The organism is Streptomyces sp. NPDC092045, from assembly GCF_044756005.1.
In the GTDB taxonomy this organism is placed as follows: Bacteria; Actinomycetota; Actinomycetes; order Streptomycetales; family Streptomycetaceae; genus Streptomyces.
The window spans coordinates 167,653-222,940 of the sequence record NZ_JBIVSC010000004.1 but is presented as its reverse complement, the minus strand read 5'-3'; the positions used below and the strand labels follow the sequence as shown (position 1 = coordinate 222,940).

The 55,288-nt window shown below is 73.3% G+C and carries 51 protein-coding genes (1 of these 51 cut by a window edge); 29 read left to right on the top strand and 22 right to left on the bottom strand.

The genetic code is table 11. From position 1 onward, the window contains the following. Positions 1 to 61 precede the first annotated feature (61 nt). Positions 62 to 601, bottom strand: a complete 540-nt coding sequence (locus ACIQKA_RS14495) for an Lrp/AsnC family transcriptional regulator (protein WP_383446580.1) — start codon at positions 599 to 601, stop codon at positions 62 to 64. Positions 602 to 668: 67 nt separating this feature from the next. On the opposite strand from ACIQKA_RS14495, the gene ACIQKA_RS14490 reads away from it, so the two are divergent. Beyond that, positions 669 to 1,577, top strand: coding sequence for an NAD-dependent epimerase/dehydratase family protein (locus ACIQKA_RS14490; RefSeq protein ID WP_383436490.1), 909 nt, complete (start codon positions 669 to 671; stop codon positions 1,575 to 1,577). After that, the gene (locus ACIQKA_RS14485; protein WP_402541083.1) at positions 1,574 to 2,497 is read left to right on the top strand and encodes an aldo/keto reductase; all 924 of its coding nucleotides are present in this window, start codon (positions 1,574 to 1,576) and stop codon (positions 2,495 to 2,497) included. The genes ACIQKA_RS14490 and ACIQKA_RS14485 overlap by 4 nt, the downstream gene beginning before the upstream one ends. 167 nt (positions 2,498 to 2,664) lie before the next feature. Here ACIQKA_RS14485 and ACIQKA_RS14480 read toward each other — a convergent pair whose 3' ends face one another. Continuing rightward, positions 2,665 to 4,020 (bottom strand): cation:dicarboxylate symporter family transporter, encoded by a 1,356-nt coding sequence (locus tag ACIQKA_RS14480; RefSeq protein ID WP_383157886.1) that lies wholly within the window; start codon positions 4,018 to 4,020, stop codon positions 2,665 to 2,667. A gap of 188 nt (positions 4,021 to 4,208) precedes the next feature. Here ACIQKA_RS14480 and ACIQKA_RS14475 point away from each other — a divergent pair, with 188 nt between their 5' ends. The 6 genes from ACIQKA_RS14475 (at position 4,209) to ACIQKA_RS14450 (ending at position 10,799) form a co-directional block, all read left to right on the top strand. Beyond that, the gene (locus ACIQKA_RS14475) at positions 4,209 to 6,131 is read left to right on the top strand and encodes an ATP-binding protein (RefSeq protein ID WP_402541080.1); all 1,923 of its coding nucleotides are present in this window, start codon (positions 4,209 to 4,211) and stop codon (positions 6,129 to 6,131) included. Then, entirely contained in the window at positions 6,128 to 6,823 is a 696-nt protein-coding gene (locus ACIQKA_RS14470) for a response regulator (protein ID WP_402541078.1), read from the top strand. The genes ACIQKA_RS14475 and ACIQKA_RS14470 overlap by 4 nt, the downstream gene beginning before the upstream one ends. 167 nt (positions 6,824 to 6,990) lie before the next feature. Further along, positions 6,991 to 7,599: a helix-turn-helix domain-containing protein gene (locus ACIQKA_RS14465; RefSeq protein ID WP_383157942.1), complete on the top strand. Its 609-nt coding sequence runs from the start codon at positions 6,991 to 6,993 to the stop codon at positions 7,597 to 7,599. 35 nt (positions 7,600 to 7,634) lie between these two features. Next, positions 7,635 to 8,408, top strand: a complete 774-nt coding sequence (locus ACIQKA_RS14460) for a tyrosine-protein phosphatase (protein ID WP_383157892.1) — start codon at positions 7,635 to 7,637, stop codon at positions 8,406 to 8,408. Positions 8,409 to 8,564: 156 nt separating this feature from the next. Continuing rightward, the gene (locus tag ACIQKA_RS14455; RefSeq protein WP_402541076.1) at positions 8,565 to 9,872 is read left to right on the top strand and encodes a DUF2254 family protein; all 1,308 of its coding nucleotides are present in this window, start codon (positions 8,565 to 8,567) and stop codon (positions 9,870 to 9,872) included. 78 nt (positions 9,873 to 9,950) lie between these two features. Then, entirely contained in the window at positions 9,951 to 10,799 is an 849-nt protein-coding gene (locus ACIQKA_RS14450) for a class II glutamine amidotransferase (protein WP_383446597.1), read from the top strand. A gap of 15 nt (positions 10,800 to 10,814) precedes the next feature. On the opposite strand, the gene ACIQKA_RS14445 is transcribed toward ACIQKA_RS14450, so the two are convergent. Together ACIQKA_RS14445 and ACIQKA_RS14440 are read right to left on the bottom strand one after the other, a co-directional pair. Beyond that, positions 10,815 to 11,954 carry a helix-turn-helix domain-containing protein gene (locus ACIQKA_RS14445; RefSeq protein WP_402541073.1) on the bottom strand — a complete coding sequence of 380 codons (1,140 nt, stop codon included), beginning with the start codon at positions 11,952 to 11,954 and terminating at the stop codon, positions 10,815 to 10,817. 200 nt (positions 11,955 to 12,154) lie between these two features. After that, the gene (locus tag ACIQKA_RS14440; protein ID WP_030218726.1) at positions 12,155 to 13,180 is read right to left on the bottom strand and encodes an ATP-dependent 6-phosphofructokinase; all 1,026 of its coding nucleotides are present in this window, start codon (positions 13,178 to 13,180) and stop codon (positions 12,155 to 12,157) included. Positions 13,181 to 13,550: 370 nt separating this feature from the next. On the opposite strand from ACIQKA_RS14440, the gene pta reads away from it, so the two are divergent. The 3 genes from pta to pyk all read left to right on the top strand — a co-directional run bounded on the left by pta (position 13,551) and on the right by pyk (position 18,440). Beyond that, on the top strand, positions 13,551 to 15,632 hold the full coding sequence (gene pta / locus ACIQKA_RS14435; protein ID WP_402541071.1) for a phosphate acetyltransferase: 2,082 nt from the start codon (positions 13,551 to 13,553) through the stop codon (positions 15,630 to 15,632). Then, on the top strand, positions 15,629 to 16,927 hold the full coding sequence (locus ACIQKA_RS14430) for an acetate kinase (protein ID WP_383157903.1): 1,299 nt from the start codon (positions 15,629 to 15,631) through the stop codon (positions 16,925 to 16,927). The genes pta and ACIQKA_RS14430 overlap by 4 nt, the downstream gene beginning before the upstream one ends. 82 nt (positions 16,928 to 17,009) lie before the next feature. Beyond that, positions 17,010 to 18,440: a pyruvate kinase gene (gene pyk, locus ACIQKA_RS14425; RefSeq protein ID WP_383157906.1), complete on the top strand. Its 1,431-nt coding sequence runs from the start codon at positions 17,010 to 17,012 to the stop codon at positions 18,438 to 18,440. Between the two features lie 81 nt (positions 18,441 to 18,521). On the opposite strand, the gene ACIQKA_RS14420 is transcribed toward pyk, so the two are convergent. From ACIQKA_RS14420 to ACIQKA_RS14405, 4 genes are all read right to left on the bottom strand, one after another. Next, positions 18,522 to 19,814: a hypothetical protein gene (locus tag ACIQKA_RS14420; RefSeq protein ID WP_402541068.1), complete on the bottom strand. Its 1,293-nt coding sequence runs from the start codon at positions 19,812 to 19,814 to the stop codon at positions 18,522 to 18,524. After that, a complete protein-coding gene (locus ACIQKA_RS14415) occupies positions 19,804 to 20,352 on the bottom strand; it encodes a DUF6114 domain-containing protein (protein WP_383157910.1) in 549 nt (182 codons plus the stop codon). The genes ACIQKA_RS14420 and ACIQKA_RS14415 overlap by 11 nt, the downstream gene beginning before the upstream one ends. Positions 20,353 to 20,474: 122 nt before the next feature. Then, positions 20,475 to 21,143: a DUF6230 family protein gene (locus tag ACIQKA_RS14410; protein WP_383157913.1), complete on the bottom strand. Its 669-nt coding sequence runs from the start codon at positions 21,141 to 21,143 to the stop codon at positions 20,475 to 20,477. Between the two features lie 601 nt (positions 21,144 to 21,744). Then, positions 21,745 to 22,710: a tetratricopeptide repeat protein gene (locus tag ACIQKA_RS14405; RefSeq protein ID WP_383157914.1), complete on the bottom strand. Its 966-nt coding sequence runs from the start codon at positions 22,708 to 22,710 to the stop codon at positions 21,745 to 21,747. A 307-nt stretch (positions 22,711 to 23,017) separates the two neighbouring features. Between ACIQKA_RS14405 and ACIQKA_RS14400 the strand changes: the two genes are divergently transcribed. Continuing rightward, positions 23,018 to 23,656: a TetR/AcrR family transcriptional regulator gene (locus ACIQKA_RS14400; protein ID WP_383157917.1), complete on the top strand. Its 639-nt coding sequence runs from the start codon at positions 23,018 to 23,020 to the stop codon at positions 23,654 to 23,656. Between the two features lie 48 nt (positions 23,657 to 23,704). Here ACIQKA_RS14400 and ACIQKA_RS14395 read toward each other — a convergent pair whose 3' ends face one another. From ACIQKA_RS14395 to ACIQKA_RS14375, 5 genes are all read right to left on the bottom strand, one after another. Further along, positions 23,705 to 25,405: a methylmalonyl-CoA mutase gene (locus ACIQKA_RS14395; protein ID WP_383157920.1), complete on the bottom strand. Its 1,701-nt coding sequence runs from the start codon at positions 25,403 to 25,405 to the stop codon at positions 23,705 to 23,707. 71 nt (positions 25,406 to 25,476) lie between these two features. Further along, complete coding sequence (locus ACIQKA_RS14390; RefSeq protein ID WP_383157922.1) at positions 25,477 to 25,833, bottom strand: DUF3817 domain-containing protein; 357 nt, start codon at positions 25,831 to 25,833, stop codon at positions 25,477 to 25,479. Between the two features lie 43 nt (positions 25,834 to 25,876). Then, positions 25,877 to 26,386 (bottom strand): MarR family winged helix-turn-helix transcriptional regulator, encoded by a 510-nt coding sequence (locus ACIQKA_RS14385; protein WP_383157925.1) that lies wholly within the window; start codon positions 26,384 to 26,386, stop codon positions 25,877 to 25,879. A gap of 153 nt (positions 26,387 to 26,539) precedes the next feature. Beyond that, positions 26,540 to 26,833: an MTH1187 family thiamine-binding protein gene (locus tag ACIQKA_RS14380; RefSeq protein ID WP_366371991.1), complete on the bottom strand. Its 294-nt coding sequence runs from the start codon at positions 26,831 to 26,833 to the stop codon at positions 26,540 to 26,542. Beyond that, the gene (locus ACIQKA_RS14375) at positions 26,830 to 27,174 is read right to left on the bottom strand and encodes a DUF3817 domain-containing protein (protein WP_383157928.1); all 345 of its coding nucleotides are present in this window, start codon (positions 27,172 to 27,174) and stop codon (positions 26,830 to 26,832) included. Before ACIQKA_RS14375 ends, ACIQKA_RS14380 begins: the two co-directional genes overlap by 4 nt. Positions 27,175 to 27,294: 120 nt before the next feature. On the opposite strand from ACIQKA_RS14375, the gene ACIQKA_RS14370 reads away from it, so the two are divergent. The 4 genes from ACIQKA_RS14370 (at position 27,295) to ACIQKA_RS14355 (ending at position 29,982) form a co-directional block, all read left to right on the top strand. Beyond that, positions 27,295 to 27,933, top strand: a complete 639-nt coding sequence (locus ACIQKA_RS14370; protein WP_383368518.1) for an AIM24 family protein — start codon at positions 27,295 to 27,297, stop codon at positions 27,931 to 27,933. Beyond that, positions 27,933 to 28,583 (top strand): AIM24 family protein, encoded by a 651-nt coding sequence (locus tag ACIQKA_RS14365; RefSeq protein ID WP_383437675.1) that lies wholly within the window; start codon positions 27,933 to 27,935, stop codon positions 28,581 to 28,583. Before ACIQKA_RS14370 ends, ACIQKA_RS14365 begins: the two co-directional genes overlap by 1 nt. Continuing rightward, complete coding sequence (locus tag ACIQKA_RS14360; RefSeq protein WP_383157936.1) at positions 28,580 to 29,365, top strand: AIM24 family protein; 786 nt, start codon at positions 28,580 to 28,582, stop codon at positions 29,363 to 29,365. Before ACIQKA_RS14365 ends, ACIQKA_RS14360 begins: the two co-directional genes overlap by 4 nt. 140 nt (positions 29,366 to 29,505) lie before the next feature. Beyond that, positions 29,506 to 29,982: a MarR family winged helix-turn-helix transcriptional regulator gene (locus tag ACIQKA_RS14355; RefSeq protein ID WP_383437679.1), complete on the top strand. Its 477-nt coding sequence runs from the start codon at positions 29,506 to 29,508 to the stop codon at positions 29,980 to 29,982. 63 nt (positions 29,983 to 30,045) lie between these two features. On the opposite strand, the gene meaB is transcribed toward ACIQKA_RS14355, so the two are convergent. Together meaB and ACIQKA_RS14345 are read right to left on the bottom strand one after the other, a co-directional pair. Beyond that, positions 30,046 to 31,002: a methylmalonyl Co-A mutase-associated GTPase MeaB gene (meaB, locus tag ACIQKA_RS14350; protein ID WP_383152182.1), complete on the bottom strand. Its 957-nt coding sequence runs from the start codon at positions 31,000 to 31,002 to the stop codon at positions 30,046 to 30,048. A gap of 24 nt (positions 31,003 to 31,026) precedes the next feature. Continuing rightward, positions 31,027 to 32,229 carry an acetyl-CoA C-acetyltransferase gene (locus tag ACIQKA_RS14345; protein WP_402541062.1) on the bottom strand — a complete coding sequence of 401 codons (1,203 nt, stop codon included), beginning with the start codon at positions 32,227 to 32,229 and terminating at the stop codon, positions 31,027 to 31,029. 137 nt (positions 32,230 to 32,366) lie between these two features. Between ACIQKA_RS14345 and mce the strand changes: the two genes are divergently transcribed. From mce to ACIQKA_RS14310, 7 genes are all read left to right on the top strand, one after another. Continuing rightward, positions 32,367 to 32,819 carry a methylmalonyl-CoA epimerase gene (gene mce, locus ACIQKA_RS14340; RefSeq protein WP_383152184.1) on the top strand — a complete coding sequence of 151 codons (453 nt, stop codon included), beginning with the start codon at positions 32,367 to 32,369 and terminating at the stop codon, positions 32,817 to 32,819. Between the two features lie 223 nt (positions 32,820 to 33,042). Then, positions 33,043 to 37,377, top strand: coding sequence for a polarized growth protein Scy (scy, locus tag ACIQKA_RS14335; RefSeq protein ID WP_402541060.1), 4,335 nt, complete (start codon positions 33,043 to 33,045; stop codon positions 37,375 to 37,377). Between the two features lie 114 nt (positions 37,378 to 37,491). Further along, positions 37,492 to 38,427, top strand: coding sequence for a cellulose-binding protein (locus ACIQKA_RS14330; RefSeq protein WP_383152186.1), 936 nt, complete (start codon positions 37,492 to 37,494; stop codon positions 38,425 to 38,427). Positions 38,428 to 38,515: 88 nt separating this feature from the next. Continuing rightward, on the top strand, positions 38,516 to 39,484 hold the full coding sequence (locus ACIQKA_RS14325) for an ABC transporter ATP-binding protein (RefSeq protein WP_383152187.1): 969 nt from the start codon (positions 38,516 to 38,518) through the stop codon (positions 39,482 to 39,484). Between the two features lie 3 nt (positions 39,485 to 39,487). Then, positions 39,488 to 40,267: an ABC transporter permease gene (locus tag ACIQKA_RS14320; RefSeq protein WP_383152188.1), complete on the top strand. Its 780-nt coding sequence runs from the start codon at positions 39,488 to 39,490 to the stop codon at positions 40,265 to 40,267. A gap of 121 nt (positions 40,268 to 40,388) precedes the next feature. Next, positions 40,389 to 41,534 carry an ATP-binding cassette domain-containing protein gene (locus ACIQKA_RS14315; RefSeq protein ID WP_386367626.1) on the top strand — a complete coding sequence of 382 codons (1,146 nt, stop codon included), beginning with the start codon at positions 40,389 to 40,391 and terminating at the stop codon, positions 41,532 to 41,534. Continuing rightward, the gene (locus ACIQKA_RS14310; RefSeq protein ID WP_383152190.1) at positions 41,531 to 42,367 is read left to right on the top strand and encodes an ABC transporter permease subunit; all 837 of its coding nucleotides are present in this window, start codon (positions 41,531 to 41,533) and stop codon (positions 42,365 to 42,367) included. Before ACIQKA_RS14315 ends, ACIQKA_RS14310 begins: the two co-directional genes overlap by 4 nt. 105 nt (positions 42,368 to 42,472) lie before the next feature. On the opposite strand, the gene ACIQKA_RS14305 is transcribed toward ACIQKA_RS14310, so the two are convergent. Then, the gene (locus ACIQKA_RS14305) at positions 42,473 to 42,799 is read right to left on the bottom strand and encodes an ATP/GTP-binding protein (RefSeq protein WP_125668317.1); all 327 of its coding nucleotides are present in this window, start codon (positions 42,797 to 42,799) and stop codon (positions 42,473 to 42,475) included. A gap of 197 nt (positions 42,800 to 42,996) precedes the next feature. Between ACIQKA_RS14305 and ACIQKA_RS14300 the strand changes: the two genes are divergently transcribed. Beyond that, positions 42,997 to 44,031, top strand: coding sequence for an LLM class flavin-dependent oxidoreductase (locus ACIQKA_RS14300; RefSeq protein WP_383152191.1), 1,035 nt, complete (start codon positions 42,997 to 42,999; stop codon positions 44,029 to 44,031). 160 nt (positions 44,032 to 44,191) lie between these two features. On the opposite strand, the gene ACIQKA_RS14295 is transcribed toward ACIQKA_RS14300, so the two are convergent. Further along, on the bottom strand, positions 44,192 to 44,584 hold the full coding sequence (locus tag ACIQKA_RS14295; protein WP_030218823.1) for an SCO5389 family protein: 393 nt from the start codon (positions 44,582 to 44,584) through the stop codon (positions 44,192 to 44,194). 249 nt (positions 44,585 to 44,833) lie between these two features. On the opposite strand from ACIQKA_RS14295, the gene nucS reads away from it, so the two are divergent. Then, positions 44,834 to 45,505 (top strand): endonuclease NucS, encoded by a 672-nt coding sequence (nucS, locus tag ACIQKA_RS14290; protein WP_383152192.1) that lies wholly within the window; start codon positions 44,834 to 44,836, stop codon positions 45,503 to 45,505. A gap of 82 nt (positions 45,506 to 45,587) precedes the next feature. Here the strand turns inward: nucS and ACIQKA_RS14285 are convergent, their stop codons facing one another. The 3 genes from ACIQKA_RS14285 to ACIQKA_RS14275 form a co-directional block, all read right to left on the bottom strand. Beyond that, positions 45,588 to 48,215 carry an ATP-binding protein gene (locus tag ACIQKA_RS14285; protein ID WP_402541055.1) on the bottom strand — a complete coding sequence of 876 codons (2,628 nt, stop codon included), beginning with the start codon at positions 48,213 to 48,215 and terminating at the stop codon, positions 45,588 to 45,590. A gap of 217 nt (positions 48,216 to 48,432) precedes the next feature. Next, positions 48,433 to 48,756 carry an STAS domain-containing protein gene (locus ACIQKA_RS14280; RefSeq protein ID WP_030210572.1) on the bottom strand — a complete coding sequence of 108 codons (324 nt, stop codon included), beginning with the start codon at positions 48,754 to 48,756 and terminating at the stop codon, positions 48,433 to 48,435. A gap of 179 nt (positions 48,757 to 48,935) precedes the next feature. After that, positions 48,936 to 49,784 carry a 3-hydroxyacyl-CoA dehydrogenase family protein gene (locus ACIQKA_RS14275; RefSeq protein WP_383152250.1) on the bottom strand — a complete coding sequence of 283 codons (849 nt, stop codon included), beginning with the start codon at positions 49,782 to 49,784 and terminating at the stop codon, positions 48,936 to 48,938. Positions 49,785 to 50,004: 220 nt separating this feature from the next. On the opposite strand from ACIQKA_RS14275, the gene ACIQKA_RS14270 reads away from it, so the two are divergent. Then, positions 50,005 to 50,577 (top strand): cob(I)yrinic acid a,c-diamide adenosyltransferase, encoded by a 573-nt coding sequence (locus ACIQKA_RS14270; RefSeq protein WP_383152194.1) that lies wholly within the window; start codon positions 50,005 to 50,007, stop codon positions 50,575 to 50,577. Here ACIQKA_RS14270 and ACIQKA_RS14265 read toward each other — a convergent pair. Continuing rightward, entirely contained in the window at positions 50,494 to 51,153 is a 660-nt protein-coding gene (locus ACIQKA_RS14265) for a hypothetical protein (RefSeq protein WP_390107382.1), read from the bottom strand. The two genes, ACIQKA_RS14270 and ACIQKA_RS14265, sit on opposite strands and share 84 nt — an antisense overlap. A gap of 224 nt (positions 51,154 to 51,377) precedes the next feature. On the opposite strand from ACIQKA_RS14265, the gene ACIQKA_RS14260 reads away from it, so the two are divergent. The 3 genes from ACIQKA_RS14260 to ACIQKA_RS14250 all read left to right on the top strand — a co-directional run bounded on the left by ACIQKA_RS14260 (position 51,378) and on the right by ACIQKA_RS14250 (position 55,153). Continuing rightward, complete coding sequence (locus ACIQKA_RS14260) at positions 51,378 to 52,538, top strand: sensor histidine kinase (RefSeq protein WP_402541270.1); 1,161 nt, start codon at positions 51,378 to 51,380, stop codon at positions 52,536 to 52,538. Next, on the top strand, positions 52,535 to 53,188 hold the full coding sequence (locus ACIQKA_RS14255; RefSeq protein ID WP_383152196.1) for a response regulator: 654 nt from the start codon (positions 52,535 to 52,537) through the stop codon (positions 53,186 to 53,188). Before ACIQKA_RS14260 ends, ACIQKA_RS14255 begins: the two co-directional genes overlap by 4 nt. Before the next feature lie 117 nt (positions 53,189 to 53,305). Then, entirely contained in the window at positions 53,306 to 55,153 is a 1,848-nt protein-coding gene (locus ACIQKA_RS14250) for a glycosyl hydrolase family 18 protein (protein ID WP_383152197.1), read from the top strand. Between the two features lie 68 nt (positions 55,154 to 55,221). Here ACIQKA_RS14250 and ACIQKA_RS14245 read toward each other — a convergent pair whose 3' ends face one another. Next, positions 55,222 to 55,288 carry the end of a DUF2550 domain-containing protein gene (locus tag ACIQKA_RS14245; RefSeq protein WP_053648655.1) on the bottom strand. 380 nt of this gene lie beyond the right edge of the window, so only the last 67 of its 447 coding nucleotides appear in the window; its start codon lies off the right edge, out of view; its stop codon occupies positions 55,222 to 55,224.

Sequence of the window (55,288 nt, the reverse complement as noted above, 5' to 3'; positions counted from 1 at the left end):
AGGGCCGGTCTCGCGGCCCGTCCGTGAAGCGGGTCGCCGGGGCGGCCGGGGCCGGCGTGCGTCAGGCGTGGTCGCGGTCCGGCGGCAGCAGCGGTTTTCCCTCCACCGGGGAGGAGAGCACGATCGAGGTCGTGGTGCGGCCGAGGAGCGAGGTCTGTTCCAGGACCTCTTCGAGGTGGACGGTGTCGGTGACGGCGACCTTGAGGATCCAGCAGTCCTCGCCCACCACGTGGTGGACCTCCAGGACCTCGGGGCGGGCGGTCAGTTCGAGGGTGCGGGGGTGCCTGAGGGTGTAGCCGCCGTGCGGGTTCACGCGGATGAAGGCCCGGAGGCCGTAGCCGAGGCGGGCCGGGGAGACCCTGGCCCCGTAGCCGGTGACCGCGCCGCTCTCCTCCAGGCGGCGGACCCGCTCGGTGACCGCCGCCGGGCTGAGCCGGACGCGGCGGCCGAGCTCGCTCAGCTTGATCCGGCCGTCGGTCTGGAGGAGGTCCAGGATCTGCCGGTCGATGGCGTCGAACGCCCCACGGGGGGCCGCCGAGGTTTCGTCGGCGGCGGTCCGCGAACGCCGTGGTTCCTTCGGCGCGACGGCCTGGAGACCCATGTTTCCCCCTTCAGGCGGCGAGCGTTCAACGTAACACTTTTCCCCGGAGGAAAGGGAGTGGGAATTCATGGACGTTCTGGTCATCGGCGGGAGCCGTTATTTCGGCAAGCGGGTCATCGCCCTCCTGCGCGAATCCGGGCACCGCGTCACGGTGCTCAACCGGGGTTCCTCCGGAGTTCCCGGCGGGCCTTCCGGCGGAATGCGGCACCTCGTGGCCGACCGCGACGACGAAACCGCCCTGGAATCCGTGCTGGCGGGCCGCTCCTTCGACGTCGTCCTCGACCAGGTCTGCTACACCCCCCGCCAGGCGGAGATCGCCCGGCGGGTCTTCGCGGGACGCGTCCGGCGCTACGTGATGACGTCGACGGTGGAGGTGTACGGGAACGAGGACTCGCCCGCACCGCTCCCGGAGACCGCCCTCGACCTGGCGTCGGTCGCCGTCGACACGGGCGCCGCCTGGGACGACCCGGAGTTCCGCGACGCGCACTACGGGGAGGGCAAGCGGCAGGCCGAGGCGGTGTTCGCGGCCGGGGCGCCGTTCGCCTGGGCCTCGGTCCGGGTGGCGCACGTCCTCGGCGGCCACGACGACTTCACCGGCCGGCTCGACCACTACGTGCGGCGCGTCCGGGACGGCGAGCCGATCGCGGTCCCGGCGGTGAACCGTCCGGCGACCTACGTGTACGTGGAGGAGATCGCCGCGTTCCTCGCCTGGGCCGTGGAGGCGGACTTCACCGGGCCGGTGAACGCGCACTCCCACGGCCCGCTCCGCACCGCCGACCTCTGCGCGGAGATCGAACGGCAGGTGGGCGGCCGGACGGTGTTCCGGGAGGTGGAGGCCGGGGAGGTCTCGCCGTTCTCCTTCGCCCGCTCGTACGGGATGGACAACGCGCGGGCCACGGAGCTGGGTTACTCCTTCTCCCATTCCTCGGAATGGCTCGCGCGGGCCGTCTCCGACGCGGTCGGTGCGGCGCGGTGACGCGCTTCCGGACGCTGGGGGACGTACGGGTCGGGGCCGTCGGGCTGGGCACGATGCCGCTCTCCATCGAGGGGCGGCCCGACCGGGCGCGGGCCGTCGCCACGGTCCACGCGGCCCTGGACGCGGGCGTGACCCTGCTCGACACCGCCGACTCCTACCACCCGCCGGGCGGCGAACCCGGCGAGGGCGAACGGCTCGTGGCCCGGGCCCTGGCCTCGTACGGAGGCCGTACGGACGGGGTGCTGGTGGCGACGAAGGGCGGGCGGGGGCGGACGGCCGACGGCGGCTGGACCGTGGACGGCCGGCCCGGCCGCCTGCGGCGGGCGGCGGAGGCCTCGGCCCGGCGGCTCGGGGGCGGCGCGATCGGGCTCTACCAGCTCCACAAGCCGGACCCGTCCGTCCCGTACGCCGAATCGCTCGGCGCGGTGAGGGAGTTGCTGGACGCGGGCACGGTCCGGCTCGCCGGGGTCTCGAACGTGGGCGCCGAGCAGATCCTGCTGGCCCGGGAGGTGCTGGGCGACCGGCTCGTCTCCGTGCAGAACCGGTACTCGCCCGCCGTCCGGGACGGCGAGGCGGAGCTGCGGCTCTGCGCGGAGCTCGGGCTCGCCTTCCTGCCGTGGAGCCCGCTGGGCGGGATCTCGCGCAGCTCGCTGGACGGGGCGTCCGCCCTGGAGGAGGACCCGGAGTTCGGGGCGTTCCACCGGGTGGCGCGGGCGCGCGGGGTCGGCCCGCAGCGGGTGGCGCTCGCCTGGCTGCTGTCGCTCTCGGAGACCGTCCTGCCGATCCCGGGGGCGAGCCGCCCGGAGACGGCCCGGGACTCGGCGGCCGCGGCCGGGCTCGTCCTGACGGAGGAGGAGCTGGCGGAGCTGGGGCCGCCGGAGCCGGAGGGGGCGGAGGGGGCTGAGGAGCCGGAGAGGTAGGAGGGGTCGGAGGAGCCGGCGGTGCGGGGGTGAACGGGAGGTCCCCGGCCGCTCGTGGCGGCCGGGGACCTCCCGTACCCGGGGCCCGGATCCGGCTCAAGGCCCGGGACCCGGAGGTTCTTCGCGGAAGTGCGGGAGAGGGGGAGAGGGAAGGGGGCGGAAGGCGGTCAGACCGCCGCGGGCGTCTTCCCGCCCTCCCCGTCCGCCCGCTGGTCCGGGACCGGGGTCGTCGGGGCGTGGTCGTCGACGAGGGTCTTCTCGTCGAAGGGGATCCGGCCGGCGAGGACCTCGGCCACCCGCTCCTTGTCGATCTCCTTGGTCCAGGTGCCGACGAGGACGGTGGCGACGGCGTTGCCGGCGAAGTTGGTGAGGGCGCGCGCCTCGCTCATGAAGCGGTCGATGCCGACGATCAGGCCGACGCCGTCGACCAGCTCGGGCCGGTGCGACTGGAGGCCGCCCGCCAGGGTGGCGAGGCCCGCGCCGGTGACGCCCGCCGCGCCCTTCGAGGCGATGATCATGAAGACGAGGAGGGAGACCTGCTCGCCGAGCGACAGCGGGTCGCCCATCGCCTCGGCGACGAAGAGCGAGGCCATCGTGAGGTAGATCGCGGTGCCGTCGAGGTTGAAGGAGTAGCCGGTCGGCACGGTGATGCCGACGACCGGCTTGGAGACGCCCAGGTGCTCCATCTTCGCGATGAGGCGCGGCAGCGCCGACTCGGAGGAGGAGGTGGAGAGGATCAGCAGGAACTCGCGGCCCAGGTACTTCAGGAGGGCCCAGATGTTGATCCCGGCGACCAGCCGCAGGATCGCGCCGAGCACCACGAAGACGAAGAGCCCGCAGGTCAGGTAGAAGCCGATCATGATGACGGCGAGGGACTTCAGGGCGTCCACGCCGGTCGCGCCGACGACGGCCGCGATGGCGCCGAACGCGCCGACGGGGGCCGCCCACATGATCATGGCCAGGATGCGGAAGACCAGCCGCTGGATGTGCCCGATGCCGCGCAGGACCGGCTCCCCGGCCGCGCCCATCGCCTGGAGCGCGAAGCCCGCGAGGAGGGCGACCAGGAGGGTCTGGAGGACCTCGCCCTCGGTGAAGGCGGAGACGAGGGTGGTGGGGATGATCCCGAGGAGGAAGTCCGGCGTGGACTCGCTCGCGCCCTCCGCCTGCTTGGCGCCGGCCTCGGCCAGCTCCTTGGTGAGGTGGAGGCCGGAGCCGGGCTCCAGGAGGTTGCCGACGAGCAGGCCGATCGCGAGCGCCACCGTCGACATGAGCAGGAAGTAGCCGAGGGCGAGGCCGCCGACGGCGCCGACCTTCGCGGCCTTCCGGACCGAGCCGACGCCGAGCACGATCGTGCAGAAGATGATCGGGGAGATCATCATCTTGATCAGGTTGACGAAGCCGGTGCCGAGCGGCTTCAGCTCGACGGCGAAGCCCGGCGCCAGGAAGCCGACCGCGATGCCGAGCAGTACGGCGCCGATGACGGCCAGATACAGATAGTGGGTACGGTCCCGGCGTGCGGCCACGGGGGTCCTCCTCGTGCTGGTGGGTGTCCCCCGGGCGTCCGCGTCCCGGTGGACCTCCGCGACTATCCACCAGCCTGTGACCCGGGTCACGGTTGCGTACGTTTCGTTCACGGCCGAAACGACGCCGGTCGCGGACGGGGCGGGACCGCGGCGCCGCCGCGCGGTCCCGGACGTGCACACTTACCCGCATGCGTCTCCGCCTCCCCCGTCCCCGCAGCCTGGCCGGCCAGCTCTTCGCGATGCAGGTCGTGCTCGTGGCCGTCGTCGTGGCGGGGTGCGCGGTCTTCGCGTACCTCACGGACCGGACGCAGGCCGAGGAGACCGCGCGGCGCCAGTCCACGGCCACCGCCGCGGCCGTCGCCGACTCGCCGTCCGTGGCCGCCGCCGCGCGCTCGGCCGACCCGTCGGCGGCGCTCCAGCCGTACGCGGAGTCGCTGCGCCGCCACGCGGACGTCGCCTTCGTGGTGATCATGGCCCCGGACGGCACCCGCTGGACGCACCCGGAGCCGGACCAGATCGGCCGCACGTACCTCGGCCACACCGAGGAGGCCCGGCGGGGACGGATCCACTCCGAGACGCACCTCGGGGTCCTCGGCCCCTCCGTGCGGACGATCGCGCCCGTCTTCGGCGCCGACGGACGGGTCGTCGCGCTGGTCAGCGCGGGCATCACGATCGAGCGGATCAGCGCGCAGGTGCGGGAGCAGGTGACCGCCCTGCTCGGCATGGCGGGCGCGGCGCTCGCGCTCGGCGGGGCGGGGACGTACGTGGTGAACGCGCGCCTGCGCCGCCACACCCACGGCATGAACGCCACCGAGCTGAGCCGGATGCACGACTACCACGAGGCCGCGCTGCACGCCGTGCGGGAGGGGCTCGTGATGCTCGACGGGCGGCGGCGGATCGCCCTGATCAACGACGGGGCGCGGGAGCTGCTCGGCCTGGACGAGGGGGTCGTGGGCCGCCCGGCGGCGGAGCTCGGCCTGCCCGCGCCGCTGACGGGCGCGCTGCTCTCCTCGGAGCCGCGCGTGGACGAGACGCACCTGACGGACGACCGGGTCCTCCTCGTCAGCACCCGCCCGGTGGTGGGCGGGGAGCGGCGCGGGACCGTCGTCACGCTGCGGGACCGCACGGAGCTCCAGGCCCTGTCGGGCGAGCTGGACTCCGAGCGGGGCTTCACGGAGGCGCTGCGCTCGCAGGCGCACGAGGCGGCGAACCGGCTGCACACGGTCGTCTCGCTCATCGAGCTGGGCCGGGTGGCGGAGGCGGTGGAGTTCGCGACGGCGGAACTGGAGCTGGCGCAGGCGCTCACCGACCGGGTCGTGGACGCGGTCGGCGAGCCCGTCCTCGCCGCGCTGCTGCTCGGCAAGGCGGCGCAGGCCAACGAGCGGGGCGTGGAGCTGGTCCTCACCGAGGACAGCCGCATCGACGACGGGCGGGTGCCGGAGGCGCTGTCCGCGCGGGACCTGGTGACGATCCTCGGCAACCTGATCGACAACGCGGTGGAGGCGGCGGGCGGCGCCCCGCACGCGCGCGTGACGGTCACGGTCGCGGCCCGCGCGGGGGACGGCGAGCTGCTGCTCCGGGTCGGGGACACCGGCCCCGGCGTCCGCCCGGCCGACCGGGACGCGGTGCTCGGGCGCGGCTGGTCCACCCGCGGCCCGGGCCGCGGCCTCGGCCTGGCCCTGGTCCGCCAGGCGGTCTCCCGCGCCTCGGGCACGCTGACCCTCGCGGACGGGAAGGAGGGCGGGGCGGAGTTCACCGTACGGCTGCCGCTGCGGGAGGGGGCTCCGGAGCCGGGGACCGCGCCGGGGCGGGTGCCCGCACCACGGGAGGGGGACGCTTCCGGCACGGGCGGCGTCGCGCCCGCGGACGGGGCACCCGGTCCGGGCGGGGCACCCGCGCCGGGCTCCGGCGGCCCGTCCGGCCCCGGTGGGGCCCGTGGCCCGGGTGGAGCCCCACCCCCGGACCGGATCGGCGGCCCGGAGGGAACTCCCGGCCCGGACGCGGCACCGCCCACGGACAAGGCCGCCGGTGCGAGCGGAGCCCCGCCCACGGACGGGGCCGTCGGTGCGGGTGCCGACCCCGCCGGCCCCGGGACGGAGGCCACTCCATGAGCGCCGCTCCCCTCCGGGTCCTGGTCGTCGAGGACGACCCCGTGGCCGCCGACGCCCACGCGCTCTACGCCGGGCGCGTCGAGGGGTTCGCCGTCGTCGGGGTCGCGCACTCGCGGGCCGCCGCCGTGCGGGTGCTCGACCGGACGCGGGTCGACCTGATCCTGCTCGACCTGTACCTGCCCGACGGCCACGGCCTCCAGCTGCTGCGCGCGCTGCGCGCCGCCGGGCACGCCGCCGACGTCATCGCGGTGACCTCCGCCCGGGACCTGGCGGTCGTGCGGGAGGGCGTCTCCCTGGGGGTCGTCCAGTACGTGCTCAAGCCCTTCGCCTTCGCGACCCTCAGGGACCGGCTCGTGCGGTACGCCGAGTTCCGGGCCGCCGCCGGGGAGGCCTCCGGACAGGACGAGGTGGACCGGGCGCTCGCCGCCCTGCGGGCCCCGCACCCCGCCGCGCTCCCCAAGGGTCTGAGCGCCCCCACCCTGGAGGCGGTCACCCGCACCCTCCGGGCCGCCCCGGACGGGCTCACCGCCGCCGAGGCGGGGGCGGCCGTCGGGATCTCCCGGATCACCGCGCGCCGCTACCTGGAGCACCTCGTCACCGAGGGCCGGACCGTGCGGGCGCCCCGGTACGGGCAGATCGGACGGCCCGAGCTCCAGTACCGCTGGCTGGAGGGGCCGGCGCGCGGCCACTGAGCGGGGAGGACGGTGTTACCGGGCGGTTCACACGTTCCTACGGCCTTTGGCCTTGGGCGAACGCACCGTATCCGCCTGTCTCCCTCCGCACCTACCGTGGCCGCGTGCACCAGCCCTCCCCGCCCTTCGACGCCCCGGCCGCGCGCCGCCTGCGCGAGGGCCTCGGCATGGCCCACGGCCACGTCGCGTACGGCCTGCGGGCGCAGTACGGCGTCTTCGCCACCCCCGAGACCGTCCTCGCCTGGGAACGCGGCCGGGCGGTCCCCACCGAGCAGGAGCTCACGGCCCTCGCGGGCGTCCTGTGGTGCTCCCCCGCCGAGCTGATCGTCACCGCCTCCACCCTGCGCGAGCACCGGGTGGCGCGCGGCCTCGCGCCCGAGGAGCTGGCGCGGCGGGTGGGGCTCGCGGCCTCCGCGTACCGGCGGATGGAGGACGAGGGGGACTGGCGCGGCACCGAACGGCAGACGGCCGCCCTCGCGGAGGTCCTCGGCCTCGGCCCGCGCGCCCTGATCACCGCGACCGGCGGCGACGGGCGCCTCGCCGAGCTGCTGCGCGACGCGGTCACCACCCGCTGGCAGGCGTACGTGAAGCCGGTGGTGCGGACGGTGCCGCTGCCCCGGCGGACCGTGGAGTCCGCGCTCCAGCGGCTGCACGGGGAGTACCACGCCCGGATGGCGGCGGTCAGCAGCTGGGGCGCCTCGGGGACCACGGGCGACGAGGGGCGCGCCTACCTGGACGGGATCGCCGGCCACTTCTGGGAGTCCGTCGGAACGTGATCCGCCGGCCGCGACCGGCGCCGTAGATTGGCGCCGTGAGACGACACATACCCTTCGAACGACTCCACAACTTCCGTGATCTGGGCGGCTATCGCACCGCCGGCGGCGGGACCGTGCGGTGGGAGACCCTCTACCGCTCCGACTCCCTCGGCAAGCTCGCGGACGCCGGACCGGAGGACCTGGAGCGCTTCCGGGCGCTGCGCGTGACCACGGTGATCGACCTGCGCCACCCGTGGGAGATCACGGCCAAGGGCCGCCTGCCGGAGTCCCCGGACGTCTCCTGGCACAACCTCTCCGTCGAGCACCGCCCGTACGACCAGGCGGAGATCGACCCCGCCGTCGACCCGTGGCGGTACCTCGCCGACCGGTTCGCCGAGGTCGCCGAGGACGGGACGGCGGAGCTCCGCACCGCCCTGGAGGTCGTCGCCGCCGCCGACGGACCGCTCGTCTTCCACTGCGCCTCGGGGAAGGACCGTACGGGACTGCTCGCGGCCGTCCTCCTCGCGCTCCTGGAGGTCCCCGACGAGGAGGTCCTCGCGGACTTCGCCCTCACCGAACTGGCCACCGAACGCCTGGTCGCCGACTGGCACGCGGCCCACCCCGGACGCGCGCTCCGCTGGCCGGGCTACGGCCGCGCCCCCGCCGACGTCGCCCGTCTCTTCCTCGCGGACCTGCGGACCCGGCACGGATCGGTGTACGCGTACGCCACCGGTCCGGTCGGTCTGGACCCGGCGGTGGTGACGGCGCTGCGGGCCCGTCTGGTGGAGCCGCCGGAGCGCCGTCCGGCGCCCGCCCGTCCGGCCGTGTGACCCCGCGCCCGGACGACAGCGCGCACCGCGCGGGGTACGGTCGACGGGCGGAGACCGGTCCGGCGGACACCGTGCTCCCGACCCCGGTCACGGGGCGGCGGCCGGCCGGGCGGTCCCTCTCCGCACACGGTCCACGGCAACCCCGGAGGAGGCCGGATGCCGGGTCACGCCGACCGCGCCCCCCGGCGCGCCGCGCCCTTCCGGAACCCCTCGCGCGCCGTGCGCCGGGACCTCTCCCAACTGCTGTGCGCGGTCGCCGGCCTGGGGCTGGGACTGTCGGCACCGCTGATCACCGGCGGACCGCGGGTGGACGCGGGCCGGGTGGTGAGCGTGCTGTTCCCCCTGGGCTTCGGCGTCATCGGCCTGGTGAGCGTCATCTACTCGCTGCTCTTCCTGGTCGTCCAGTTCTCCGCGAGCACGTTCACCCCGCGCCTCGGCCTGTTCCGCCACGAACCGGTCGTCTGGCGGACGTTCGCCTTCGCCGTCGGCCTGTTCGTCTTCTGCGTCACCTCGGGCCTGGCGATCGGCTCGCGGAAGACCGTCTCCGTCCTCGTCCCCTGCGCGGCCGTGCTGCTCACCCTGGTCGCGCTCGGTCTGATGCGCACCCTCCAGATGAAGGCCTTCGACTCGATCCAGCTCGGCCACGCGCTCACCGCGATCACCGCCCGCGCGCACGCCCTGTACGACGGCCTGTACGTCCGCCCGTACGCGCCGCCCTCCCGGGAGCCCGAATCGGAGCCGGAAGCCGGATCCAAGCCGGAGCCGGAAACGCGTACGGGCACGGGCACGGAAGTGCGCTGGTCGGGGCCGCCGGCCGTCCTCCAGAGGATCGACGTGCCCCTCCTCCTGGACGCCGCCCGGAAGGACGGCTTCTCCGTCGCCTTCCGCGTCGCCCCCGGCACGACCCTGTCGGAGGGCACGGTGATCGCCCGGGTGAGCGGGGACGGCCCGCGGGCGGCGACGCTCCTCGGGGCCCTGTCGACGGGAGTGGAGCGCACCTTCGACCAGGACCCCGCCCTCCCCCTGCGGCTGCTCGCCGACATCGCCCTGCGCGCCCTGTCCCCGGCGGTGAACGACCCGGCCACGGCGGTGGAGGCCCTGGACCGCCTGGAGGCCCTGCTGCTCCTCCTCGCCGGCCGGGACCTGGACGTCGGGCGGTTCCACGACTCCGCCGGACGGGCGCGGGTGAGCGTTCCGGTCCCGGGCTGGGACCACTGCGTCCGGACCGCCGTCGACGACGTGCTCATCGCCGCCACCGGCTCCCCGATGGCGCTGCGCAGGGCGCGCGACCTGCTGCGCGGACTGGCGGAGCGGGCTCCCGGGGACCGGCGCGCCGTCGTGCTCGACCGGCTCCGGTGGGTCGAGCGGACCGGCTGCGAGACGTACCCGCTCCTCTGGACGGACGGCTCCGGGGCGGGCCCGGACGGGCCCTCCGGGGGGCGCACGCGTGGCACGCCCGGGTGAGGGGCCCGAGAATGGGAGGGCCGGACGGGGCCCCTCCCCGTCGCTCCCGGAGCACGGCAGAGACCCAGGTGATGACGCATGTGCCGATGGCTGGCGTACTCGGGCACGCCCGTCCTGCTCGACACCATCCTGTACAAGCCGGAGCACTCCCTGATCGACCAGAGCCTGCACTCCAAGCTCGGCGTGGAGACCACCAACGGCGACGGGTTCGGCGTCGGCTGGTACACGGAGGGCTCCGACTCCCCGGCGCTCTTCCGGGAGATCGGCCCCGCCTGGAGCAACCGCAACCTGCGGGAGCTGGCGGACCACGTCCGCTCGCCGCTCTTCTTCGCCCACATCCGCGCGTCGACCGGGACGGCGGTGCAGCAGTCGAACTGCCACCCGTTCCGGCACGGCCGCTGGATGTTCATGCACAACGGCGCCGTCGCGGAGTTCCACCGCGTGCGCCGCGCCCTCACCCTGCTCGTCGACCCGGAGCTGTACGCGGACCTCGAAGGGACGACGGACTCCGAGGTGATGTTCTACCTGGCCCTCACCTACGGCCTCGACCGGGACCCGCCCGCCGCGGTCGCCCGGATGGCGGGAACGGTGGAGCGCGTCGGCCGCGAGCACGGCGTGGAGTTCCCCCTCCAGATGACGCTGGCCGTCAGCGACGGCGAACGCCTCTGGGCCTTCCGCTACTCCAGCGAGCGCGCCTCCCGGTCCCTGTTCTACAGCAGCCGGGTGGAGACGCTGCGCCGGCTGCACCCCGACGTCACGTTCCTCCAGGGCGCCTCCGAGGGGACCCGCCTCATCGTCTCCGAGCCGCTGGGCGACCTGCCCGGCGCCTGGAACGAGGTGCCGGAGGGCAGTTACGGCGTCGTCCAGCCGGGCGGCGACGAGATGCACCCGTTCGCCCCGGTGGCGGACCGGGGGCCGGGGCCCTGATCCGCCGGACACCCCCTAGTCGCGGCGGTCGAAGTCGAAGAGCTGGCCCGCGGCGTCCGGCGCGCAGGGGGCCAGGGCGAGGCCGGCCGCGCGGTCGCCGACGACGGTGACGCAGCCGCCGGGGGGCGCGGAGCCGGCCGGGACGATCCGGTAGCCCTCGACCGGGGTGCCGTACGGCTCCAGCGAGAACCGCTCGATCCGGGTGGGGTCGCCGCACTCGGAGTCCTCGTACGGCGCGCCGGGCACGCGCCCGCCGGAGGGTATGCCGGAGCAGCCGGCGCCGTGGTCGGGATGGTCGGAGACGATCCGCCACCGGCCGCCGCCCGCCTCCACGAGCGCGTACCGCGGAACGTCCGCGGCGGCGCACGGCACCTGGTGGATCCGGCCGGTCCGGGCGCCGGGCCGCTCGCCGAGGCAGAGGTCGGTGCCGACCACCCGGATGCGCACGTCGCCGGCGGCGGGCGCGGTGGGGGTGCGGGGCGGGTGCCCGGTGTGGCCGTCCCGCAGGAAGGCGACCACGCTGACCCCGGCGAACACGAGGGCGGCGACCGCGAGCGCCGGGACGAGGAGGCCGCGTATTCGGGGCCGGGTCCCGCCGGTCCCCGGCCCGGGGGGCGCGACGGCGGGTGCGGAGGGCCAGACGGGCGGGGGGCCGGGGGGCTCCTCGGGACCGGGGACCTCCCCGGGGGTGGGAGCCTCCCCGGGAGCACGGGCCGCCCCGGAGCCGGGAGCCTCCCCGGGAGCGCGGGCCTCCCCGGGGGCCTCTTCGCGCGCCGCGTCCGTCGGCTCCGGTTCCTCCGGCGCGGGACGCGCGTCCGGTCCCGGCCCCGCGTCCGCCTCCGGTTCCGCGTCCGCCTCCCCGTACCCCCTCCGCTCCGCGAGTTCCCTCCGTGCCGTCCGCCACCGGTCCGGCGCGGCCGGTCCGGCTCCGCACGCGCGGACGAAGGCGGTCAGGAGGTCCTCGCGGGGCAGGGCCGCGCGGGACAGCATGTTCGCCACCGTGGAGCGGGGCAGGACGTTCCCGCGCGCCTCCGCCCGCGCCGAGAGTTCGCCGTACGTCAGGCCGGACCAGTCCTTGAGCGCCCGGAGGCGCGCGAGGAACTCGGCGGGGCTCCGGGCGCCCCGCGGGTCAGGGGCGTGCTCCCCCGGCGTCATCCGCGCCTTCCCCTCCTCCCGGACGGGCGGACAGGTTCGGGACGTGTCCGGGACAGGCCCCAAGCCTTGTTGATCCCGTGCTCCGGCTCAAGGGTGGATTCCGGCATTTCCGGGGGCGGTGCCGCACGAGGAGCGGCCCCGGCCGCCCACGGGGGACGGTCGGGGCCGCTTCCGGCGTACCGGGGGGGGCGGAGCGGGGGCTAGAAGACGGACTCCGCCTCGCGCATGCGGTCCGCCGGCACCCTCTTGAGCTGGGTCACGGCCTCCGCCAGCGGCACCATCTCGATGTCCGTGCCGCGCAGCGCCGTCATCCGGCCGAAGTCGCCGCGGTGCGCCGCCTCCACCGCGTGCCAGCCGAAGCGGGTCGCGAGGACGCGGTCGTACGCGGTCGGGGTGCCGCCGCGCTGGACGTGGCCGAGGATGACGGGACGGGCCTCCTTGCCGAGGCGCCGCTCCAGCTCGACGGCCAGCTGGGTGCCGATGCCCTGGAAGCGCTCGTGGCCGAACTGGTCGATCTCGCCCTTGGCGTACTCCATCGAGCCCTCGGCCGGGTGCGCGCCCTCGGCGACGCAGATGACCGCGAACTTCTTGCCGCGCGCGAAGCGCTCCTCGACCATCTTGACGAGGTCGTCGACCTCGAAGGGGCGCTCGGGGAGGCAGATGCCGTGCGCGCCGCCGGCCATGCCGGACTCCAGGGCGATCCAGCCGGCGTGGCGGCCCATCACCTCGACGACCATCACGCGCTGGTGGGACTCGGCGGTGGTCTTGAGGCGGTCCATGGCCTCGGTGGCGACGCCGACGGCGGTGTCGAAGCCGAAGGTGCGGTCCGTGGAGGAGATGTCGTTGTCGATGGTCTTCGGGACGCCGACGACGGGCATGCCGGCGTCGGAGAGCATCCGGGCGGCGGTCAGGGTGCCCTCGCCGCCGATCGGGATGAGGACGTCGATGCCGTACTGGCGGGCGAGCTCGGAGGCGGACTCGGCGGCCTCGCGCAGCCGGTTCCGCTCCAGGCGGGCCGAGCCGAGGATGGTGCCGCCGCGGGCCAGGATGCCGCTGACGGCGTTGAGGTCGAGGGGCCGGAAGTGGCCGTCGAGGAGGCCCTTGAACCCGTCCTCGAAGCCGATGACCTCGTCTCCGTGGCCGGTCATCGCCCGGTGCACGACCGACCGGATCACTGCGTTCAGGCCGGGGCAGTCGCCGCCCGCCGTGAGGACTCCGATGCGCATCGTGCTGTGTCTCCTGCTCGGTCGCGGTCCGTGTGAGCCAGGGCAATTCTCACACGCCGGTCCCGAGGGGCGCGCTCGCCGCCGTTCCGCGCGTCCCTCCCGGCGGCCCCCGGGCGCTCTTCCGGGAGCCCCCGCGAAGGTCCCCGGACGCGCCTCCCGGCGCCTTCCGGGGTCTCTCCCGGGGGCCTTTCGGCCCGGGGTTCCGGGCCCTTCGTCCGGCGGGCGACCTAACCACCGCCGGGGGTATTGTCAAGGGGGTAATGCCGCCCCATAGGGGCTTTCCAAGCCCTTTTGATTGACGTACGGGCCGGGAAGGCGGAGTGGGGGCACCGCCCGGGCCCTTCCGCAGGACTGGACAGGAGACCACGGCGTGACGCGCAGCGTGTACGTGACCGGGATCGACCGCGGTGACGGCCGCCAGGTCGTCGAGCTGGGAGTCATGGAGCTCCTCACCCGCCAGGTGGACCGGGTGGGGGTGTTCCGGCCGCTGGTGCACGACGGGCCCGACCGGCTCTTCGACCTGCTGCGCGCCCGCTACCGGCTCTCGCAGGACGCCTCGACGGTCTACGGCATGGACTACCACGAGGCCTCGACCCTCCAGGCCGAGCGGGGCACCGACGAGCTGGTCTCCCGGCTGGTCGACCGCTTCCACGCCGTCGCCCGGGAGTACGAGGTCGTCCTCGTCCTCGGCACCGACTTCGCCGCCACCCAGCTCCCCGACGAACTGGCGATCAACGCCCGGCTCGCCAACGAGTTCGGCGCCTCCGTCATCCCGGTGGTCGGCGGCAAGGGCCAGTCGGCGGAGTCCGTGCGGGCCGAGGCGCGCAACGCCTTCCGGGCGTACGACGGGCTCGGCTGCGACGTGCTCGCGATGGTGGTCAACCGGGTGGCGGCCGAGGACCGGGAGGCGATCGCGGAGCGGCTCGCGGCCCGGCTGCCCGTGCCCTGCTACGTCCTGCCGGACGAGCCGGCCCTGTCGGCGCCGACCGTCGCCCAGATCACCCACGCGCTCGGCGGCGCCGTCGTCCTCGGGGACGACGCCGGGCTCGCCCGGGACGCCCTGGACTTCGTCTTCGGCGGCGCGATGCTGCCGAACTTCCTGAACGCCCTGACGCCCGGCTGCCTGGTCGTCACCCCCGGGGACCGGGCCGACCTGGTCGTCGGCGCGCTCGCCGCGCACTCGGCCGGCACCCCGCCGATCGCCGGGGTGCTGCTCACCCTGAACGAGCGGCCCAGCGAGGAGATCCTGACCCTGGCGGCCCGGCTCGCGCCCGGCACCCCGGTGGTCTCGGTCGCCGGGAACAGCTTCCCGACGGCCGCCGAGCTCTTCGCCCTGGAGGGCAAGCTGAACGCGGCCACCCCGCGCAAGGCGGAGACCGCGCTCGGCCTGTTCGAGCGGCACGTGGACACCGCCGACCTGCTCAAGCGGGTCTCGGTGGCCCGCAGCGGCCGGGTCACCCCGATGATGTTCGAGCACGAGCTGCTCGAACAGGCGCGGGCCGACCGGCGCCGGGTGGTGCTGCCGGAGGGCACGGAGGAGCGGGTCCTGCGCGCGGCCGACGTGCTGCTGCGCCGGGACGTGTGCGACCTGACGCTGCTCGGCGACGTGGAGACCATCCGCAAGAAGGCCGCCGACCTGAGCGTGGACCTGCGCGACACGCAGCTCATCGACCCGCACACCTCGGAGCTGCGGGACCCGTTCGCCGAGAAGTACGCGGCGCTGCGCGCCCACAAGGGCGTCACCGTGGAGCTGGCGTACGACGTGGTGTCGGACGTGAACTACTTCGGCACCCTGATGGTCCAGGAGGGCCTGGCCGACGGGATGGTGTCCGGCTCGGTGCACTCCACGGCGGCGACGATCCGCCCGGCCTTCGAGATCATCAAGACGAAGCCGGAGGCGTCGATCGTCTCCTCGGTCTTCTTCATGTGCCTGGCGGACAAGGTCCTCGTGTACGGCGACTGCGCGGTCAACCCGGACCCGGACGCCGAACAGCTCGCGGACATCGCCGTCCAGTCGGCGGCCACCGCGGCCCGGTTCGGCGTGGAGCCGCGGATCGCGATGCTCTCGTACTCCACGGGCACCTCGGGCTCCGGCGCCGACGTCGACAAGGTGCGGGAGGCGACCAAGCTCGTCCGGGAGGCGCACCCGGAGCTGCGGATCGAGGGGCCCATCCAGTACGACGCGGCCGTGGAGCCCTCGGTGGCGGCGACGAAGCTGCCGGGCTCGGAGGTGGCGGGGCAGGCGTCCGTGCTGGTCTTCCCCGATTTGAACACCGGCAACAACACGTACAAGGCCGTGCAGCGTTCGGCCGGCGCCGTGGCCGTCGGACCGGTGCTCCAGGGCCTGCGCAAGCCCGTGAACGACCTCTCGCGCGGCGCGCTCGTCAGCGACATCGTCAACACGGTCGCCATCACGGCGATCCAGTCCCAGGGTCAGGAGCTCCCCGCATGACCGCGCCCACGTCCGCTCCCACGCGCGTCCTCGTCCTCAACTCCGGTTCCTCTTCGCTGAAGTACCAGCTCATCGACATGCGCGACGGCAGCCGCCTCGCCCAGGGGATCGTGGAGCGGATCGGCGAGGAGACCTCGCGGCTCGCGCACGCCCCGCTCCGGGAGGACGGCGGCCGGCGCGAGAGGAACGGTCCGATCTCCGACCACTCGGCCGCCCTGAAGGCGGTCGCCGAGGAGCTGGCGGCGGACGGGCTCGGCCTGGACTCCCCCGAACTGGCGGCGATCGGGCACCGGGTGGTGCACGGCGGGCTGCGGTTCACCGAGCCGACGGTGATCGACGGCGAGGTGCTCGCGGAGATCGAGCGGCTCGTGCCGGTGGCGCCGCTGCACAACCCGGCGAACCTGACCGGCATCCGCACGGCGATGGCGCTGCGGCCCGACCTGCCGCAGGTGGCGGTCTTCGACACCGCCTTCCACACCACGATGCCGGAGTCGGCGGCGCGGTACGCGATCGACGTGGAGACCGCCGACGCGCACCGGATCCGGCGGTACGGCTTCCACGGCACCTCGCACGCGTACGTCTCGCGGGAGACGGCGCGGCTGCTCGGCAAGGAGCCGGAGGAGGTGAACGTGATCGTGCTGCACCTGGGGAACGGGGCGTCCGCCTCGGCGGTGCGGGGCGGCCGGTGCGTGGACACCTCGATGGGCCTGACGCCCCTGGAGGGCCTGGTCATGGGGACCCGGTCGGGCGACATCGACCCGGCGGTCACCTTCCACCTGCGGCGGGTGGCGGGGATGTCGGCGGACGAGATCGACGTCCTGCTGAACAAGCGGTCCGGTCTGGTGGGGCTCTGCGGCGACAACGACATGCGGGAGATCCGCCGCCGGATCGACGAGGGCGACGAGCGGGCGGCGCTCGCCTTCGACGTCTACGTCCACCGTCTGAAGAAGTACATCGGGGCGTACTACGCGGTGCTCGGCCGGGTGGACGCGGTGGCGTTCACGGCGGGGGTGGGCGAGAACTCGGCGCCGGTGCGGCAGGCGGCGATCGCGGGCCTGGAGGAGCTGGGGCTCGCGGTGGACGCGGAGCTCAACGCCGTGCGCTCGGACGAGGCGCGGATCGTCTCGCCGGAGTACGCGCGGGTGGCGGTCGCCGTGGTGCCGACGGACGAGGAGCTGGAGATCGCGCGCCAGAGCTACGCGCTGGTGCGGGGCCCGCTCGGGGAGGACGCGGCCGGGGAGGAGAGGGCCGGGGAGGACGCGCTCGTACGGGGTACGGAGGGCTCGAACGAGTGATCGCTTGAGCGGTCGCCCGCCCATTTGTACTTTCCGCCAGTCGGAATATTCCGCAGTGAAACAAACCGATAGGATCCGCCTCATGCGCCGTTCCAAAATCGTCTGCACGCTGGGCCCCGCCGTCGACTCGTATGAGCAGCTGAAGGCTCTCATCGAGGCCGGTATGAACGTGGCCCGATTCAACTTCAGCCACGGTACCCAGGCAGAGCACCAGGAGCGGTACGACCGCGTCCGGCAGGTCGCCGCGGACACCGGGCGGGCCGTCGGCGTCCTCGCCGACCTCCAGGGCCCCAAGATCCGTCTGGAGACCTTCGCCGAGGGACCGGTCGAGCTGGTGCGCGGTGACGAGTTCACCATCACCACCGAGGACGTCCCGGGCGACAAGTCGATCTGCGGCACCACCTACAAGGGGCTGCCCGGCGACGTCTCCAAGGGCGACCAGGTCCTCATCAACGACGGCAACGTCGAACTGCGGGTGGTCGAGGTCGAGGGCCCCCGGGTCCGGACCATCGTCATCGAGGGCGGCGTCGTCTCGGACCACAAGGGCATCAACCTGCCCGGCGCGGCCGTGAACGTCCCGGCCCTGTCCGAGAAGGACGTCGACGACCTGCGCTTCGCCCTGCGGATGGGCTGCGACATGGTCGCCCTGTCGTTCGTGCGGGACGCCGACGACGTCAAGGACGTCCACAAGGTGATGGACGAGGAGGGCCGCCGGGTCCCCGTCATCGCCAAGGTGGAGAAGCCGCAGGCCGTCGAGAACATGGCCGACGTCGTCGCCGCGTTCGACGCGGTCATGGTGGCCCGCGGCGACCTCGCCGTGGAGTACCCGCTGGAGAAGGTCCCGATGGTGCAGAAGCGCCTGGTGGAGCTCTGCCGCCGGAACGCCAAGCCGGTCATCGTCGCCACCCAGATGATGGAGTCGATGATCACCAACTCGCGTCCGACCCGCGCCGAGGCGAGCGACGTCGCCAACGCGATCCTGGACGGCGCGGACGCGGTCATGCTGTCGGCCGAGTCCTCGGTCGGCGCGTACCCGATCGAGACCGTCAAGACGATGTCGAAGATCGTCACGGCGGCCGAGGAGGAGCTGCTCTCCAAGGGCCTCCAGCCCCTGGTCCAGGGCAAGAAGCCGCGCACCCAGGGCGGTTCGGTCGCCCGCGCGGCCTGCGAGATCGCGGACTTCCTGGGCGGCAAGGCGCTGGTCGCCTTCACCCAGTCCGGCGACACCGCCCGCCGCCTCTCGCGCTACCGCGTCCAGCAGCCGATCCTCGCCTTCACGACGGACGAGAACACCCGCAACCAGCTCACCCTGAGCTGGGGCGTCGAGTCCTTCGTCGTCCCGCACGTGGACAACACCGACGCGATGGTCGACCTCGTGGACGCCGAGCTCCTCAAGCTCCAGCGCTACAACGAGGGCGACACCATGGTCATCACGGCCGGCTCGCCCCCCGGCGTCCCCGGCACCACGAACATGGTCCGGGTCCACCACTTGGGTGGCGGCGAGCGCGCCTGACGCGCCCCGCACGCACGCCGAAGCCCCCGTCCGGTGCGGACGGGGGCTTCGGCTCGTGCGGCTCCCCGAACGGTACGGGGGTCAGTTCGCCTCGATCGTGTTGCGGAGGCCCGGGATCTTGAGGTTGCCGCCGAACTGTCCGGCCTGCTTGATCCTCACGTCGGTGAAGATGGCGAGCGGGACGTCCAGCGGGGGCGGGGACTCCGGACCGAAGGTGACCGGGATGATGCCGAAGAGGTTGCCCTTCAGCTCCTCCGTGTACATGGTCACCGTGCCGCCGGTGATGGTCGACGGGTCCTTGGTCTTGGTCGAGCGGACGTGGGCCGAGCGCCCGTCGGAGTGGGTCGTGATCTGGTGCAGGTGCTCGATCTTCACCGTGGTCGCGGTGAACTTCAGCGCCTTCTTGACCTTGCCGCCGTAGGTCTTCACCTCGACGATGCCGTGGTACTTCAGGCCGAGGAGCGTGAGCTTCGAGCTCTCCAGGATCCACGGGTCGTCCGGCAGCAGCGGGATGCCGGGCTCCACCTGGGCCGCCGCGAGCGCCGCGTCGTCGCGCTCGGGGCACGGGAAGCGGGGCTTGGCGCCCTCGGGTATGTCCTCGTCCTTCTTGGCGTCGAGGCCCTTCGCGCTCTCCGGCAGCTCCTCGACCTCGGCGCCGGCCTTCTCGGCGGCCTCGCGGATCTCGGCCTTCTTCTTCTCGGCGGCCGGGTCGGCGGCGGGATCGGCGGCCGGCTCCGGGGCCCCGGTGGGCTTCGGCGCGGCGGTCGTCTTCGGGGCGGCGGCCGGGGTCCCGGTCGTCGGCGCCGTCGTGGTGGGCGCGGCCGTCGGGGTCGCCGTGGCCGTCGGCTTCGGGTCCGGGCCGTCGAAGAGGTCCTTCAGCGCGTCGCCCAGACCCAGCGGGTCCAGCGGGTTCTTCGACTTCGTCGGCACGGGTGCGGCCGTCGCGGTCGGCGTGGCGGCGGGCTTCGGGGCCGTGGTGGTCAGCTTCCGCTGCGTGGTCGTCTGCCCGGTCGCGGTCGGCGACGGCGTGGCGGTGGCGGAGGGGGTGCCGGAGGGAGTGGCCGAGGGGGAGGCGCTCGCGGTCGCCGAGGGAGTGGCCGTCGGCTTCGCCGCCTCCTTCTCCGTCTCCGAGGCCTCCGGCGCGGGCTCGTCCGAGCGCGTCACGCAGGGGCCGGGGGCGAAGGGGATGTCCTTGTCGTCGGCGAGGGCGATCTTGGGCGTGAGGCCCATGCCCACGAACACCGCGGTCGGCATGGCGGCCAGCGCCATCGCCTTGCCCGCGGGGCCCTGGATCCTGTTCAGCAGCGTCTTGCGTGGGGCCGCGTGGCGCGGTCCGCCCTTCACGAGCGCCGGCTGGGTGTCGTCACCCCGCACTGTTCCTCCCGCCGTTGGCATCGAACGTCTTTTCGGTCGCGTGGTGCTCCGGTCCGCGCTGCTCCGGAAGTCCGGCCGTCAGCACGGCCCCGGCCTCCGCGGGAACCTCCGGCTCGCCGCCGTCCCTCGCGTCCGCGGTCTCCTCGACCGGCGGTGCGGGAGCCCAGGCGATGGACATGCCGCCCCCGATGAGGGAGAGCAGGAATCCGACGCCGAGACCGCCGAAGTTCGACACGGGGATGGAGACCAGTCCGAGGACGATCGTCGCGACGCCCGCGAAGACCCGTACGGCGGGCTGGAACCACATCATCAGGCCGAGCGTGATGAGCAGGGCGCCGATGATCAGCGCGCTGGATCCGGCGGTCGTCTTCATCGCGAGGGTGATGTTGCCGAGCCGCATGTCCCCGTAGGGGAGGTAGGCGATCGGCACGCCACCGAGGAAGGTGAGCAGTCCCGCCCAGAAGGGCCGGGTCTGCCGCCAGACCTTGAACCGGTTCTCCTGGGGGACTTCGCGGGAGGCAGGGGTCTCGGCGCTCATGGAAAACAGCTCCCTGGAAGCGGTGTTGCTGAGAAGAGAAGAGATGGAGCGGAAGGGGCCCGGCGGGGCGGGGCCGCGCGCGGCGGCCCCACCCTTCGGTGCGTGATCGGTCCGGGGACCGGTCAGCCCTTGAAGCACTCCTTGTCCGTGCCCCGGTGCAGGGACAGGTTCAGGTCGGGGAGCTTGAAGGTGGCGGCCGTGGTGGCCCACGCCTTCTGCCGGACGTTGCTCAGCTCGGCGACGTCGGCGCGCTGCCCGAAGCCGTACTTGTTGGCCTCGGTGTTGGGCTGGATGCCCTGGCCGCCCTCGTGCTTCGGGAGGGAGCCGGCCGCGACGCCGATGTCGATGTTGGTGAAGTTGGCGTCGGCCTCGAGGTACGAGACGTCGAGGTAGAGGTCCTTCGCCTGGACCTTGTCCGCGTCCTTGCCGGACTTGACCGCGTCGGTGCCCGCGGTCAGGCGGAGGGTGATGTCACCCAGGCCCGGAACCGGCGTCACGACCGACTGGCACATGTTGGTGATCTTGGCCGTGTCGAAGCCGGAGACCGCGACCGGGGCGCCGAACGGCGTGCCGTCGAGCTTGTTGCCCTTGGCGACGCTGCCGTACTGGACGAACTCGGTGCCCTCGAGCTTGTCGGTGGTGACCTTGAACTCCTGGCCGGAGATCGCGAACGACGCGGCGAGCGCGCCCTGCGCCAGGCCGACGCCGATCGCTGCCGTCGCGGCCACGCTGGGCACCATGACGACGGCGAAACGCTTCCATCTGGTCCCGCCACGAACCTGGGACTTCATGAGAATCCTCCTTCTCGGACGTACATCTCCAGAAGGGGCGTGGGCCCGTTCTGCGATGGGAGAAGAGCTACGTCCTCGGGAAGGAGAGCGCCGAGGCGACGAGCGGCGCAGTACGCCTCCGCATCACCGGCGATCACCCCCGAGCGACAACCATGGGCCACGCGGTGCGCGTGACCTGATCGGACAGGCCCCGTTCGGTGAGAGCGGGAACCCCCCTGTCCGCGACCGGTGCCGGAACACCGGTCCGCCCGGTGGGGACCCTCCCCGCGATCCCGGTTGGTTGCCGGGGTCGTGCGGTTCGGACCGAGCGTGGCCGATCGTGGTCCATTCCGGGCGCCCGCACAAGGGGGTTCGTTACCGGCTGGTAACGGGTGCATCACCACGTCATGGCGAGACGGGACCGACCGGGCACGCAGGGTGCGTTCGCAGGGGGGTGAATGTCAGGAGATCGCCGGACGAACCAGGGCAGAACGCCGGGTTCGATTTACTGCAAGTAACAGCGGCCGCGATTACCAAGTTTTGGTAAAGCGCGGCCGCGTTTTGTCACTCCGCTGCCAAATCGCCGGGCGATCCGGCGCGCGGAGCGGGGGTCTCGAACGCCTCAGAACAACACGCGTGCGAGGGCCTGCCGGGCCGCCGTCACCCTCGGGTCGTCGGCGCCGATCACCTCGAACAGCTCCAGGAGCCGCAGCCGCGCCGCGTCCCGGTCCTCGCCGGCCGTGCGGCGCACGGTCTCCACCAGGCGCCCGAAGGCGTCCTGCACGTGACCGCCCACCAGGTCGAGGTCGGCGGCGGCGATCTGCGCGGCGACGTCGGCCGGGTTCGCGGCGGCGTTCCCGCGGACGGTGCCCGGGTCCAGGTCCTGCACGCGGGCGAGGAGTTCGGCCTGCGCGAGGCCGAGCTTGGCCTCCGGGTGGGCCGGGTCGTCGGCGAGCACGTTCTTGTACGCCTGGACGGCGCCGGCCAGGTCGCCCGCGTCGAGCGCGACCATGGCCGCTTCGAGGAGGGAGTCGTACGGGCCGGCGGGCCGCTCGGCGGGGGCCGAGGGGTCGGCGTCCGCGTCCACGACGATCCCGGTGAGGCCGAAGCGCTCCTCGCCGACCGCGATGAGCTGGTCGAGGGTCTCGCGGATCTGGGCCTCGGGCACCGCGCCCTGGAAGAGCGGCAGCGCCTGACCGGCGACCACCGCGAAAACGGCCGGAATTCCCTGGATGCCGAACTGCTGCATCAGCATCTGGTTGGCGTCGACGTCGATCTTCGCGAGCAGGAAGCGGCCGTTGTACTCGACGGCGAGCCGCTCCAGGAGGGGGCCGAGCTGCTTGCAGGGCTCGCACCACTCGGCCCAGAAGTCGAGGACGACCGGGACCTCGGCGGAACGCTGGAGCACATCGCGCTCGAAGCCCGCCTCGTCGACGTCGATCACCAGGGCGGACGGGGGCACCGCGGCCGTTCCGCCCTGCCGGGCGGCTTCGGCGCGCGCCTGCTCCGCCTTCGCCTTGGCCTCTCCGGCCGCCTTCACCGCGGCGAGGTCGACGACGCCGCTCATGGACATGTTTCGGGGCTGCATGGCTACATCCTCCCCCTTCCGCGCGCGTAACCGTTAAGCCGTGGCCGAACCGCGCCGTCCACCCGCCTCCCGCCGGTGTGCGAGACGCGTGGACGACACGGTTCTTCGTCTTCTCTTGTCCTGTTCGCGCCGGGTCCCCACCCGGCACCATGGTTGTCGCTCGGGCCGCTCAAAGCCTTTCGCTACGAGCCGTAGCGTAACTGGCGCGGCGGAGGCGGCGGGAGGGCGGACGGCCGATCCGCACGGTGAACTGCCTCACATCGCGGGCCTCTGGCGCCGTACCTACCGGCGGGTATGGTCGACGTTCATGTGTAGCCGCACCCCCCGCAGCAGCCGTACCGGGCGCCCCCGCTCCGCCGAGGCCGACGAGGCCATCCTGGAGGCGACCCGCGCGGCCCTGGTCGAGCTGGGCTGGTCCAAGCTCACGATGGGGGACGTCGCCGGCCGCGCCGGGGTCGCGAAGACGACCCTCTACCGCCGCTGGGCCAACAAGAGCGAGCTGGTGGTGGACGCGGTCGCCCTCCTCTTCGACGAGCTCGAACTCCCCGACCTGGGCTCGCTCCGGGCCGACATCGAGCACGTGGTGCTCCAGTTCGCGGCGCTCCTCGAACGCCCCGAGACCAAGACGGCCCTGATGGCGGTGGTCGCCGAGTCGACCCGGGACGAGCCGCTGCGCGAGCGCATCCGCGCCTCCATCGTCGACCGCCAGAAGCGCCTGGTCCTGGAGGGCCGGATGCGGGCGCAGCGGCGCGGCGAGCTCCCGGCCGACCGGGACCTGCCGGCCGTCGGCACCACCGACGACCTGATCTTCGACGTGATCGCGGGCGCGGTGGTGCACCGCGCCCTGGTCAGCGCCGAGCCGGTGGACGGGCCGTGGGTGGCGCGCCTGTCGGCCCTCCTGGTGGGGGGCCTGGGTGCGGCGGCGGCCGGGGACCGGGACGCGTGAGGGGCGGTACGGGAAGTCCCGTACCGCCCCCGCCCCGCGCCGGACGGCTCAGAAGCCCGGGGGCTCCGTGTAGACGCCCCACTCGTCGCGCAGGGCGTCGCAGATCTCGCCGAGGGTGGCCTCGGCGCGGACGGCCTCCAGCATCGGCCCGATCATGTTCGAGCCGTCGCGGGCGGCGGCCAGCATGGCGTCGAGCGAGGCGCGGACCTTCGCGTCGTCCCGGCGCGCCTTGCGCTCGCCGAGGACGCGGACCTGCTCGCGCTCGACCTCGTGGCTGACCCGGAGGATCTCCAGGTCGCCGGTGACGGAGCCGTGGTGGACGTTGACGCCGACGACCCGCTTGTCGCCCTTCTCCAGGGAACGCTGGTACTGGAAGGCGGACTCGGCGATCTCGCCGGTGAACCAGCCGTCCTCGATGCCGCGCAGGATGCCGGAGGTGATCGGGCCGATCGGGTGCCGCCCGTCCGGGTGGGCGCGCCGGCCGCGCTCCCGGATCTGGTCGAAGATCCGCTCGGCGTCGGCCTCGATGCGGTCGGTGAGCTGCTCGACGTACCAGGAACCGCCCAGCGGGTCCGCGACGTTGGCGACGCCGGTCTCCTCCATGAGCACCTGCTGGGTGCGCAGCGCGATCTCGGCGGCCTGCTCGCTGGGGAGCGCGAGGGTCTCGTCGAGGGCGTTGGTGTGCAGGGAGTTGGTGCCGCCGAGGACGGCGGAGAGGGCCTCGACCGCGGTCCGCACGACGTTGTTGTACGGCTGCTGGGCGGTGAGGGAGACCCCGGCGGTCTGGGTGTGGAAGCGGAGCCACTGCGCCTTGTCGGTCTTCGCGCCGTACACCTCCTTCATCCAGCGGGCCCAGATCCGGCGGGCGGCGCGGAACTTGGCGATCTCCTCGAAGAAGTCGAGGTGGGCGTCGAAGAAGAAGGAGAGGCCGGAGGCGAAGACGTCGACGTCGAGGCCGCGTGAGAGGCCGAGCTCCACGTAGCCGAAGCCGTCGGCGAGGGTGTACGCGAGCTCCTGCGCGGCCGTCGCCCCGGCCTCGCGGATGTGGTAGCCGGAGACGGAGAGCGGCTTGTACGCGGGGATCTTCGCCGCGCAGTGCTCCATCAGGTCGCCGATGAGGCGCAGGTGGGGCTCGGGCTCGAAGAGCCACTCCTTCTGCGCGATGTACTCCTTGAAGATGTCGGTCTGGAGCGTGCCGTTGAGCACGGCCGGGTCGACGCCCTGGCGCTCGGCGGCGACGAGGTACATGCAGAAGGCCGGGACGGCGGGTCCGGAGATCGTCATGGACGTCGTGACGTCGCCGAGCGGGATGTCCTTGAAGAGGACCTCCATGTCGGCGGCGGAGTCGATGGCGACGCCGCAGTGGCCGACCTCGCCGAGGGAGCGGGGGTCGTCGGAGTCGCGGCCCATGAGCGTGGGCATGTCGAAGGCGACGGAGAGGCCGCCGCCGCCGGCGGCCAGGATCATCTTGTACCGCTCGTTGGTCTGCTCGGCGTTGCCGAAGCCGGCGAACTGGCGGATGGTCCAGGTCCGGCCGCGGTAGCCGGTCGGGTGGAGGCCCCGGGTGAAGGGGTACTCACCGGGCCAGCCGATGCGCTCGAACCCCTCGTAGACGTCTCCGGGCCGGGGCCCGTAGACGGGCTCGACGGCGTCGCCGGAGAGCGTGGTGAAGTCGGCGTCCCGCTTGCGGGCCTTGTCGTAACGGGCCTGCCAGCGACGGCGGCCTTCCTCGATGGCGTCAGCGTCCATGCTTCGAATTTACTAGGACGTCCTAGTAAATGTCGATGGGAAACCCCCGCACATCAGTGCGGGGGCGGGGGTCAGGCCTCGGTCTTCGCCGGGGCCTTCGCCGGTGCGGGGGCGGTCTGCGCGCCGCTGACCAGCGGAAGCGTCTCGCGGTGGATCCTGCGCTCGACGAAGAAGGCGGCGAAGGGGATGGTCCCGGAGACCAGCACCCAGAGGAGCTTCCCGAACGGCCAGCGCGCCTTGGAGCCCAGGTCGAAGGCGAAGACGAGGTAGATGATGTAGAGGACACCGTGGGTCTGGGAGACCGCGAAGGTGAGGTCCTCGCCCGTGTGGAAGCCGTACTTGGCGACCATGCACGCGCACAGGATGAGGAGCATGACCGCGGTCACGTACGCCATGACGCGGTAGCGGGTCAGCACGCTGGATTTCATGCCGTCGAGCGTAACCGCACGTTCCGGGCGATCTTCGGGCGGGTCAGGCCTCGTCGAAGTCGTTCGCCGACACCCGCAGCGGGCGGAGCATCGCGAAGATCTCGGCGCACTCCTCGGCGTCGTACGCGCCGAGGCCGAAGTCCATCTCCATCAGGTCGCGGGTGGCCGCCTCGACGACCTCGCGGCCCCTGTCGGTGATGGTGGCGAGGGTGCCGCGGCCGTCGTTGGGGTTGGGGCGCTTGGCGACGAGGCCGGACCTCACGAGCCGGTCGACCGTGTTCGTCACCGAGGTGGGGTGGACCATCAGCCGCTCGCCGATCTTGGACATCGGCAGCTCGCCCGCCTTGGAGAAGGTCAGCAGGACCAGGGCCTCGTACCGCGCGAAGGTCAGGCCGTACGGCTTGACGACGGCGTCGACCTCCGCCAGGAGGATCTGGTGGGCGCGCATGATCGAGGTGATCGCGGCCATCGAGGGGACCGGTCCCCAGCGCTTCTGCCAGAGTTCGTCGGCGCGGGCGATGGGGTCGAAGGGGAGACTGAGCGGCTTCGGCACGCGTCGACCTTACCCATGGGGAACATGGCGGTCAGCCCCGTCTCGTCCTTCGGTCGCCCCGGCCGCCGGCCCGCCCGAGAACCCCGCGGGGCGGACGACGGGACCCCGCTCCGGTCCGGAGCGGGGTCCTCGGGAAGGGGTGCCGGGCGGGCGTCAGGCGCCGAGGTGGCGCTCCACGGTCGCGACCTTCGCGGTCAGGCCGTCCGTCACGCCGGGGCGGATGTCGGCCTTGAGGACGACGGAGACGCGGGGCGCGCGGGCCTCGACGGCGGCGACGGCGCGCTTGACGACGTCCATCACCTCGTCCCACTCGCCCTCGATCGAGGTGAACATGGCGTCGGTGCGGTTCGGCAGGCCGGACTCCCGGACGACCCGGACGGCGTCGGCGACGTACTCGCCGACCTCCTCGCCCACGCCGAGCGGGGTCACCGAGAAGGCGACGATCACGCGTTCACCGTGCCCTCGCGGCGGGCGCGGGAGGCGATGACCGCGTTCTCGGCCTCGCGCTTCAGCTTCCGCTCGGCGTAGAAGCCGCCCAGGGGCAGCACCGAGAGGACGAAGTAGAGGGCGGCGGTCCCGAAGCCCCACTTGGTGCGGTTCCAGGCGTCCAGCCAGAAGAGCACGTACAGGACGAACAGAATGCCGTGGACGGCCCCCATGACCGGCACCGCGTTGAACTCCGTCGTCCGCTTGAGCACCGAGCAGACGAGCAGGAGCAGGAACGAGACGGCCTCCGGCGCGGAGACGAGCCGGAGCCGGTGGAGGGAGGAGGCGGTCTTGATGTCCACGGAGGGGGTCACCTTCGTTCGGTCTCGTGACGCGATCTTGTGAACGGATGCACAAGGGCCCGTCCATTGTGCACGGCGACTTTGCTGTTCCTTTAGGCGGGTCCCCAGTACCTTCGGGCCGTGGCAACGTTCCGACTGCAAGGCAGCAAGGTGCTCGCCGTCTCCCTGACCGGTGACGCCGTGAAGGCGAAGAACGGCTCGATGGTCGCCTACGACGGCCAGATGGCGTTCAAGAAGATGAGCGGGGGCGGTGAGGGCCTGCGCGGCATGGTGACCCGCCGGCTCACGGGCGAGCAGATGGAGGTGATGGAGGTGCGCGGGCAGGGGACCTGCTGGTTCGCCGACCGGGCCTCCGAGATCAACCTCGTCTCCCTGCACGGCGACAAGCTGTGGGTGGAGGCGAGCAACCTGCTGTGCACCGACGCGGGGCTGCGCACCGGCACCACCTTCACGGGGCTGCGCGGCGGGGCCACCGGCAACGGCCTCTTCACCACGACGGTGGAGGGGACGGGCCGGGCGGCGATCATGTCCGACGGCCCGGCGGTGGTGCTGCGGGTGACCCCGCAGTACCCGCTCCAGGTCGACCCCGGCGCGTACATAGCCCACCAGGGCAACCTCCAGCAGCACTTCCAGTCGGGTGTGACCTTCCGCACCTTCATGGGCGAGGGCGGCGGCGAGGCCTTCCAGATCCGCTTCGAGGGGGACGGCCTGGTGTACGTCCAGCCCAGCGAGCGGAACACGATCGGGGGCGACGTCTGATGCCGTTCCGCGAGATCAACTCGAAGATGGTCGAGGCGACCGTCGTCCCGGGGCAGCGGCTGTTCAGCCAGCGCGGCGCGATGCTGGCGTACCGGGGGGACGTCACTTTCACGCCGAACACGGCGGGCGGCCAGGGCGGCCTGATGTCGATGATCGGGCGCCGGGTGGCCGGCGAGGCGACGCCGCTGATGACGGTCGAGGGCAGCGGCACGGTGATGTTCGGGCACGGCGGCCACCACATCCAGGTGATCGCGCTGACCGGCGACACCCTGTACGTCGAGGCCGACCGGCTGCTCGCCTTCGACGGGACCCTGGAGCAGGGCACGATGTTCATGGGCTCGCAGGGAGGGGTCATGGGCATGGTCCGGGGCCAGGTGACCGGCCAGGGCCTCTTCACCACCACCCTGAGGGGCCACGGCTCGGTGGCCGTGATGGCGCACGGCGGCGTGATCGAGCTGCCGATCGTCCCGGGCCGCCCGGTGCACGTGGACCCGCAGGCGTACGTGGCCCACCACGGCGACGTGCGGAACAAGCTCTCCACCGCGCTCGGCTGGCGGGACATGGTGGGGCGCGGCTCGGGCGAGGCGTTCCAGCTGGAGCTGAGCGGCAGCGGCGCGGTGTACGTCCAGGCCTCGGAGGAGAAGCTGTGAGCACCCCTGTCATCCACGACCCGCAGACCCTGCCGTCGGACGACAACGTCAATCCGTACACCTTCTGCGTGGAGCTCAAGGGCTCCCAGTGGTTCCTGCAGAAGGGCAAGATGATCGCCTACTACGGGCGGATCGAGTTCAACGGCATCGGGCACGGGCGGCTCGACCGGCTGGTGCGGACGTCCTTCCACTCGCCGCTGCACGCGAGCGACTGGGTGGTGGCCGAGGGCAGCGGGAAGATGCTGCTCGCGGACCGGGCCTTCGACGTGAACTCCTTCGACCTGGACGAGGGCAACCTGACGATCCGGTCCGGGAACCTGCTGGCCTACCAGCCGACCCTGGCGCTGAAGCAGTCGATCGTGCCGGGCTTCGTGACGCTGATCGGCACGGGCAGGTTCGTGGCCGCGTCCAACGGTCCGGTGGTCTTCATGGAGCCGCCGATGCGGGTGGACCCGCAGGCCCTCGTCGGCTGGGCGGACTGCCCCTCGCCCTGCCACCACTACGACCACGGCTACCTGACGGGCGTGATGGGCGGCCTGCGGTCCCTGACGGGACTGGGCGGCACCTCGGGCGAGGAGCACCAGTTCGAGTTCGTGGGGGCGGGCACGGTGCTGCTCCAGTCCACGGAGCTGCTGATGGCGGAGCGTGACGCCGGCGCTCCCCCGGCGCAGGCGGGCGTTCCCGGCGGACACGGCGGGTACGGTTCGAGCCAGGGGCAGCAGGGTGCGACACCGCGCCTTCCCGGCCAGCTGGGGGACCTCCAGCGTCGCTTCGGGCTGTGAGCGGTAGTCTGCGGACCGTGACGCCCTCGAACCCCCGCGCCCGCGGCGGAGTGGGGAACGCGCCCGGGTGGGGCCCCGGGTGCCCGGCGTCACGCTCCCAGATTTCGTCAAGAATTCAACTTCTTAGGTAGAATCCACATATGGAGACCGAGACGGCCACCCCGTGGCTCACCGACGGCGAGCAGTGTGCCTGGCGCACCTTCCTGGACGTCCAGAGGATGCTGACGCACCAGTTGGAGAAGGACCTCCAGCCCTTCGGCCTGACGATGAACGACTACGAGATCCTGGTGAACCTCTCCGAGTCGGCCGAGCGCCGGCTGCGCATGAGCGACCTCGCCGCGGCCACCCTCCAGTCGAAGAGCCGCCTCTCCCACCAGATCACCCGGATGGAGACCGCCGGCCTGGTCCGGCGCGAGAACTGCGAGTCCGACCGGCGCGGCCTGTACGCCGTCCTCACCGACCGGGGCATGGAGACCATGCGCAAGGTCGCCCCGCACCACGTGGAGTCGGTGCGCAGGCACTTCATCGACCAGCTCACCCCCGAGGCCCTCGGCGACCTCCACGAGTCCCTGAAGCCGGTCGCGGAGCAGCTCCGCGGACGCCGCGGCAAGCCGTAGTCCCCGGCACGTGTGCGGGAGGGCCCCCCGGTGATCCGGGGGGCCCTCCCGCACACGTGCCGCTCAGTTGCCCGTCAGCTCCGCCACCAGCTCGTCGGCGGCCGCGTACGGATCGAGGCCGCCCGCCGTGATCCGCTCCGCGAGCGCGTCCAGGCGCCGGTCGCCGCGCAGGTCCCCGATCCGCTCGCGCAGGGCCGTGACCGCGATGGTCTCGACCTCGCGCGAGGCCCGGGCCCTGCGGCGCTCCGCCAGGACCCCGTGCTCCTCCATCCAGGCGCGGTGCTTCTCCAGGGCCTCCACGACCTCGTCGACGCCCTCGCCGCGCGCCGCGACCGTCTTCACGATCGGCGGCCGCCAGTCGCCCGGCCCGCGCGCCTCCCCGAGGCCGAGCATGTGGTTGAGCTCCCGGGCGGTGGCGTCCGCGCCGTCCCGGTCGGCCTTGTTCACCACGTACACGTCGCCGATCTCCAGGATGCCCGCCTTCGCGGCCTGGATCCCGTCGCCCATGCCCGGCGCGAGCAGGACCACCGAGGTGTCGGCCTGGGAGGCGATCTCGACCTCCGACTGCCCGACGCCGACGGTCTCCACGAGGATCACCTCGCAGCCGGCCGCGTCCAGGACGCGGATGGCCTGCGGGGCGGACCAGGCGAGGCCGCCCAGGTGCCCCCGGGTGGCCATGGAGCGGATGTAGACGCCCGGGTCGGAGGCGTGGTCCGACATCCGGACCCGGTCGCCGAGCAGCGCTCCCCCGCTGAACGGGGAGGACGGGTCGACGGCCAGGACGCCGACCCGCTTCCCCGCCCGGCGGTACGCGGAGACGAGCGCGGACGTCGAGGTGGACTTGCCGACCCCGGGAGAACCGGTCAGGCCCACCACGTACGCGCCGCCGGTGAGCGGCGCGAGCGCCGCCATCACCTCACGGAGCTGCGGGGACGCCCCCTCCACCAGCGAGATGAGCCGGGCCACGGCCCGGGGCCTGCCCTCGCGCGCCTGGGCGACGAGTGCGGGGACGTCCACCATGTGCAGAGCTCCTTGCCTGGGTGCTTACTTGCCGGCCACGCGAACGATCAGGGCGTCGCCCTGGCCGCCGCCGCCGCACAGGGCCGCCGCGCCGACGCCGCCGCCGCGCCGCTTGAGCTCCAGGGCGAGGTGGAGCACGACCCGGGCGCCGGACATGCCGATGGGATGGCCGAGGGCGATGGCGCCGCCGTTGACGTTCACCTTGTCGGAGGTGACGCCGAGGTCCTTCATCGACTGGACGAGGACCGCGGCGAAGGCCTCGTTGATCTCGATCAGGTCGAGGTCGTCGACGGTCAGGCCCTCCTTCTTCAGGGCGTGCAGGATGGCGTTGGCCGGCTGCGACTGGAGGGAGTTGTCCGGACCGGCCACGTTGCCGTGGGCGCCGATCTCGGCGATCCACTCCAGGCCCAGCTGCTCGGCCTTGGCCTTGCTCATCACGACGACGGCGGCGGCGCCGTCGGAGATCTGCGAGGAGGTGCCGGCGGTGATCGTGCCGTCCTTGGCGAAGGCGGGACGGAGCTTGCCGAGGGTCTCGGTGGTGGTCTCGGGGCGGACGCCCTCGTCCTTGGCGAAGATCACCGGGTCGCCCTTGCGCTGCGGGATCTCGACCGGGGTGATCTCGGCCTCGAAGAGGCCGTTCTTCTGGGCGGCGGCGGCGCGCTGGTGCGACAGGGCGCCGATCTCGTCCTGGGCGGGGCGCTCGATGCCCAGTCGGGTGTTGTGCCGCTCGGTGGACTCGCCCATGGCCACCGCCTCGAAGGAGTCGGTGAGGCCGTCGTGCGCCATGGAGTCGAGCATCTCGATCGCGCCGTACTTGAAGCCCTCGCGGGACTTCGGGAGCAGGTGCGGGGCGTTGGTCATCGACTCCTGGCCGCCGGCGACGACCACGTCGAACTCGCCGGCGCGGATGAGCTGGTCGGCGAGGGCGATGGCGTCGAGCCCGGAGAGGCACACCTTGTTGATGGTGAGGGCCGGGACGTTCATCGGGATGCCGGCCTTGACGGCGGCCTGGCGGGCGGGGATCTGACCGGCGCCGGCCTGCAGCACCTGGCCCATGATCACGTACTGCACCTGGTCGCCGCCGATGCCGGCCCGGTCGAGGGCGGCCTTGATGGCGAAGCCGCCGAGGTCGGCGCCCGAGAAGGACTTGAGCGAACCGAGCAGGCGACCCATGGGCGTACGGGCGCCCGCGACGATCACTGAGGTGGTACCGGTCGTTCCAGACATGAGGCACGGCCCCTAGGGATGAGAAGTGAACGAGGGTTTACCGCCAATGTACTGAGGGGTCCGGCGCGCGGTCATCGGCGCGACGGTGTGACGGCGCGCACGTTGCGTAACCGCCCCTTCGGGGATGCACTGGACCCATGCTGACGCGAATCGACCACATCGGGATCGCCTGTCTCAACCTCGACGCGACCGTCGAGTTCTACCGCGCGACCTACGGCTTCGAGGTCTTCCACACCGAGGTCAACGAGGAGCAGGGCGTCCGCGAGGCCATGCTCAGGATCAACGGGACCTCGGACGGCGGCGCCTCCTACCTCCAGCTCCTGGAGCCGACCCGGGAGGACTCGGCGGTGGGCAAGTGGCTCGCCAAGAACGGCGAGGGCGTGCACCACATCGCCTTCGGCACCGCCGACGTCGACGGGGACGCCGAGGCCATCCGCGGCAAGGGCGTGCGGGTCCTCTACGACGAGCCGCGGACCGGCTCCATGGGCTCCCGGATCACCTTCCTGCACCCCAAGGACTGCCACGGCGTCCTCACCGAACTGGTCACCTCGGCGAAGCCGTCGGCTGACCACTCCTCAGCGGAGCACTGACCTCCGGATTCCCGGCCCGGTAGAGTGGGCGGCTCCGGGCCGGGGCCGGTCGGGGCCGCTCCGCGTGGCACCCAAGTCGGGATGTCGGGGTCGTCCGATCTGCCACGATTCCCCGGGGGCCCGTCCCCGGCCGAGGGGGCGGCGCTCGTTGAGTGTCGCGACCAGGGTTGGGGTCTTCCCTGCTCGAACGCGTTGAGAGCTCGGGGAAGGATGGGACCGCGCAGTGCGGGGCTACGAACGCCAGGAGAGCCACCGAGCTGAAGACGACCATCTCGCCCGGTTCGAAGCCGAGATGGACCGGCTGAAGACCGAGCGGGAGAAGGCCGTCCAGCACGCCGAGGACCTCGGCTACCAGGTCGAGGTCTTGCGCGCCAAGCTCCACGAGGCGCGCCGCACCATCGCGTCCCGGCCCGCGTACGACAGCGCCGACATCGGCTACCAGGCCGAGCAGATGCTGCGGAACGCGCAGGCGCAGGCCGAGCAGCTCCGCCAGGACGCCGAGCGCGAGCTGCGCGAGGCCCGCGCCCAGACCCAGCGCATCCTCCAGGAGCACGCCGAGCACCAGGCCCGGCTCCAGGCCGAGCTGCACAACGAGGCCGTCCAGCGCCGTCAGCAGCTGGACCAGGAGCTGAACGAGCGCCGCCAGACCGTCGAGGCGCACGTCAACGAGAACGTCGCCTGGGCCGAGCAGCTGCGCGCCCGCACGGAGTCCCAGGCCCGCCGGCTGCTGGAGGAGTCCCGCGCGGAGGCCGAGCAGGCCCTCGCCACCGCCCGCGCCGAGGCCACCCGGCTCGCCGAGGAGACCAGCCGCCGCGTCGGCGCCGACGCCGAGGCCGCCCGCGCCGAGGCCGAGGCGATTCTGCTGCGCGCCCGCAAGGACGCCGAGCGGCTCCTCGCCAACGCCGCGGGCCAGGCCCAGGAGGCCACCAGCCACGCCGAGCAGCTCCGCTCCTCCACCGCGGCCGAGACCGACCAGGCCCGCCGCCAGGCCACCGAGCTGTCCCGCGCCGCCGAGCAGCGGATGCAGGAGGCCGAGGAGAGGCTGCGGACCGCCCGCGCCGAGGCCGAGAAGGCGCTCACCGAGGCCAAGGAGGCCGCCGCCCGGCAGCTCTCCTCCGCCGAGTCGGTCAACGAGCAGCGCACCCGTACGGCCAAGGCGGAGATCGCCCGGCTCGTCGGCGAGGCCACCAAGGAGGCCGAGACCCTCAAGTCCGAGGCCGAGGAGAAGCTGCGCGAGGCGACCGCCGAGGCGGAGAAGCTGGTCGCGGAGGCCTCCGACAAGGCCCGCACGGCCGCCGCCGAGGACTCCGCCGCCGCGCTCGCCAAGGCCGCCCGCAGCGCCGAGGAGATCCTCACCAAGGCGTCCGAGGACGCCCGGGAGACCACCCGCAAGGCCGCCGAGGAGGCCGAGCGGGTCCGCCGGGAGGCCGAGACGGAGGCCGACCGGCTGCGCGCCCAGGCCGAGGAGCAGGCGGACGAGCTGCTCGGTTCGGCGAAGGACGACACCAAGGAGTACCGCGCCAAGACCGTCGAGCTCCAGGAGGAGGCGCGGCGGCTGCGCGGCGAGGCCGAGCAGCTGCGCGGCGAGGCCATCGACGAGGGCGAGCGGATCCGCGGCGAGGCGCGCCGCGAGGCCCTCCAGCAGATCGAGGAGGCGGCCGGGACCGCCGAGGAGCTGCTGTCCAAGGCCCGCACGGACGCCGAGGAACTGCGGACGAAGGCCGGCGCGGAGAGTGAGCGGGTCAAGTCCGAGGCCATGGAGCGCGCCCAGACGCTCCGGGCCCAGGCCGAGGAGACCCTGGAGCGCACCCGCGCCGAGGCCGAGCGGCTGCGCGCCGAGGCCGAGGAGCAGGCCGAGTCGGTCCGGACCGCGGCCGAGACGGCGGCGGCCGGGCTGCGCGCGGACGCCGAGCGGGCCGCCGGGGCCCGGCGCGCGGAGGCCGCCGAGGAGCTGGCCCGGCTGCACGCCGAGGCCGGGGCGAAGGTCGCGGCCGCCGGGGAGGAGCTCACCGACGCGCGCGCCGAGGGCGAGCGGATCCGGCGCGAGGCCGCCGAGGAGACGGAGCGGCTGCGGACCGAGGCCGCCGAGCGCATCCGCGTCCTGCGGGAGCAGGCCGAGCAGGAGGCCGAGCGGCTGCGGGTCGAGGCGGCGGCGGACGCGGGCGCCGCGCGCGCCGAGGCCGAGGCCGCGGCCGTACGGCTGCGCACGGAGGCGTCCGACGAGGCCGAGCGGCTGCGCACGGAGGCCCAGGAGACCGCCGACCGGGTGCGGGCGGAGGCCGCGGCCGCCGCCGAGCGGGTGGCCGCCGAGGCCGCCGAGGCGCTGTCCGCCGCGCAGGAGGAGGCCGTACGGCGCCGCCGGGAGGCCGAGGAGATCCTGGAGTCGGCGCGTTCCGAGGCCGGCCGGGAGCGCGAGCTGGCCCGTGAGCAGTCCGAGGAGCTGCTCGCCGCGGCCCGCAAGCGGGTCGAGGACGCCCAGACCGAGGCGCAGCGGCTGGTCGAGGAGGCGGACGCGCGGGCGACCGAGATGGTCGCGGCGGCCGAGCAGACCGCCCAGGAGGTGCGGGACTCGGTGGCCGGTCTGCGCGAGCAGGCCGAGGAGGAGATCGCCGGGCTGCGGTCGGCGGCCGAGCACGCCGCCGAGCGGACGCGCACCGAGGCGCGGGAGGAGGCGGACCGGGTCCGCGCCGACGCGTACGAGGAGCGGGAGCGGGCGGCCGAGGACGCGGCCAGCGTCCGGGCGCGCGCCCGGGAGGAGTCCGAGGCCGCGAAGGCGCTGGCCGAGCGGACGGTCACGGACGCGCTCGCCGAGTCGGAGAAGCTGCGGGCGGACACCGCCGAGTACGCGCAGCGGGTGCGGACCGAGGTGACGGACTCGCTCGCCTCCGCCGAGCAGGACGCGGCCCGTACGCGGGCGGACGCCCGGGACGACGCGAACCGGATCCGTTCGGAGGCCGCGGAGCGGGCCGAGACGGTGGTCGGCGAGGCGCGGGCCGAGGCGGACCGGCTCACCGCCGAGGCGGTCGAGCTGATGGAGACCACCGAGCAGGACGCCCTGCGCATCCGCGCCGAGGCCGAGCGGGTCAAGGCGGACGGCGAGGCGCACGCCGAGGCGCTGCGGGCCGCCGCGCTCGCGGACGGCGAGCAGGTCCTCGACGAGGCCCGCAAGGCCGCCGACAAGCGGCGCGCCGACGCGGCCGAGCAGGCCGACGCCCTGATCGCCGAGGCCACGGGCGAGGCCGAGCGCCTCACCCGCGAGGCCGCCGAGCTGGCCGAGCGGGTCACCGCGGAGGCGACGGCCGGGGCCGAGCGGCTCACCGCCGAGGCGGTCGAGCTGATGGAGACCACCGAGCAGGACGCCCTGCGCATCCGCGCCGAGGCCGAGCAGGTCAGGGCCGACGGCGAGGCGCACGCCCAGGCGTTGCGGGCCGCCGCGCTCGCGGACGGCGAGCAGGTCCTCGACGAGGCCCGCAAGGCCGCCGACAAGCGGCGCAGCGACGCGGCCGAGCAGGCCGACGCCCTGATCGCCGAGGCGACGAGCGAGGCCGAGCGCCTCACCCGCGAGGCCGCCGAGCTGGCCGAGTCGGTCGTGGCGGAGGCGCGCGCCGAGGCGGAGGCGACGACGGGTTCCGCGCGGCGGGACGCCGAGGAGGTCCGCGCCGGGTCGGAGCGCCTGAAGGCGGACGCCGAGGAGGCGGCCGAGCGGATGCGCGCGGAGGCCCGCGAGGAGGCGGACCGGGTCCTCGACGAGGCGCGGGAGGCCGGGGCCAAGAAGCGTTCGGACGCGGCCGAGCAGGCGGACCAGCTCATCAACAAGGCCCGGGAGGAGGCGCTGCGCGCCACCGCGGAGGCCGAGTCGCAGGCGGACCTGATGGTCGGCGCGGCCCGCAAGGAGGCCGAGCGGATCGTCGCCGAGGCGACCGTCGAGGGCAACTCGCTGGTGGAGAAGGCCCGTACGGACGCGGACGAGCTCCTGGTCGGGGCGCGCAGCGACGCGACGGCCATAAGGGAGCGGGCCGAGGAGCTGCGGGGCCGGATCGAGGGCGAGATCGAGGAGCTGCACGACCGGGCGCGGCGCGAGACGGCCGAGCAGATGAAGACGGCCGGCGAGCGGGTCGACAAGCTGGTGAAGGCGGCGACGGAGCAGCGCGCCGAGGCCGAGGAGAAGGCGAAGGAGCTGGTCTCCGAGGCGAGTTCGGAGGCGAGCAAGGTCCGGATCGCGGCGGTGCGGAAGGCCGACGGGCTCCTCAAGGAGGCCGGGCAGAAGAAGGCGTCGCTCGTCGCGGAGGCGGAGGCCATCAAGGCGGAGGCCCAGCGGATCAGGGCCGAGGCGGAGGCCGAGGCGGCGGCGACGATCGCGGAGGGCAAGCGCGAGCTGGAGGTGCTGGTGCGCCGGCGCAAGGACATCAACGCCGAGATCTCCCGTGTCCAGGACGTGCTGGAGGCGTTGGAGTCCTTCGAGGCGCCCGGCGGCGCGAAGTCCTCCGGGGCGGTCGGCGCCAGAGCGGGGGCCTCGGCGGGTTCCACCCGTACGAGTGGCAAGTCCCAGGACGGCTAGCCACTCAAAAGGCTGGACATTCTCCAGACCAAACAGGCATACGCTCGATGACACGCCGCTTCGGCCCCTAGGATTCCCTCTAACACCTCACCGGTCTCATTCGACAGGAACCCCATGAGCGACACTTCCTCCCCCTTCGGCTTCGAGCTCGTGCGGCGCGGTTACGACCGCGGTCAGGTGGACGACCGCATTACCAAGCTCGTGGCCGACCGCGACAGTGCTCTTTCGCGCATCACCTCTTTGGAGAAGCGCATCGAGGAGCTCCACCTCGAAACGCAGAACGCCCAGGCACAGGTCACCGACGCCGAGCCGTCGTACGCGGGGCTCGGCGCCCGGGTCGAGAAGATCCTCCGGCTCGCCGAGGAGGAGGCGAAGGACCTGCGCGAGGAGGCCCGTCGCGCCGCCGAGCAGCACCGCGAGCTGGCCGAGTCGGCCGCCCAGCAGGTGCGCAACGACGCGGAGACGTTCGCGTCCGACCGCAAGGCCAAGGCCGAGGACGAGGGTGTCCGGATCGTCGAGAAGGCGCAGGGCGAGGCCAACTCGCTGCGCGCCGAGGCGCAGAAGGACGCGCAGTCGAAGCGCGAGGAGGCGGACGCCCTCTTCGAGGAGACCCGCGCCAAGGCCGCCCAGGCCGCCGCGGACTTCGAGACCAACCTGGCGAAGCGCCGCGAGCAGTCGGAGCGGGACCTGGCCTCGCGCCAGGCGAAGGCCGAGAAGCGCCTGGCCGAGATCGAGCACCGGGCCGAGCAGCTCCGCCTGGAGGCCGAGAAGCTGCGCACGGACGCGGAGCGCCGGGCCCGCCAGACGGTGGAGACCGCGCAGCGCCAGGCCGAGGACATCGTGGCCGACGCGAACGCCAAGGCCGACCGCATCCGCAGCGAATCGGAGCGCGAGCTGGCGGCCCTGACCAACCGCCGGGACTCCATCAACGCCCAGCTGACCAACGTCCGCGAGATGCTGGCGACGCTGACCGGTGCCGCGGTGGCGGCGGCCGGCTCCCCGATCGACGACGAGCGCCAGACCGGCGTCCCCGCCCAGCAGACCCGCTGACGGCACGTCGGACAACGACTCGGCAACGGCTCGCGAACCCTCCGTCATTCCGGTGGCGGAGGGTTTTGCGCGCCCGTAGGTTGTACGCATGATCGAGCTTGAGGGCCTGACCAAGCGCTACGGGACGAAGACCGCGGTCGACCACCTCTCCTTCCAGGTACGCCCCGGCATGGTGACCGGCTTCCTCGGGCCGAACGGGGCGGGCAAGTCGACGACGATGCGGATGATGCTGGACCTGGACAACCCGACGAGCGGGACGGTCCGGATCGACGGGAAGCACTACCGGGAGCTGCACGAGCCGCTGAAGCACATCGGGGCGCTGCTCGACGCCAAGGCGATGCACGGCGGCCGTTCCGCGTACAACAACCTGCTGTGCCTGGCGGAGTCGAACCGCATCCCGCGGGCGCGGGTGGACGAGGTGCTCGGCCTGGTGGGTCTGACGCCGGTCGCGAAGAAGAAGTCGAAGGGCTTCTCCCTCGGCATGGGGCAGCGGCTCGGCATCGCCTCGGCGCTCCTCGGTGATCCCGAGATCCTGATGTTCGACGAACCCGTCAATGGTCTGGACCCCGAGGGAATTCACTGGATCCGCAATCTCATGAAGGCGTTGGCGGCCGAAGGCCGGACGATCTTCGTTTCCAGCCATCTGATGAGTGAAATGGCGCTGACGGCCGATCACCTGATCGTGATCGGCCAGGGAAAACTGCTGGCCGACACGTCGATGGCGGATTTCATCCAGCAGAATTCCCGGAGTTATGCGCGGCTGCGTTCGCCGCAGCAGGAGCGGCTGCGGGACGTGCTGCACGCCGACGGCTTCGTCGTGGTCGAGGCGGGCGGCGGCGTCCTGGAGGTGGACGGGGCGACGACCGAGAAGCTGGGCGAGCTGGCGGCCGAGAACGGCATCGTGCTGCACGAGCTGAGTGCCCAGCGCGCCTCCCTCGAAGAGGCCTTCATGCAGATGACGGCGGGCGCGGTCGAGTACCACGCGCACGGCACCGATGTACACGGCGGCGCGCCGGCGCCCGGCCCCCAGTGGGGCACGACCACCAAGGGAGCCTGAACGATGGCAGCGGCATCCGCGGTCCTCCAGTCCGAGTGGACCAAGATCCGGACGGTGTCGTCGACCGTCTGGACGCTGGCGAGCGCCTTCCTCGTCACGGTGGCGATGGGCGCGGGGGTGAGCGCCCTGGTGAGCTCCACCTTCGACGATCTGAACGAGGCGGAGCGGCTCACCTTCGACCCGACCCTGATCAGCTTCTCCGGGATGGTCCTCGGCCAGCTGGCGATGGTGGTCTTCGGCGTCCTGGTGGTGGGGACCGAGTACTCCTCGGGCATGATCCGCACCTCGCTGGCGGCCGTGCCGCAGCGCGCGACCTTCCTCTTCTCGAAGATCGCGGTGGCGGGCGGGCTCGCCCTCCTGGTGGGCCTCGCCACCAGCTTCCTGACCTTCTTCCTCGGGCAGGCGCTGCTCGGCGGGCGCGGTGCCTCGATCGGTGACGAGAACGTGCTGCGCGCGGTGGTCGGCGCCGGGCTCTACATGGGTCTGATCGCCCTGTTCTCCATGGGCGTGGCGACGATGCTGCGCTCGTCGATGCTGTCGCTCGGCATCCTGATGCCGTTCCTCCTCCTGGTCTCGAACATCCTCGCGGCGGTGCCGAAGGCCAAGGAGGTGGCGCGTTACTTCCCGGACCAGGCGGGCGCGAAGATCATGCAGGTCGTGCCGGACGCCATGAACACGCAGGAGGCTCCGTACGGCCCGTGGGGCGGGCTCGGGATCATGGTGCTGTGGGTGGCGGCGGCGCTGGCCGGCGGCTATCTGGTGCTGAAGCAGCGGGACGCCTGACCCTTTCTGTTTGGCCGGAACCGTCAACGGCTCGATAAGCTCCTAGCTCATACGGGGGGCTCCGGCCGACGGACGCCGCGCCCCGGCACGGATGCGACCGACCTGTCGATGGGGCTGCAGAATGATCGAGGCAGTCGGCCTGACGAAGCGCTACGGCGCCAAGACGGCCGTGTACGACCTTTCCTTCCGGGTGAGGCCCGGCGTGGTGACCGGCTTCCTGGGGCCCAACGGCTCCGGGAAGTCGACGACGATGCGGATGATCCTGGGGCTCGACCAGCCCTCGGCGGGCCACGTGACGATCGGCGGGCACCCCTTCCGGCAGCTTCCGAACGCGCCCCGGCAGGTGGGCGCGCTCCTCGACGCCAAGGCCGTGCACGGCGGCCGGAGCGCCCGCAGCCACCTCCTCTCGCTCGCCCAGCTCGCCGGCATCCCGGCGCAGCGGGTCGACGAGGTCCTCGGCGTGGTCGGCCTCCAGGACGTGGCCAAGCGGCGCTCGAAGGGCTTCTCGCTCGGCATGGGCCAGCGGCTCGGCATCGCGGCGGCGCTCCTCGGCGACCCGCAGGTGCTGCTCTTCGACGAGCCGGTCAACGGTCTGGACCCCGAGGGCATCCTCTGGGTGCGGAACCTGATGAAGAAGCTGGCCGCCGAGGGCCGGACGGTCTTCGTCTCCAGCCACCTCATGAGCGAGATGGCGCTGACGGCGGACCACCTGATCGTGATCGGCCGGGGACAGCTCCTCGCGGACATGAGCGTCAAGGAGTTCATCTCGGCGAACTCCGCCGACTTCGCCCGGGTGCGGACGCCGGGGACCGACCCGGCGCAGCGGGAGAAGCTGACGGCGGTCCTGACGGAGGCCGGCGGCCAGGTCCTCTCCGAGCCGGACGGGGCGCTGCGGGTGACCGGCCTGCCCCTGCCGCGGATCAGCGACCTGGCGCACGGCGCGGACGTGCGGCTCTGGGAGCTGTCCCCGCACCAGGCGTCCCTGGAGGAGGCGTACATGCGCCTGACGCAGGGCGCAGTGGACTACCGCTCCACCGACGACCGGCTCGCCCACCTCCAGCCGCCGCTCCAGCCCGGGCAGCCGGGGTACGGGACGCCGCCGCAGCCGGTGGTCCAGGACGTGCCGCAGCAGGGCTGGTACGCCCCGCCGCCGCCCGGGCAGAACCCGTACGCCACGGCGCCGGCCCCCGGCCACGCTCCCGCGCCGGCCCCGTACGCCCCTCCGGCCGCTCCCCGGCCGGGCGACACCACCGAGGACGCCCGATGACCGCCCCCGCCCACCCGCAGCACGTGCCGGCGCCGCACGCCTACGTCTCCCCCATCCCGGTCCGCCGGGCGAACCTCGGGGACGCCCTCGCCTCCGAGTGGACGAAGATCCGCTCGGTGCGTTCGACGGTGTGGACGCTCGGCGTCATGATCCTGCTGATGGTGGTCATCGGCCTGGGCGTGGCGGCCATCGCCTCGGCCTCCGAGGCGCCCATGGGCGACGAGACGGCGCTCGCCTTCGGCTTCTTCGGGATGCTGCCGGCGTCGATCTGCGTGATCACGCTCGGGGTGCTCACGATCGCCTCGGAGTACGGCACGGGCATGATCCGCACGACGCTGACGGCCTGCCCGAGCCGGGCCCGGGTGCTCACGGCGAAGGCGATCGTCTTCTTCCTGCTGGTCTTCGCGGTCACCACGGCGGTGGCGACGCTGGTCGCGGTGGCGCAGGTCGGCCTGGTGGACGGGGCGGAGCCGACGGGCGGCGAGTGGCTGCGCGCGACGGTCGGCGCGGGCGCCTACCTGGCCGCGCTCGGTCTGCTGTCGCTGGCGGTCGGCACGGTCATCCGGCACTCGGCGGGCGCGATCACGGTGATGATCGGCCTGCTGCTCCTGCCGCTGGTGGCGGCCCTCTTCATGTTCTCCGAGGCGCTGAAGTCGGTGCAGGAGTGGCTGTTCACGTACGCGATCCCCTCGCAGATGATCGCCCTCTACAGCTCGCGGCCGCCGTTCGGCGAGGACGGTCCGGCCGGCTGGGAGCCGCTGCTGATCATGGGGGGCACGGCGGCGGTGGCGCTCGCCGGCGCCTACGCCCTGCTGAACAGCCGGGACGTGTAGGCGGACCGGTGCCCGGCACCCCGGCGGGTACCTGGGGGGTGTCTTGTCGGTCGGGCCGGATCGGGCACCGGACGCCGCGGGCCCGGCACGATCGGCGGGACGCCCCTAGTACCTCGGCGCGTTGCGGGACCGCTGCACCCGGCTGGTGCGGCGGTCCTTCGCGTTCCAGCAGGCCTTGTGCCAGTGGCGCCGGTCGTCCACTCCCCCGTACTCCGGCCAGGCGACCACGTGCGGGGCGCCGGGCGGGATCTCCTGGTCGCAGCCGGGGCAGCGGTAGCGCTTGCCGGGCGCGCTGGCCCCGGCGACGAGGCGGACGTACCACTCCTCGCCCTGCCAGCTCTCGGTGCGCTGCGCCCCGCCGTACCGGTCGCCGTGGTCGCCCTGCGGCTCGGACTGGTCGCGGCCTCGGGCGCGGTTGTGACGCGGGGACACGGGCACACCTCACGGGATCGGGGAACACGGACGGTTCCCTCCAGCCTACGGGCCGCCACGCGGTGCCCCGGGCCCGGTGGCCGGGCCCTGCCGAAAATCGCAAGAACTTCATGAAGGGCCGTTGCCTTTGGCACGTGTCAGGCGTTGTTGCCAGTGCGAGGGGGAGATTCGCGTCGGCCGCAAGGAGGCACAAGGCGATGCGCGTGGGTACGTTCGTTCTGGCCGCCCAGTTCCCGGGCCAGGGACAGGGAGAGGCGCTGCACCGCGCGGTGCGGACCGCCGAGGTCGCCGAGGAGGCGGGGCTCGACTCCGTCTGGCTGGCCGAGCACCACTTCGTGCCGTACGGGGTGTGTCCCTCGGCCGTGACGCTGGCGGCGCTGCTCCTCGGCCGCACCCGGCGGCTGCGGGTCGGCACGGCGGTGAGCGTGCTGCCGACCGTCCACCCGGTCGCCCTGGGGGAGCAGGCGGCGCTGCTGCACCTCACCTCGGGCGGCAGGTTCACCCTCGGGGTGGGCCGGGGCGGGCCGTGGGTCGACCTGGAGGTGTTCGGCGCGGGCCTGGAGGCGTACGAGCAGGGGTTCCCCGAATCGCTCGACCTGCTGCTTCGCTGGCTGACCGAGCCGCGCGTCGGCGCCGGAGGGGAGCGGTTCTCCTTCCGGGAGGTGCCGGTGGTGCCCCGGCCGGACGAGCTGATCGGCGGGACGGCGGCCCCGGAGGTGGTGGTGGCGTGCACCTCGCCGAAGAGCGTGCGGCTGGCCGCCGAGCGCGGGCTCCCGATGCTGCTCGGGATGCACTGCGGCGACGAGGACAAGGCCGAGATGGTCGCGGCCTGGACGCGCTGGTCGCGGGAGTCCGGGCGGGACCCGGACGAGACCGCGCGGATCGGCTCCCACCACGTGTCGGCGGGGGTGGCCCAGCTCGCGGACCGGCGCGAGGACGCGACCGAGGCGCTGGTGAAGGCGATGCCCGGCTGGCTGAGGCAGGGGCTCGACGCGCACGTGACCGTGGACGGCCGGCACCGGTCGATGCGGGACCCCGTGGCGTACACGGAGCTGTTGTGCGGACTGCACCCGGTGGGCACGCCCCGGCTCGCGGCGGACCGGCTCGCGGCGACGGCGGAGCGCACGGGCATCACGCGCTTCGCCCTGCTCGCGGAGGGCTCGGGCGACCTCGCGGCGACCGAGGAGAACGTCCGGCGCCTCGGCGCGGAGGTCCTGCCGCTCCTGGGATGAGGCGACGGGGCCGGGTGAGGGGCGGCGGGCCTCCCGGTGCGGGGCCGTGCGGTCCCGTCCTCCCGGTGACCGTGCTGCCGCTCCGGCATCCCTTCGCGCCGGTGCGCGTCGACACGCGCCGGCCCCCTTCTCCCGCGACGGGGAGCGGCAGCACCATGGCTCAGCAGTCGCGCAGTTCCGGGGACTGGTTGAGCAGCTGCCCCCTGATCGACGTGAAGCGGGCGAGCCGGTCGTCCACCGCCGGGTCCAGCGGGAAGACCGCCACCCGGTGGCAGTTCTGGAAGGCGAGACGCACCCCGAAGTGCCGCTGCAGGGCGCCACGGATGGCGTCGCTCGCGAGTGCGCGCAGCAGCTGACCACGTGCCTGCTCATTCGGCGGCGGCGTCTGGTTGTCGGCGAACTCTCCGCCGTCGACCTTCAGCTGGGCCACCAGAGAACTGATCATCTCCCATGCGTAGGGCAGGGAGGTCCGGACGCAGTCGACGAAGTCGGCTTCGTCGACCTCGCCTCGCTCGGCCTGTTCCAACAGGGCCGGTGAGACGTCGAGCGACATGGGTTCTCCTCTCGCGACCCCGCGGACGGGGTCTTGCGGGCAGGGCGAAGGCCGGGCCGTGCGCCACGCAGCGTGCACGGACGACGACCTCCAGCTTCCACGGTAAGCGCGCAGTCCTGACCGCACCAGAAGATGGGGAACACAACCGGCTGATAACCGACGGGTGTTCGGCTCATGAAGATCCCCCGGCGAAGCCGGGGTGACGCCCGAATCGCGCGGGAGAGCGCCCGTCTTGTAGCGTTGCCGACCATGCGTCTCGTCATTGCCCGCTGTTCCGTCGACTACGCGGGCCGGCTCACCGCCCACCTGCCCTCCGCGCCCCGTCTGATCCTGGTCAAGGCAGACGGCAGCGTCTCCGTCCACGCGGACGACCGGGCGTACAAACCGCTCAACTGGATGTCCCCGCCGTGCACTCTGAAGGAGGGCACCGACGCCGAGGCGGGCGTCTGGACCGTGATCAACAAAGCGGGCGAGAAACTGATCATCACGATGGAGGAGATCCTCCACGACTCCTCGCACGAGCTGGGCGTGGACCCGGGCCTCATCAAGGACGGTGTGGAGGCGCACCTCCAGGAGCTGCTCGCCGACCGCATCGAGACCCTCGGCTCGGGGTACTCCCTGATCCGCCGCGAGTACCCGACCGCGATCGGCCCCGTGGACATCCTGTGCCGGGACTCGGACGGCGCGACGGTCGCGGTGGAGATCAAGCGGCGCGGCGAGATCGACGGCGTCGAGCAGCTCACCCGCTACCTGGAGCTGCTCAACCGCGACCCGCACCTGGCCCCGGTCAGGGGCGTCTTCGCGGCCCAGGAGATCAAGCCGCAGGCACGGGTCCTCGCGACGGACCGCGGGATCGGCTGCGTGGTCCTCGACTACGACGCCCTGCGCGGCATCGAGGACGACAAGCTGCGCCTTTTCTAGGAGCGGTGCGGACGGTACGGGAACGGCCCCGGGCGCGTGGACACGCGCCCGGGGCCGTTCCCGTTCTTCCGTGCGGACGGGGTCAGGCGGGGGTCTCCGTGGTGGTGGAGCCGGCGGGGGCGGGCGCGCTGCTGAGGGAGGCGGAGGCGGAGTTGCTGGGGCTGCCTTCGCCGTCGGGCGGGCTCGTCGTCCCCGTCGGCTCCGGTTCGGTGGTCGGCGGGGTCTCGGGCGGCGTCGTCGGAGGGGTCGTCGGCGGCGTCGGCGTCGAGGAGCTCGGCTTCGGGGACGTCGGCGGGCGGGACGTGCTCGGCCCCGACGTCGGGGAGGTGGGCCGCGTCGTCTCCGTCGGGGACGTCGGCGTCGGCGGGCCGTCCGAGGACGAGGGCGGGCCGCCGGTGGCGCCGGGACTCGTGGAGGAGGACGGCGAGGCGCTGCCGGAGCCGGAGGGGCTCGGGGCGCCGGAGGCGGAGGGCTCGCGCGTCTCCCCCGGTTCGGCGTCCTCGGAGGCCTCGTCGGTCCCGGTCTCCCCGTCGGGGGCGTCCTGGGTCGCGGTGCTGTCGGAGGTGACGCGCTGCGGGGCCGGGTCCTCGCCGTTGCCGGAGGTGGCGCCGAGGGTGACGACGGTGCCGAGGACGGCGACGAGGAGCGCGCCCGCGCCGACCGCGACGAGGTTGCGGCGGGCGCCGTCGAGGATGCCGCTCCCGAGGCCGGGGCGGCCGGCGCCCTCGGCGGGGACGGGGACGGGGCTCGTGGCGGGCTCCGGGCCCTTGCCGGTGAAGCCGGAGAAGCCGGAGAAGGCGGGGGCCGGGGGCCTTACGTGCCCGCCGGGCAGCGGGGTCGTGGCCGGTTCCGGGGCGGGGCGGGCCGGGCGGGCGGCCGGGGTGCCGCGCGGCGGGGAGACGGGCTCCTCGGCGCGGGGGGCGGCCGGGGCGGTGTGCTCCCGGGAGAGGTCGGCGACGAGGGCGAGCGCCCGGCGGCCGGCGACGGTGCCGCGCTTGTCGGCGAGCACGCCGCGCATGCCGATGGAGGCCTCCAGCTCGGCGCGGGCCCGCTCCAGGTTGCCCGCGCAGATCGCGAGGACGCCGAGCTCGTGGTGGAAGTAGGCCTCCTCCGCGACGTCCCCGGTCAGCCGGGCGGCCTCCTGGCCGGCGCGCAGGGCCCGCTCCCAGGCGCCCCAGTGCAGTCCGGCGGCGAAGGCGGGGGCGGCGGCGCGGGCGAGGAGGACGGCGGTGGCCCGCTGCTCGGCGGCGGCTTCGGCGTCGGCGCCGTTGCCGGGGAGGAGGGCGGTGAGCGCGGCGAGCAGGGCGTCGGACTCGGCGGCGGCCCGCTCGGGGGTGACGGAGGGGTGGGCGGCCCACCAGGCGTAGTGCTGGGCGGCGGTGTGGGCGCGGTCGGCGGCCCCGGGCTCGTACCCCTGGGCGAGGAGCTGGGTGAGGACCCCGGCGGCGAGCCGGTAGCGGGGGCCGGCCGGGGAGAGCAGGCCGCAGGCCACGAGCTCGCCGAGGGCGGCGTCGGCGTGGGTGTCGCCGACCAGGGCCGGCAGGTGGGCCTGGTGCGGCACCTCGCCGCCGAGGGCCACGGTGAAGCGCAGGGCGGTCTGGGCGGAACGGCTGAGCCGGGAGGCGAGGAGGGCGGCGGGGGCGGCGCCCTCGCCGAGGCTGGGCAGGGGTATCTCGCGCAGTTCGACGTCGGGGTCGTCGACGCCGTCGAAGGCGGCGGCCGCGGCCTTCGCCGCCGCTTCGGGGTCGGTGGGCCCGAAGGCCTCTTCGAGGGCGCCGAAGGCGTCGAACTCGGCGGGGGTGACGCGCAGCCGGTCGCGCTGGCGGAGCAGGGCGCCGGCCTGGACGAAGCGGAGGGGCAGGCCCTCGGACTCGAACCACAGGTCGCCCGCCCAGTTGGCCTCCTCGTCGGTGAGGGTGCGGCCGACGGCGCTCTCCAGGAGCTTCAGGGCGGCGGCGCGGCCGAGGCCGGCGAGGAGGACCTCCTCCAGGTGGGCGCCGGCCGAGGGCGCGGGGGTGTCCGGGGACGCGGCGAGGAGGAAGGCGCACTCGGGGGCGGCGGCGAGGAGCTCGTCGAGGGCGGCGCCGCCGAACTCCAGGTCGTCGACGACGACCACGGCGCCGACGTCGCGGAGCAGGTCGAGGAGGGCGGGCCGGTCGGGGCGGTGGCCGGGGGCGTGCCGGACGGCGTCGAAGAGCTCGTGGAGGAGTTCGCCGGCGGTGCGGTGGCGGCCGGAGAGGCGGACGACGCCGTCGGGGGCGAGGTCGGCGCAGTCGGCGGCGACCGCGTCGAGGAGGGCGGTGCGCCCGGAGCCGGGGACGCCGAGCAGCCGGGCGGAGCGGCCCCGGCCGAGGATCGCGGCGAGCCGCTCGCGCTCCTCCTGGCGTTCGAGGAGCGGCAGGGCGGGTGCCGCCGGGCCGGCCGGTGCGGGCGGGGCGGCGGCGCGGGCGGCCTCGGCGCGCTCCTCGGGGGTGCGGGGGCGGGGCGCTTCCGGCGCCCGTCCGGGCGGGCATGGCTCGATCTCGCTGCCGTCGACGGGGTTGACGGTGAGGAGGAGCTCCCCGGAGACGAGCCGGACGACACGGGCACGCGCGGGCGCGGGCACCGGTGCGGGCGCAGGCGCGGGTGCCGGCACGCCACGGCCCTGGCGGGCCTCCTCGCCCTCGGTGTCGTGACCGTACTCCTCCGACCCAGGGTTGATCGGGTCCATGGTCCTAGCCCCCAAGAAGCGGTGTGCGGGCCCGCCGGATGGGTCGCGTCCTCGTCGGACGGCCGAATGTGCGGACGGCCGAAACCCTAGACCGTGCCGGGACGCCCGGGAACAGCCGGGGTGCTCCCGAGACCAAGACGTCACGGTCTTGTGAGGATCGGGCGTGACGCCCGGTGCGCGTCGCGGGTCCGCTCCGGACCGGCCCGCGGGGCGGGACTCAGACCCGGGGCAGGGACTCCAGGGCGAGGCCGCCCTCGATGGCGAGGATGCGGTGCAGCCGGGTGGCGACGAGGAGGCGCTGCATCTGGGGCGGCACCCCGCGCAGGACCAGGCGCCGGCCGCAGCGGCCGGCCCGCCGGTGGGCGCCCATGATGACGCCGAGACCGGTGGCGTCCCAGGAGTCGAGCCCTGTCAGGTCGAGCACCAGGTCGCCGACTCCGTCGTCGACGGCCGAGTGCAGGACCGTACGGGCGTCCGCCGCGCTGCGGACGTCGAGGCGGCCCCCGACGACCAGCTCGACGTGGTCGCCCCTGATGTGCATATGCGCTCCCCGAGAGTGCTCCGTCTTCGCAACAACTGACTGCCGCACCGGCAGAAGCGTTGCGCCTTGTCAGCGATCCGCTACTGAAATTCACCCCACGGAGTGAGGGCGGGGTGGTGGGCCGGGGTCCGTACTCGTTCGGTGGGTGCGGAGGCCCCGGTCCGCTCAGTACGTTCGGCTCAGTACGTGTAGTAGCCCTGCCCGCTCTTGCGGCCGATGTCACCCGCGTCCACCATCCGGCGCATCACCTCCGGCGGAGCAAACTTCTCGTCCTGGGACTCGGTGTAGATGTTGTTGGCCGCGTTCACCAGGATGTCGATGCCGGTGAGGTCGGCGGTGGCGAGCGGGCCCATGGCGTGGCCGAAGCCGAGCCTGCAGGCGATGTCGATGTCCTCGGCGGTGGCGACGCCCGACTCCTGGAGCTTGGCGGCCTCGACGACGAGGGCGGCGATGAGCCGGGTGGTGACGAAGCCGGCGACGTCGCGGTTGACGACGATGCAGGTCTTGCCGACGGACTCGGCGAACTCGCGGGCGGCGGCGAGGGTGGCGTCGCCGGTCTTGTAGCCACGGACGAGCTCGCAGAGCTGCATCATCGGGACCGGGGAGAAGAAGTGGGTGCCGACGACGGCCTCGGGGCGTCCGGTCACCGCGGCGATCTTGGTGATCGGGATCGCGGAGGTGTTGGAGGCGAGGACGGCGCCGTCCTTGGCGACCTTGTCGAGCGAGCGGAAGATCTCGTGCTTGACGTCGAGGTTCTCGAAGACGGCCTCGACGATCACGTCGGCGTCCGCGACGGCCTCCAGCTCGGTGGTGGCGGTGATCCGGCCGAGCGCGGCCTCCGCGTCGGCGGCGTCCAGCTTCCCCTTGGCGACGAAGCGGTCGTACGACGCCTTGATGCCGTCGGTGCCGCGGGTCAGGGCGGCGTCGGTGACGTCACGCAGGACGACGTCCCAGCCCGCCTGGGCCGAGACCTGCGCGATGCCGGACCCCATGAGTCCGGCCCCGATGACGGCGAGCTTCCTGGCCACGATGTTCCACCCCTCCACGCCTGTTCACTTCTGGCTCTCCGGCGGAGATTAGCGGTCCGGAGGCGCCATGTGACCGCTAAGTAATGCGCGTCACGCCCTCTTTGACGGACGTCACACTCACGACAGGCCGCACGGGGTTCCGCTCGTGGACGGACGGCCTCCGCCGTGACGGTCGGCACACGCGCGTCACGGGGCGCGGGCGGCTGACTACGCTGGCGCCATGGTCAATCTGACGCGCATCTACACCCGTACCGGCGACAAGGGCACCACCGCCCTGGGCGACATGAGCCGGACCGCCAAGACGGATCTACGGATCTCGGCCTACGCCGACGCCAACGAGGCGAACGCCGTGATCGGTACGGCGATCGCCCTCGGACAGCTCGACGAGGAGGTCGTGAAGGTCCTCGTCCGCGTCCAGAACGACCTCTTCGACGTCGGCGCGGACCTCTCCACCCCGGTCGTGCGGAACCCGGAGTACCCGCCGCTGCGGGTCGAGCAGGCGTACGTGGACAAGCTGGAGGCCGACTGCGACCGCTTCCTGGAGGAGCTGGAGAAGCTGCGCTCCTTCATCCTGCCGGGCGGCACGCCCGGGGCGGCGCTGCTGCACCAGGCGTGCACGGTGGTCCGGCGGGCGGAGCGCTCCACCTGGGCGGCCCTGGAGGTGCACGGCGAGACGATGAACGCCCTGACCGCCACGTACCTCAACCGGCTATCGGATCTGCTCTTCATCCTCGCCCGCACGGCCAACCGGGAGGTCGGGGACGTCCTGTGGGTGCCGGGCGGGGACCGCTGAGACCCGTCCGGGGGTCTTTTCCAGGGTCTTCCCCGGGTCGTTCGCCGGGGCCTTCTTCGGCCAGATCGCGTAGCTGAGCGCGATCAGGCCGTGGATGCCGGCCGCCCGCCAGGCGACGAGGATCCAGTCGCGCAGGCCGTCGGTGTTCCCGTCGCCGCCGACGTACCAGGTCGCCAGGAGCAGCAGGCCCGAGGCGACGGCGGCGGCGGTCACCGTGCCGAGCCAGATCGCGCCCTCGTGGCGGGCGCGGGCCGTGCCGTACCGCGGGGGCTTCGGGGGCGGCGGGGCGCCGCCGAAGCGGTGGGCGGCGTGGCCGTCGAGCCACTTCACGGTGCGGTGGCCGTGGCCGACGGTGTAGCCGATGTAGAGCGCGGCGATGCCGTGCCGCCAGTTCGGGTCGGCGCCGTTCTTGAGGTCGATCGCGGTGACGACGAGGAGCAGGACCTCCAGGAGGGGTTCGCAGAGCAGCAGGGCCAGACCCGTCCGGGGCATCTTCAGCAGGTAGCGGGTGGCGAGGCCGGCGGCCAGCAGGACCCAGAAGCCGACCTCGCAGACGACGATCAGCGTGACGATCACGAGGGTTCCCCTTTCGGTTCCCCCTCAGCGTCCCGCCGGTCCGGGCCGGTTTCGTCGTCGCGGGTGACGAATCCCGTCTACATCCTTCGGCGGAGGGCCGGATCGGCCCGGACGAGGAGGTTCCCGCACGCGGGGGCGTGTTGGATGGGTACGTGACGCCCCGCCGCCCCGTGACGCTCCCCCGCCCGGGCAGACTCCCCCGCCCGCACCGCTTCGACCTGCTCATGGGCTTCCTCGGGTTCTCCTGCGGACTGCTCCTGTGGTCCTACGGGCTCTACACGACGGGCGACCGCCTCTTCGACCAGCGGTGGGCGGCGCTGGTCCCGCTCGCGGCGATGGCATCGGCGGAGACGGTGCGCCGGACGATGCCGCGGACGGCGATCGTCGCCGGCACGCTCGCGCTCGTCGGCGACCAGCTCACCAACGGGAACCTGGTCACCGTCCTGATGTTCACGGACGTGGTCTACGCGGCCGTCGTGTACGGGAACCCCGCCGCCGCTCGCCGGGTCCCCTACACGACCGGGCTGGTCACGGTCGCGGTGACGGTCGGCTTCCTCGTCTGGTGGCAGAACGCGATCGCCCTGCTCGTCGGGGTGCTCACGGGCATGGTCTCCTTCATGCCGGCGATGACCGGCGCCGTCGTGCGCAACCACCGGGAGGCGGCGGACGCCGCCCGGCTGCGGGCCGAACAGACGGCGCTGCTCGCCGAGATGGACCGCACGCAGGCCGTGGTCGCCGAGCGGGCGCGGATGGCGCGCGAGCTGCACGACATGGTGGCGAACCACCTCTCGGCGATCGCGATCCACTCCACGGCGGCGCTCTCGCTCGACGACCCGGGCACCACCCGGCAGGCCCTCACCGTGATCCGGGAGAACAGCGTGGCGGGCCTGTCGGAGATGCGGCGGCTCATCGGCATCCTCCGGGACGGCAGCGGGGACACCGAGCCGGCCGCCGCCCCCACCCTCGCCGGTCTGGACGCCCTGGTCGGCCAGGCACGGGCGAACGCCCGGCCGAGCGGCCTCGTCCTGGTCCTGGAGGACACCCGGGAGGACGCGGCGGGACTGCCCGCGCCGGTGGAGCTGGCGGCGTACCGGATCGTGCAGGAGTCGCTGACGAACGCGCTGAAGCACGCGGCGCCCGGCGAGGTCCGGGTGGTCCTCGCCCGGGAGCCGGGCGCGCTCACGGTCGAGGTGACCAGTCCGTTCGGGGAGCGCCCGGGGCCGACGGCGCCCGGCTCGGGGGCGGGTCTGGTGGGGATGCGGGAGCGGACGGCGCTGCTGGGCGGGGCCTTCGGGGCGGGGCCGGTGACGGACGGCGGGGGAAGGAGACTGTGGCGGGTGCGGGCGGAGCTGCCCGTGGACGCGAGCGACGAGGAGCGGGCATGACGGTGCGGGTGGTGGTCGCCGAGGACCAGAGCGCGGTGCGGGCGGGTCTGGTGCTGATCCTGGGGAGCGCGCCGGACGTCGAGGTGGTCGGGGAGGCGGCCGACGGGGAGCGGGCGGTGGAGCTGGCCCGCGAACTGCGCCCGGACCTGGTCCTGATGGACGTGCAGATGCCCCGGATGGACGGGGTGACGGCGACCGGGATCGTGGTGTCGGAGGGGCTCGCGGACGTGCTCGTGCTGACCACCTTCGACCTGGACGCGTACGTCTTCGGGGCGCTGCGGGCGGGCGCCGCGGGTTTCCTGCTGAAGAACGCGGAGGCCCGGGAGCTGATCGAGGCGGTGCGGACGGTGGCGCGCGGCGAGGGGCTGATCGCCCCGGCGGTGACGCGGCGGCTCATCGCGGAGTTCGCCGCGTCCGGGCGGCCGTCCGCGCCGGGGGGAGGAACGGACCCCGCCGTCCTGGACGCGCTGACGCCCCGGGAGCGGGAGGTCCTCTCGGCGCTCGGCCGGGGCCTGTCGAACGCGGAGATCGCGGTGCGGCTCGACATGGCGGAGGCGACGGTGAAGACGCACGTCAGCAAGGTGCTGGGGAAGCTGGCGCTGCGGAGCAGGGTCCAAGCGGCGGTGCTCGCACAGGAGTTGGGGGTGTAGGGGGCGCGTCGACTTTGGTCTGGACCTCTTGACGATTGGTCCAGACCTTCCTACGCTCGCTGGGCGCGCGCATCTCCACGGACCACCCCCACCCCGTCCGCAACTTGAGGAGCACCGTTGAGCACTCAAGCACCGACGCGCAGAGCAGGGTTCAGACGTCGGGCCGCTGCCGGTCTGACCGCCCTCGTCCTGCCGCTGGCCGCCATGGTCGGCCTCGCCTCCCCCGCCGAAGCGGCCACCTCCGCCACGGCCACCTACACCAAGACCCAGGACTGGGGCTCCGGCTTCGGCGGCAACTGGACCGTCAAGAACACCGGAACCACCACCCTGACCTCGTGGACCGTCGAGTGGGACTACCCCACCGGCACCGCGGTCACCTCCGCCTGGGACGCCACCGTCACCAGCTCCGGCACCCACTGGACCGCCAAGAACGTCGGCTGGAACGGCACCCTCGCCCCCGGCGCCTCCGTCTCCTTCGGCTACAACGGCACCGGCTCCGGCGCGCCCAGCGGCTGTAAGATCAACGGCGCTCCGTGCGACGGCTCCACCCAGCCGGGCGACAACCCGCCCTCCGCCCCCGGCACCCCGGTCGCCTCGAACGTCACCGACACCTCGGTCAAGCTCACCTGGACCGCGGCCACCGACGACAAGGGCGTCAAGAACTACGACGTGCTGCGCGGCGGCACGAAGGTCACCACGACCACGGGCCTCACCTACACCGACACGGGCCTGACCGCCGGCACCGACTACAGCTACACGGTCGTCGCCCGCGACACCATCGACCAGACCGGCCCCGCCGCCGGCCCGGTCCAGGTCCGCACCACCGGGGGCCCGGACATCCCGCCGCCGCCGAACGCGGTCAAGCTGGGCTACTTCACCAACTGGGGCGTCTACGGGCGCAACTACCACGTGAAGAACATCGTGACCTCGGGCTCCGCGTCCAAGATCACCCACATCAACTACGCCTTCGGCAACGTCCAGGGCGGCAAGTGCACCATCGGCGACTCCTACGCCGACTACGACAAGGCGTACACCGCCGACCAGTCGGTCGACGGCGTCGCCGACACCTGGGACCAGCCGCTGCGCGGCAACTTCAACCAGCTCCGCAAGCTGAAGAAGGCGTACCCGAACATCAAGGTCCTGTGGTCCTTCGGCGGCTGGACCTGGTCCGGCGGCTTCGGCCAGGCCGTGCAGAACCCGACCGCCTTCGCCCAGTCCTGCTACGACCTGGTCGAGGACCCGCGCTGGGCCGACGTCTTCGACGGCATCGACCTGGACTGGGAGTACCCCAACGCCTGCGGCCTCACCTGCGACACCAGCGGCCCGGCCTCCTTCAAGAACATGATGCAGGCCATGCGCGCCAAGTTCGGCGCCAACAACCTGGTGACGGCGGCCGTCACGGCCGACGGTTCCGCCGGCGGCAAGATCGACGCCGCCGACTACGGCGGCGCCGCCCCGTACTACGACTGGCTCAACGTCATGACGTACGACTTCTTCGGCGCCTGGGACGCCAAGGGCCCGACCGCCCCGCACTCCCCGCTCACCTCGTACTCCGGCATCCCGCAGGCGGGCTTCAACTCCGCCGACGCGATCGCCAAGTTCAAGGCGAAGGGCGTCCCGGCCTCCAAGCTGCTGCTCGGCATCGGCTTCTACGGCCGAGGCTGGACCGGCGTCACCCAGTCCGCCCCCGGCGGCACGGCGACGGGTGCGGCGCCCGGCACGTACGAGGCGGGCATCGAGGACTACAAGGTCCTCAAGAACACCTGCCCGTCCACCGGCACGATCGCCGGTACCGCGTACGCCCACTGCGGCACCAACTGGTGGAGCTACGACACCCCGGCCACGGTCACGTCCAAGATGGGCTGGGCCAAGTCCCAGGGCCTGGGCGGTGCCTTCTTCTGGGAGTTCAGCGGTGACACCACCAACGGCGAGCTGGTCGGCGCGATCAACAGCGGCCTGAGCTAGCCCGTAGGGGAACGAAGAAGCGGGGGACGGCGCAGCACGCCGTCCCCCGCTTCCGTCGTCGCACGCTCCTACGCGACGTTGACCCTCTGCCCCGGAGGCGCCGCCTCCAGCCAGGCCATGAAACCCGTCCGGGCG

What these genes read in the sequence shown, in the direction of transcription:
- nucS (WP_383152192.1), top strand. Translation starts at nt 44,834, where the DNA reads ATGCGTCTCGTCATTGCCCGCTGTTCCGTCGACTACGCGGGCCGGCTC.
- ACIQKA_RS14415 (WP_383157910.1), bottom strand. Translation starts at nt 20,352, where the DNA reads ATGAGCGCCGAGACCCCTGCCTCCCGCGAAGTCCCCCAGGAGAACCGG.
- ACIQKA_RS14345 (WP_402541062.1), bottom strand. Translation starts at nt 32,229, where the DNA reads ATGTCTGGAACGACCGGTACCACCTCAGTGATCGTCGCGGGCGCCCGT.
- ACIQKA_RS14295 (WP_030218823.1), bottom strand. Translation starts at nt 44,584, where the DNA reads ATGTCGCTCGACGTCTCACCGGCCCTGTTGGAACAGGCCGAGCGAGGC.
- ACIQKA_RS14285 (WP_402541055.1), bottom strand. Translation starts at nt 48,215, where the DNA reads ATGGACCCGATCAACCCTGGGTCGGAGGAGTACGGTCACGACACCGAG.
- ACIQKA_RS14255 (WP_383152196.1), top strand. Translation starts at nt 52,535, where the DNA reads ATGACGGTGCGGGTGGTGGTCGCCGAGGACCAGAGCGCGGTGCGGGCG.
- ACIQKA_RS14445 (WP_402541073.1), bottom strand. Translation starts at nt 11,954, where the DNA reads ATGACGCCGGGGGAGCACGCCCCTGACCCGCGGGGCGCCCGGAGCCCC.
- ACIQKA_RS14490 (WP_383436490.1), top strand. Translation starts at nt 669, where the DNA reads ATGGACGTTCTGGTCATCGGCGGGAGCCGTTATTTCGGCAAGCGGGTC.
- ACIQKA_RS14450 (WP_383446597.1), top strand. Translation starts at nt 9,951, where the DNA reads ATGTGCCGATGGCTGGCGTACTCGGGCACGCCCGTCCTGCTCGACACC.
- ACIQKA_RS14390 (WP_383157922.1), bottom strand. Translation starts at nt 25,833, where the DNA reads ATGAAATCCAGCGTGCTGACCCGCTACCGCGTCATGGCGTACGTGACC.
- ACIQKA_RS14355 (WP_383437679.1), top strand. Translation starts at nt 29,506, where the DNA reads ATGGAGACCGAGACGGCCACCCCGTGGCTCACCGACGGCGAGCAGTGT.
- ACIQKA_RS14365 (WP_383437675.1), top strand. Translation starts at nt 27,933, where the DNA reads ATGCCGTTCCGCGAGATCAACTCGAAGATGGTCGAGGCGACCGTCGTC.
- ACIQKA_RS14465 (WP_383157942.1), top strand. Translation starts at nt 6,991, where the DNA reads ATGGCCCACGGCCACGTCGCGTACGGCCTGCGGGCGCAGTACGGCGTC.
- ACIQKA_RS14495 (WP_383446580.1), bottom strand. Translation starts at nt 601, where the DNA reads ATGGGTCTCCAGGCCGTCGCGCCGAAGGAACCACGGCGTTCGCGGACC.
- mce (WP_383152184.1), top strand. Translation starts at nt 32,367, where the DNA reads ATGCTGACGCGAATCGACCACATCGGGATCGCCTGTCTCAACCTCGAC.
- ACIQKA_RS14325 (WP_383152187.1), top strand. Translation starts at nt 38,516, where the DNA reads ATGATCGAGCTTGAGGGCCTGACCAAGCGCTACGGGACGAAGACCGCG.
- ACIQKA_RS14270 (WP_383152194.1), top strand. Translation starts at nt 50,005, where the DNA reads ATGGTCAATCTGACGCGCATCTACACCCGTACCGGCGACAAGGGCACC.
- ACIQKA_RS14395 (WP_383157920.1), bottom strand. Translation starts at nt 25,405, where the DNA reads ATGGACGCTGACGCCATCGAGGAAGGCCGCCGTCGCTGGCAGGCCCGT.
- ACIQKA_RS14400 (WP_383157917.1), top strand. Translation starts at nt 23,018, where the DNA reads ATGTGTAGCCGCACCCCCCGCAGCAGCCGTACCGGGCGCCCCCGCTCC.
- ACIQKA_RS14330 (WP_383152186.1), top strand. Translation starts at nt 37,492, where the DNA reads ATGAGCGACACTTCCTCCCCCTTCGGCTTCGAGCTCGTGCGGCGCGGT.
- ACIQKA_RS14315 (WP_386367626.1), top strand. Translation starts at nt 40,389, where the DNA reads ATGATCGAGGCAGTCGGCCTGACGAAGCGCTACGGCGCCAAGACGGCC.
- ACIQKA_RS14430 (WP_383157903.1), top strand. Translation starts at nt 15,629, where the DNA reads ATGACCGCGCCCACGTCCGCTCCCACGCGCGTCCTCGTCCTCAACTCC.
- ACIQKA_RS14260 (WP_402541270.1), top strand. Translation starts at nt 51,378, where the DNA reads ATGGGCTTCCTCGGGTTCTCCTGCGGACTGCTCCTGTGGTCCTACGGG.
- pyk (WP_383157906.1), top strand. Translation starts at nt 17,010, where the DNA reads ATGCGCCGTTCCAAAATCGTCTGCACGCTGGGCCCCGCCGTCGACTCG.
- ACIQKA_RS14470 (WP_402541078.1), top strand. Translation starts at nt 6,128, where the DNA reads ATGAGCGCCGCTCCCCTCCGGGTCCTGGTCGTCGAGGACGACCCCGTG.
- meaB (WP_383152182.1), bottom strand. Translation starts at nt 31,002, where the DNA reads ATGGTGGACGTCCCCGCACTCGTCGCCCAGGCGCGCGAGGGCAGGCCC.
- ACIQKA_RS14320 (WP_383152188.1), top strand. Translation starts at nt 39,488, where the DNA reads ATGGCAGCGGCATCCGCGGTCCTCCAGTCCGAGTGGACCAAGATCCGG.
- ACIQKA_RS14455 (WP_402541076.1), top strand. Translation starts at nt 8,565, where the DNA reads ATGCCGGGTCACGCCGACCGCGCCCCCCGGCGCGCCGCGCCCTTCCGG.
- ACIQKA_RS14300 (WP_383152191.1), top strand. Translation starts at nt 42,997, where the DNA reads ATGCGCGTGGGTACGTTCGTTCTGGCCGCCCAGTTCCCGGGCCAGGGA.
- ACIQKA_RS14440 (WP_030218726.1), bottom strand. Translation starts at nt 13,180, where the DNA reads ATGCGCATCGGAGTCCTCACGGCGGGCGGCGACTGCCCCGGCCTGAAC.
- ACIQKA_RS14410 (WP_383157913.1), bottom strand. Translation starts at nt 21,143, where the DNA reads ATGAAGTCCCAGGTTCGTGGCGGGACCAGATGGAAGCGTTTCGCCGTC.
- ACIQKA_RS14280 (WP_030210572.1), bottom strand. Translation starts at nt 48,756, where the DNA reads ATGCACATCAGGGGCGACCACGTCGAGCTGGTCGTCGGGGGCCGCCTC.
- ACIQKA_RS14405 (WP_383157914.1), bottom strand. Translation starts at nt 22,710, where the DNA reads ATGCAGCCCCGAAACATGTCCATGAGCGGCGTCGTCGACCTCGCCGCG.
- ACIQKA_RS14475 (WP_402541080.1), top strand. Translation starts at nt 4,209, where the DNA reads ATGCGTCTCCGCCTCCCCCGTCCCCGCAGCCTGGCCGGCCAGCTCTTC.
- ACIQKA_RS14310 (WP_383152190.1), top strand. Translation starts at nt 41,531, where the DNA reads ATGACCGCCCCCGCCCACCCGCAGCACGTGCCGGCGCCGCACGCCTAC.